The following is a 48374-nucleotide window of genomic DNA, read 5'->3' on the forward strand; positions in this document are numbered from 1 at the left end:
AGTTCATCACCACGTCGCTCGGCTGGGTGGCCATCTTGGGCTGCTCTTCGGTCTTGATCTTCTGGGTGGAGCTCATGTTGACCGTGACGTTGGCGTGCTTGGCGTTGAAGAGGACCTTGTCTTCCTTGGCCCACTGGTCGCCGAGGCCACCGTTGAAGATGACCACCTTGACGGCGCTGCCGTCCTTGACGCCGAACGGGTTGTCCTTGCTCTTGCCGGCGCCGCTGTCGTCGGACTTGCTCGGCTCGCTGCCGGCGCAGGCGCTGAGCAGGCCGGCCGCCGGGGTGACGAGGAGACCCGCGGCGGCGGCCCGCCGCAGCAGGGTCCGGCGGCTCACGTCGCCAAGGTTCTCGGGGATAACGGACATCGTCGTCTCTCCTTGAGGTGTTCGGGTCAGGCGGTGCGCCGGAGACGCCCGGCGTACCGCGACTCGAGGGCGAGGTTGTGCTCGTCCCCACCGGGGACGTTGGCGGAGAGGTAGATAGGGGGTACCTCTCCGGCCTGGTGGAACCGTCGTACGACCTCCGCGGTCAGCAGCTGCGCCAACAGCGCGGCGGTGACCGAGGAGACCGCACAGACCGCGCCGCCGCCCTCGAGCGGCAGCAGTGCGTCGCCGTACGGCGCGCCGTTGTCCAGCACGACGTCGGCGAGATCGGCGAGCCGGCGTCCGGACGGGTGCCGCGGGGCGACCCGTGCGGTGTGCGCGACCGAGGTGACCGCGATCAGCGGGTGACCGCGCTCCTTGACCAGCAGCGCCAGCTCGACCACCGAGCCGTTGATGCCGGACTGGGAGGCGACCAGGAAGGCGTCCCGCGGCTGCGGCCCGGCGAGGGCGTAGAGCTGGTGGGCCACGGCCGGATCACGTTCCAGCTTGGGGTCGGCGAGCACGTCGCGGGGCGCGTCGCCGTGCAGCACGAGGTCGTGCAGGGAGATCCGGTTGGCCGGGACCAGCCCGCCGGCCCGGGCCACCAGCTCGGCGGCGAACGCCTCGGAGTGGCCGGCGCCGAAGGCCTGGAGCACCCCGCCGGCGCGCAGGCTGGCCACGATCGCATCGGCGGCGTGGGCGATGGCGTCGGATTGGGTGTCGACCAGCCGGTCGAGGACCGGCCGAACCGCGTCCGCGTACCCCCGGGCACTGATCATCAGCTGGTCCCCTTCGCGGCCTTGTGCCCGTCGACGGCCTGGGCGGTACGCCGGAAGGCCGCGTGGGCGCGGTCGTGGGTGCGCTGCGCGACCGCGATGTAGAGCAGGTCGAGCACGACGAGCTGCGGGTGCCGGGCGGAGAGCGCGTCCGGCCGGAAGGTGGTGGCCTGGCTGGCGGTGAGCAGCACGATGTCGGCCAGCTCGGCCAGCGGCGAGCGGGGGAAGCCGGTCAGCGCCACGGTGGTGGCGCCGCGGCTGCCCGCCTCGGCGAGCATCTCGATGGTCTCCCGGGTCTGCCCGGTGTGCGAGATGCCGAGCGCGACGTCCCCGGCGCCGAGCAGGGCGGCGCTGGCCAGCCCCTCGTGCACGTCGCTCCAGGCCCAGGCGGCCACCCCGATGCGGTGCAGGCTGAACTGCATCTCCGCGCCGACCAGCGCGCTGCCGCTGGCGCCGAAGATGTTCACCCGGCTGGCGCCGGCGATGGCGGCCGCCGCCCGTGCCACCTCGGCGAGGTCGAGCAGGGCCGCGGTGTCGTGCATGGCCCGGGTGTCGGCGGCCATGATCTGGTCGAGCACCCGTTCCAGGGGGTCGCCGGGCTGGATCTCCCGTCCGATGTCGACGGTCCAGCCGGCCGAGCGGGCCCGGCCGGTCTCCGACGCGATGCCCAGCCGCAGGTCGGCGTAGCCGTCGAAGCCCATCGCCCGGCAGAACCGGGTGATGGTGGCGGGCGAGGTGCCGCTGCGCTCGGCGAGCTCCACGATGGTCGCCCGGGCCGCCGCCTCCGGGTCGCTGAGCACGTGCTCGGCGACCCGGCGCAACGCCCCCGTCAGCTCCCCCGCCCCGGCCCGGACCCTGGCCAGCACCCCGTCGGCGCCCCGCCGGTCGACCATGTCGGCGTCGACCACCGCGGTCCCCGCGGGGGTGTCCACCTCGTGATCAACCATGGGGAACGCCTTTCCGCAAAGAGTGTTAACTGTTAGTGGTAAAATTTCTTACTGAAGGGCCCCTCCTGTCAAGGGCGTGGGCGAAGTTTTCAAACTGTTATCTGGCGCACACCGCCGCACCGGCCGCCGATCTTGCCCGGCGGCACGCGGCCGACCAGCATGAACACCGCCCACAGCGCCGCACCCGGGAGGTCTGGTGAGGATGTCCGACACCGTCGTGGTCGGTCTCGACGTCGGGGGTACGTCCACCCGGGCGGTCGCGGTCACCCTGGCCGGCGAGCGCCTCGGCACCGGCCGGGGCGGCGGCGGCAACCCGACCAGCCACGGCGCCGAGCGGGCGGCCGCCGAACTACTGACCGCCCTGCGCGGCGCGCTGCACGGGGTGGACCCGACGAGGGTCCGCGCCGGCATCATCGGCCTGGCCGGGGCGGGCCGGCTGCTGGCCGATCCGCACGGCCGGGCCGCCTTCGACCGGGCCTGGTCGCAGGCCGGGCTGCGCTGCCCGTACGCGGTGCACGGCGACGCCCTCGTCGGGTACGCCTCGGGCACCGCCGCCCCGGACGGCACCGTGCTGATCGCCGGCACCGGCGCGATCGCGGCCCAGGTACGCGACCTGCGGCTGGACCGGACCGCCGACGGTCACGGCTGGCTGCTGGGCGACACCGGCTCCGGATTCTGGCTGGGCCGCGAGGCGGTCCGCCGGCTGCTGGCCGCCCTGGACGCGGGCGCCGACCCCGGCCCGCTGGGGCGGCGGGTACTCACCGAACTGCTCGGCTCGGCCGAGGTGGCGGCCCGCCCCCGGGACACCGCGGACGCGCTGGTCCAGGCGGTGACCCGGCGCCCCCCGGTGGAGCTGGCCCGGCTGGCGCCGCTGGTGGTGGCCGGCGCGGTCGACGGCGAGCCGGTGGCGACCGGCCTGATCGGCGAGGCCGCCGCGAGCCTGGTGGAGAGCGCCGCCCGGATCCGGCCGGCCGGGGCGACCTCGCCGGTCGTGCTCGGCGGCGGCCTGCTCACCGGGGACACCCCGCTCGCGGCCGCCGTCCGGGCGGAGACGGCCCGCCGGTGGCCCGACGCGGCGGTGCGTTCGGCCGGGGACGGCGCGGCGGGTGCCGCCTGGCTCGCGGCGCGGGACCTGCCCGAGGTGACCGACCCGGTGGCGCTGCACGCCCTGCTGGTCCCGGAGGCGGCCTGAGCCCGCACGATCGCGCTCGATCCTGACGGCCGCCTTTCGACCCGGCCCGGAGTCAGGGGTCGGCGAGCTCCCGCTCCAGCCGGCGCCACACGTGCGAGCGCCAGCCGCCGTCCAGGATCGTGAAGGTCCGCCGCTGCACCGGATCGTCCGGGTCGAAGCCGTCGTGTTCCAGGAAGAGCCGGGTGCCGCGCCCCTCCGGGACGAGCGTCCAGGTCACCATGGTGTCCAGCCCGCCGCCGCGCCAGCTCCACCGCAGCAGCCGGAGCGGCTCGACCGCCAGCACCTCACCGTGCACGACACCGTCGAAGTCCTGCCCGCGGGGCGTGGTCCGGAGGGTGAACCGGCGACCGACCAGCGGGACGAGGTCGTTCGGCATGAGCCAACGGGCGAGCAGATCAGAATCGGTCAACGCCCGCCACACCTTCGCCGGAGAGTGGGCCAGGTACTGGTCGACGGCGATGATGGTGTGATCAGTCATCGGGCATCTCGTCCAGGACGTCCCGCAGGTCGGCCAGGCGGCCACGCCAGAACCGTTCGTACGGGGTGAGCCAGTCGGCCACCTCGCGCAGCGGCTCCGGCCGCAACGAGTACAGCCGTTGCCGGCCGACCGGCTGCTCCACCACCAGGCCGGCGTCCTTGAGCACCTTGAGGTGCTCCGACAGGCGGGGACGGCGCATGTCGAAGTGGTCGGCCAGCCGCTGCACCGGCTGCTCCCCGCGCTCCCGCAGCAGCCGCAGCAACTCCCGCCGGCTCGGGTTGGCGAGCGCCGCGAAGACGTCAGACACGGGTCGACTGCAGCACGATGCCGTTGCCGTCCGGGTCGTCGAAGGTGGCTTGACATCCTCCACCGCCATGAATGGCGGGGATTCCCTCCGCGCTGCGCCGGAACGCGCAACGCCCGGGTGGGTTCCTGCTTCACCGCACGGTGCCGGAATCGCTTCCGGTCTTACCCACACTCCACAGGCGTTTTACGTCTCCGCAAGCCCTGCGGCGACAGTCACGCTGTGTCCGTCGTGACGCTTCGAGGCTTCCGGCATGACCCTTCGCCTCGCACGAACGCGACGTTACCACGGTCGATGGGGCGTCAGGTCAACGGCACGCTCGGGCCTGGCGGCCCTCCCGCGCGGGCCTTCACCCCCGCCCTGAAGGGCGGCGCACTGGCCCGCATCCCGGGAGCGCCCCCAGGGCGCGACCTGGATGCCGCCGTCGGCGAAGACGACACCCCGGACCCGCAGGGCGGCGACGTCGCCGTCGAGGTCGTCGGTCTCCAGCACCAGGCCCTTGAGCGAGCCGGGCGGCATGGTGGGGAACCAGGTGACCAGCGTGAGCCCGGTCGCCGCGCCCTTCGGCGCCACCTGGACCCAGCGCCCGCCCGGGCCCATCGGGTTGTCCCGGACCAGGTCGAAGCCGAGGACGTCGACGTAGAAGTCGCGGGCCCGGTCCTGGTCACTGACGGGCACGGAGAGGAGCTGCACATGGGTGACGGTCATGCCGACCACAACAGGTAGGAGATTACCTACCGGTCAAGTGCCGCGGACGGCCCCGTGCGTTCGTCGCAGCATCCCGTCGGGGAGATCGGCGACCGGTGGGCGCGGCGCGGAGCCGCTCCCCCAGCCGCGCAGGGCGTCGACCTGAGCCGAAACCGCCCGGCCCGTGCCACCCGACACGGAGGTCGCCCTGTCGGGGCCGAAAAGGCGGTGGCTGGCGCCCCTGCGGGACGTCCGGCCACCGCCGTCGCGCGTGCCGTCAGGAGGCCGGGTAGCCCTGCCCGCCGTGCGGCGGCGCCGGGTGACCCGGCTGCCCCTGCGGCGCGGGGTAGCCCTGCCCCTGGTGCGGCGAGGCCGGGTAACCCTGCCCGTGCTGCGGCGGCGCGGGGTACCCAGGCTGCGCGTGCGGCGCCGGGTAGCCCGGCTGCCCCTGCGGGGCGTGGTGGCCGTACGGCCCCTGCGGGTGGGCGGGATGCGCCTGCGAGGCGTGGCCCGGGTGGCCGTACTGACCCTGCGGCGCCGGGTGGCCCTGCGGGGCGGGGTGGCCGTACTGACCGGACTGCGTGGGAGCGCCGTTACCCGCCGGGGCGCCGTAGCCCGCCGGGGCACCGTAGCCCCCCGGAGCGGCGCCCTGCGGGCCGCCGGCGGACAGGTGCTGCTCGGCCCGCTCCCTGGCCTCCTTGCGGGCCTTCACCGCACGGACGATCAGCAGGATCGGCACCACGAACGCGTAGAAGAAGCGCTGGTACGTGCCACCGGGGAAGAGGAACAGCAGGTAGAAGCCGTAGGCGAAGAAGGCGACGCCGATCACGACGCTGAGGATCCGGGAGCCGGTGCCCTGGTCGCGGAACGCGGCGCCAAGCACCACGAGCGCGATTCCGCTGAGCATCAGCAGGACGCTGTAGAGAACGAACATGAGGTCCCCGTCGTTTCGGTGAATGGGCCGGACAACCATAGAGGAGCGTCAGCGGCGTCGCTGCCCCGCCCGCCAGGGCCGGCCGCGGGTCATTTGAGCTGGCCGGCGGTGAGGCCGGACTGCACCTGACGCTGGAAGGCCACGTAGACCGCGAGCACCGGGAGCACCGCGATGCTCAGTCCGGCGAAGAGCCGGGCGTAGTCCCCGGCGTAGCCCTGGCTGACCGAGAGGGCGAAGAGGCCCTGGGCGAGCACCCACTTCGACTCGTCACCCTGCATCAGCACCTGTGGCAGCAGGAACTGGTTCCAGTGGCTGAGGAAGTTGAAGATGGCGACGCTGATCAGCCCCGGACGCGCCATCGGCAGCATCACCCGGAAGAAGAGCCGGAAATGGCCGCAGCCGTCGACCAGCGCCGCCTCCGCAATCGAGGTGGGCAGGGTGCGGAAGAACGCGGTCAGGAAGAAGACCGTGAACGGCAGCGAGTAGGCCGCGTAGACCAGGATCAGCCCGGTCCAGGTGTTCAGAACGCCGGCGTTGCGGACCACGAAGAAGAGCGGCACCAGGGCGAGGAAGACCGGGAACATCAGCCCACCCACGAACAGGTAGTAGACGACCTGCTTGCCGCGGAACTCGTACCGGGCGAAGACGTACGCGGCGGTGGCGCCCATCAGCATGGTCAGGCTGACCGACCCGGCCACCACCACCAGGCTGTTGACGAAGTACCGTCCGATGTGCGCGTCCGTCCAGGCGCGGACCCAGTTGTCGAAGCGCAGCTCGCCGGGGAGCCCCCACGGGTCAGCCAGGATCTCCCCGTTGCTTTTGAACGAGCTGAGGAACATCCAGACCAGCGGCAGCACGGTCAGCGCGCCCCACAGCAGCAGGAATCCGTGCGAGAAGACGTTGGCGACGCCGAGCTCGCGGCGTACCGAGCGGTCGGCGGGGGTGGCGGCCGGGGCGGTCCGCGCAGTCGGGGGGGTGGACTTGTCCAGAGTCGTCACGACAGCTCGATCCGTTCACGGCGGCTGGTCCGCAGTGCCAGCACCGCCACCGAGAGGGTCAGGAAGAACATGACCACACCCATCGCCGAGGCGTACCCGAACTTGGTCTCACTGCCGAACGCGGTGTCGTACATCCGCACGCCAATCACGTCGGTCGAGAAGTTCGGTCCGCCGTTGGTCATCAGCTGTACGAGGATGAAGCCGTCCAGCGCGAAGATCGCCAGGTAGATCCAGGCTACCTGGACGGTGTCCCACAACAGCGGGATGGTCACCTTCCGCAGCGTGGTCAGCCGCGACGCCCCGTCGAGCATGACCGCCTCGTAGATCTCCTTCGGGATGGCCGACATCGCCGCGCCGAAGAGCACCACGTAGAAGCCGACGTTGCTCCAGATCATGACCGTCAGCACGCACCAGAAGGCGGTCTTCGGGTCACCGAGCCAGGTGGGCGACGACAGGCCGACGCCGTGCAGCGCGCTGGTCAGCAGTCCCTTGTTCGGGTGGTAGACCTCCTTCCAGAGCAGCGCGATGACCACGACCGAGAGCACCTGCGGGAAGAAGTAGACCGGACGGTAGAACGCGCTCCCCCGTACGCCGCTGATCCCGGCTCGGCCCTTGCGGCCGCCCATGGCGAGCATGCTGGCGAAGAAGAGGCCGAGCACGATGGTCACCACCGGGACCAGCACGAGCATGACCGCGTTGTTCTGCAACGCGTTCCAGACGTATTCGTCGTTCCACAGCGCGCGGAAGTTCTCCAGCCCGACGAAGTTGGCGTCCGGCGAGTAGCCCAGCCAGTCGGTGCTGGAGATCTGGAACGCCTGCAGGTACGGCGACACGACGAAGACGACGTAGAGCAGCACCGGCGGCGCCAGGAAGGTGACGATCAGCGGGTACTTGCCATGTCTCACGATGAGGACCTATCTCCCGGCGGCGGCCGGTGGGGACGGGTCGACCCGCCCCCACCGGCCGGGTGTCACGCGGCCCGCTTGTATTTCTTGACCGAGCTGTCCTGGGCGATCGAGTCGGCGCCCTTCTGGCACTGGTCGAGGAACTCCGCCGGGGTGCTCCGGCCGCTGAAGAACTCGCCGCACGCGGCGTCGACGAGGTTGCGCTCCAGCTTGCGGTAGTAGTTGTTGTAGACCCAGTTGAAACCGTTGTCGCCCGAGGCCTCCAGCGCCTTGACCACGGTGTTCAGCCCGTGCGGCAGCTCCACGCCCTCGGTGGCGCCGGCGATCACGGTCAGGCTGGCGACCTTTTTCGTGAAGTCCTGGGCGCCCTTCTTCGACAGCATGGTCCGGAAGAACTCCAGACCGCCGGCCACGTTCTTCGCCTTGGCCGGCACCATGAACGGCTCGCCGGCGGTGCCGCGGACCGCCTCGAACGGCAGCTTGTCGCCGCTGCCCAGGCTCGGCGTCGGCGCGAGGGTCATGTTGAACCCGGCCGGGGTGACGTCCTTCTGCTCGCTCTCCAGCCAGGAGCCGCAGGAGACGAAGGCGGCCTTGCCCTGGCACCAGGCGGTCTGCGACTGCTTGTGGTCGAGCCCGGGCGAGCCGTCGAGGATGTACTTGTCCTTGACGATCTGGTGCCACGCGTCGGCGGCGGCCTTCATCGCGTCGGACTTCCAGGCGTTCGGCTCCAGGTTGTCGATCGCGGTGGCCACCGACGGCCCCCCGAATTTGATCGCGGTGGCGATCAGCGGCCAGCTCATGTAGCGGGGGTGCGCGCCGGCGTACGTCCAGGGGGCGATGCCGGCGGCCTTGATCTGCTTGCAGAGCGCGATGTGCTCGTCCCAGGTCTTGGCGTACGCCCAGTTGCGCTCGGTGAAGAGCTTGCTGGAGTGCCAGATGCCGTAGACGGTGTAGGTGTAGTTCATCACCAGGAACTTGCCGTCGTACGAGCCGACCTCGACCGCGCCGGGGAGCAGGGTGTCCTTGACGGTCTTGCCGGGGATGTCGAGGCTCGGCGCGGCGAGCAGCTCGCCGAGGTCGGCGACGGCGTTCTGGGACACCAGTCCGTTGAAGTCGATCTGACCGGCGCCGGAGTTGTTGACCACGTCGGGCGGGGTGCCGTCGACGAAGCGCGGCTGGAGGGTCTTGCTGATCTCCTGGGTGGCGGAGTGCTTGATCTCTGCCTTGGGGTACTTCTCCTTGTACATCGCCTCGTGGGACTTGGCGTACTCCTCGCCGAAGCCGCCGCTGAAGATCACCACCTCGAGCGGCGCGTCCTCCTTGACGCCCAGCGGGTTCTGCGCGCTCTTGGTGCCCTGGTAGGTGCCGCCCTCGGTCTTGTCGTCGCCACCGCCGGTGGCGCAGCCGCCGAGCAGCGCGGCGGCGGGGGTGGCCAGCAGGCCGGCGGCGGCAGAACGCCGCAGGATGTCACGCCTGTTCATCAGCTCTCCTCGGATCGGGTCGGGCGGACCGCCGATGATGGGGGAAGGCGTCCGCCGCTTCGAGGCACGGGGGTGCGTTGATTCTCTTCAGTTCACACAATGTTGCTGAAGAATTTCTACGGCAGGACGGCGTGGACTTCAAGACCCGACGGCCGAACCGTTATCACCACCAGCCACGCCCGGCTGACATAGCCTGACTCCATGCGCCGCCTGCGCCAGCTCGCCGAGCGCACCCCGGCTGGGCGGGAACGGTACGTCGATCTGCTCCGCGCGCTCGCCATCGTCATGGTCGTTCTCGGTCACTGGGGTATCACCGTCATCGGGTACGACCGGGCCGGCCGGCCGACCGGGCACTCCGCCCTGGGCGACCTGCCGTGGGCCTGGCCGCTGACCTGGGTGGCCCAGGTGATGCCGGTCTTCTTCCTGGTCGGCGGGTACGCCAACGCCGCCTCGCTGACCGCCCGCCGGTCCCGGGGCGGCGACGCCACCGGCTGGCTGATCGACCGCAGCGCCCGGCTGGTCCGGCCCACCACCGCACTGCTGGTGGTGCTGGTCGTCGGCGCGGCGGTCGCCCACCTGCGCGGCGCCGACCCGACCGAGATCCGCACGGTGGTCTGGTTCGCCACCATCCCACTCTGGTTCCTCGTCGCCTACCTGGTCGTGGTCCCGCTGACCCCGCCGATGTACGCGCTGCACCGCCGCTTCGGGCTGGTGGTGCCGCTGGTGCTGGTCGGGCTGGTCGCGCTCGGCGACCTGGGGCGGATCCTCGGGCCGGCCGGCCTGGCGACCGGGAACTACCTGTTCGGCTGGCTGGCCGTGCACCAGCTCGGCTTCGCCTGGTACGACGCCCGCTCCCCCACGAACCCGCCGCGTCGCCGGCTGCCGACCTCCCGGCGTACCGGGGCGGTGCTGCTGGCTGTCGGGCTGGTCGTGCTGGTGCTGCTGACCGTGGTCGGGCCGTACCCGGTGGCGATGCTCAACGTGCCCGGCGCGCGGCTGGACAACGCCGCCCCGCCGAGCCTGGCGCTGCTCGCCGTCGCCACCGCGCAGCTCGGGCTGATCCTGCTGCTGCAGGCCCCGGCGCGGCGCTGGCTGCGCCGGTCCGGCCCGTGGCAGGCGGTGATCGCGGTGAACTCCGTGGTGCTGACCGTCTTCCTCTGGCATCTCACCGCCGCCGTGCTGCTGATCGGCCTGCTGGACGCCCTCGGCGTGCTGCCCACCCCGCGGGTCGGCTCGGCGGCCTGGTGGGCCTGGCGGGTGCCCTGGCTGCTCGCCCTGGCCGTGGTGCTGGCCGCCCTGGTCGCCGTCTTCGGCCCGATCGAGGCCCGCACCCGTCGCCACGGCGACACCACCGCCCGCGGCCGGCGGCGCACCGCGCTCGCGGTGGCCGGGTACGCCGGCGTGGTGGCCGGGCTGCTGCTGAACAGCCTGACCCGCAAGGCCGCCCCGGAACCGCTGGGGCTGCCCACCCCGGCGCTGCTGGCGTACCTGGCCGGGGCGGGCGTGCTGCGGCTGCTCAGGTCTGGGTGGGGAAGCCGAGGTTGACCCCGCCGTGGCGCGGGTCGAGCCAGCGGCTGGTGACCACCTTGCCCCGGGTGAAGAAGCGCACCCCGTCCTCGCCGTGCGCGTGCAGGTCGCCGAAGAGGGACGCCTTCCAGCCGCCGAACGAGTAGTACGCCATCGGCACCGGGATCGGCACGTTGATCCCGACCATGCCGACCTCCACCTCGTGCTGGTAGCGCCGGGCGGCGCCGCCGTCGTTGGTGAAGATCGCCGTGCCGTTGCCGTACGGGTTGGCGTTGACCAGCTCCACCGCCTCGTCGTACGAGCCGACCCGGACCACGCTCAGCACCGGGCCGAAGATCTCGTCGGTGTAGATCGACATGTTCGGGGTGACCTGGTCGAAGAGGGTCGGGCCGAGCCAGAAGCCGCCCGCCTCCCCGTCCGGCGTGACGTCCCGCCCGTCGACCACCGGCACCGCGCCGGCCGCGACGCCCGACTCCACGTACGAGCGGACCCGCTCGGCGTGGGCGGCGGTGACCAACGGACCCATGTCGCAGCCGCGCCGGCCGTCGCCGGTGCGCAGCCCGGCCATCCGCTGCGCGATCTTCGCGACCAGGACGTCGGCGACCGGTTCCACGGCGACCAGCGCGGAGATCGCCATGCACCGCTCCCCCGCCGAGCCGAACCCGGCGTTGACCGCGGCGTCGGCGGCCAGGTCCAGGTCGGCGTCCGGGAGCACCACCATGTGGTTCTTCGCCCCGCCGAGCGCCTGCACCCGCTTGCCGGCCATCGCCCCGCGCTGGTGCACGTACCGGGCGACCGGGGTGGAGCCGACGAACGAAACCGCCTTCACCGACGGGTGCTCGAGCAGCGCGTCGACCGCCTCCTTGTCGCCGTTGACCACGTTCAGCACCCCGCCGGGCAGGCCGGCCTCGGCGAACCACTCGGCCAGCAGCAGCGCCGCGCTCGGGTCCTTCTCACTCGGCTTGAGCACCACCGCGTTGCCGCAGGCGACCGCCACCGGCACGAACCAGAGCGGCACCATCACCGGGAAGTTGAACGGGGAGATCACCGCGACCACGCCGAGCGGCTGGCGGAGGCTGTACGAGTCGACCTCGGTGGAGACGTTCTCGCTGAACCCGCCGCGCAGCGCCGAGGGGATGCCGCAGGCGTACTCGATCACCTCCAGGCCACGCTGCACCTCGCCGGCGGCGTCGGCGAGCACCTTGCCGTGCTCGGCGGTGATCACCTCGGCGAGCCGCTCCCGGCGGGCGTGGACCAGCTCGCGGAAGGCGAAGAGCACCGCCGTCCGCTTGGCCAGAGAGGCGTCCCGCCAGGCCCGCGCCGCCCGCTCGGCGGCCTCGACCGCGCCCGCGACGTCCGCGGCGGAGGCCAGCTCCACGCTTCCGGTACGCCGGCCGGTGGCCGGGTCGAAGACGTCCCCGCGCCGCTCGGAAGCGCCGGAGATCCGCTTGCCGTCGACGAAGTGCCCGATGGTGCTCACGCGGCCACCTCCGCCGACGAGCGGATCGCGTCGACCAGGATGGCCAGGCCCTCGCGGGCCTCGTCCTCGGTCAGCGTGAGCGGCGGGCCCATCCGCAGCACGTTGCCGTGCAGGCCGCCCTTGCCGGCGAGCAGGCCGCCGGCCCGGCACGCATCGAAGACCCGGGTGGTCAGCGCCGGGTCGGGTTCCATGCTGCCCGGGCGGACGAACTCGACGCCGAGCATCAGCCCCTTGCCGCGTACCTCGGCGACGCAGTCGAGCCCGGCCACCGCGGCGCGCAGGCCGTCGGCGAGGATCGCGCCGGTCCGGGCCGCGTTGGCCTGCAGGTCGTGGTCGCGCAGGTAGTCGAGGACCGCGTTGCCGGCGGCGGTGGAGACCGGGTTGCCGCCGAAGGTGGAGAAGCTGATCGCCGGCACCGACTCCAGCACGTCGGCCCGGCCGACGACACCGGCTAGGGCGAAGCCGTTGCCGATGCCCTTGGCGAAGGTGAGCAGGTCCGGGGTGACGCCGTGCGCCTGGTAGCCCCAGAAGTGCTCGCCGGTGCGCCCCCAACCGGTCTGCACCTCGTCGGAGACGAGCAGGATGCCGTGCTCGTCGAGGACCTTCTTCCAGGCGGCGAAGAGGCCGTCCGGCGGGGCCACGAAGCCGCCGACGCCCTGGATCGGCTCGGCGATCAGGCAGGCCACGTCGCCGGCGGTCTGGGTGGCGAGCACCTCGCGCAGGTCCTCCACCGCCGCGTCGATCCGGTCGGCCTCGTCGAGGCGGGCCAGCAGGCCGCGAAGCCGCTCACCGGAGTGCAGCCAGGCCACCTGGAGCGGGTTGAGCCCGCTCGCCGACCAGCTCCGGTTGCCGGTGATGCCCATCGCCGCGTACGACCGGCCGTGGTAGCTGTTGCGCACCGCGAGGATCTGGTGCGAGCGGCGGTAGTTGGTGGCGACCAGCAGCGCGGCCTCGTTCGCCTCGGTGCCGGAGTTGGTGAAGAAGACCCGGGCGTCCGGGATGCCGGAGAGTCGGGTGATCTTCTCGGCCAGCTCGACCTGCTGACGGATCAGGTAGAGCGTCGAGCTGTGCACGATCCCGGTAGCCAACTGGCGCTGCACCGCCTCCCGGATCTCCGGGATGTCGTAGCCGATCATGTTGGTCAGCACGCCACCGAAGAAGTCCAGGTAGCTGCGGCCCTGCGCGTCGGTCACCCGGCGACCCGAACCGGAGACCAGCTCGATCGGCTCGGCGTAGTAGAGCGGCATCCAGGAGGGGAGCACGGCCCGGTGTCGGGCCAGCAGGTCGTCGGAGGTCATCGTCGCACCCTCTCAGCGGCATTCGCGGTTACCGCACGCTCTCACCACCCGGCCACAGGGACAACTGTCACCGTGTAGCGCAGCGACCCCCCGGGCCTGACACCACGTCAACCGGGCCGCCCAGGCCAGCGAGACGCTGCGCTACCGGGATGCGGGCCAGTGCTCCGCCCTTCAGGGCGGGGGTGAAGGCCCGCGCGGGAGGGCCGCCAGGCCCGAGCGTGCCGTTGACCTGACGCCCCATCGACCGTGGTAACGTCGCGTTCGTGCGAGGCGAAGGGTCATGCCGGAAGCCTCGAAGCGTCACGACGGACACAGCGTGACTGTCGCCGCAGGGCTTGCGGAGACGTAAAACGCCTGTGGAGTGTGGGTAAGACCGGAAGCGATTCCGGCACCGTGCGGTGAAGCAGGAACCCACCCGGGCGTTGCGCGTTCCGCGCGCGGCGCGGAGGGAATCCCCGCCATTCATGGCGGTGGAGGATGTCAATTCATGGCCTCGACGATCCACCCTGCCAGCAACCCGGCCGGCAACTGTTTGGCCATTTCCACCAGCGGCGTCCAGACCTTTCGCAACCGCTTCAGAGCGGTAAGGCGCCGATCCGCATCGGCAGGTTTGGACGGGTCGGTGTAGTGCTGGCGCAACCAGGCGAGCGCCGCGATCGCGTCGTCGAGCGTGACGTCCGGCGCCTGCTGTTTGGCCTCCCTCTGGAGTGACGCTTGCTGGAGGCTCTTCCGCAGGGCCTCCACCTCGGCCAGGTAATCCTCGGCTGATGCGATCGAGGTTGCGGACACGCGGTTGTACACAGTGGCGTCCGGGCCTACGGCGCTTCCCGTCACCGGGCCGCCGATCGCACCGATGTTGATGTCACCCATGTCCGTTCTCCCGAGGCTAGTTGTTGTGGACTGTCGCACCTTGACCGATCGCGCTGTCAGTGACGGTCACGTTGCCGGAGCCGAAGTTCACTGCTCCGACGTTGAGGATGGTCACCATTCGCTGCCTGTACTCCGCCACGTCGACGTGGCGGTCCTCGAGAAAGTCAAGCACCGCGGCGAGAAGCCTCCGCTCGATCACCTGCGCGTACCTCAGTACGTCTCGCTTCTGGAAGTAGGTGCTCGTGGCGGCCGCCGACGTAGCCTGGTCGTTGTGGTCGTCGATGCCGGCGCCGAGTTCACGGGCACTGATGCGGGACCCGATATCGACCCCCCGACAACGGCTGTCGTAATCGGCCGAGCTATGGCCGGCAAGGCGCAACGCCCGCAGCGCGTGCGTTGCGAGCCGCGGCAGCGCACCGCCCAGGCGCGATGGAAGCGAAACCGCGGCCCTGCCGACGGTCTTGCCGTAGGCGATCAGGCCGACTCCGCCGGGCTGGTCGACAACATGGAATTCCTGTCGGGTGGGTGGCAACGCCCATGTCGAAAACTCCAGGTACAGCATCCTGCCCTGGATGGAAGCGTGCACGTAGACGGTCGTGACGATCTCGCCGTCCCACGACTCAATCTGACAGGCGAGGTAGTGCCGGGCGTGGCCGGTCGGATCCGCCATCACCTGGATCGGATCAGCGGTGGCCATCTCCTCTGGGAGGTCTGCCGTCTTCGTGCCCGCCACGAAGATGTGGTGGTTGACGGTCAACCCCGAAAGGCGGGTTTCGCTGTCCTGGTCCCATGCCAGAGAGGAGATCCGCTGCTCCAGGTGACGGACGATGTCCGCAGTTCGGAACGGCGGCGTGTCCCATTCGCGGTCCTCTTCTCGACCATCGACCCCAGCTTCGACCAGGCGCTGCACGAAGGACCACGTGTGCATCTCGAATCCACTGCCGATGAACGGACGAAACCTCGAGAAAATCGTGATCGGCTCCGCTTGCTGTCGGGCCACCGTCCGGATCCGGCGCCCTTCGATCGCCCCCGGGGCGGCACTGCCGGTGCGCAGCGCTCTGAGCGAGAAATGCTGGACGGTGGCGAGGATGGTGACGGCCCCCACTTGCGCACCGATGATTCCCACCGTCCCGGGAACAAGATCGTTAAAATGGTTGAGGTCGAATCTGTTCGGCAGTGTGAGGCGTCCAGCCGCATGTAGACCGAGACCCACCAGCAGTAGCAGCGGAACAACGGCGAACGCACGCCACACCCACGCGAGCACCTTGAGCCGCTCCTTGAGATGGGTGTACTCGTCGAGCGTCCCACCCTTCAGGTAGTACCGAACGTAGTCGTGGCTTAGCTGAGAGGCTGCGCGGCTCACGCGCCAGAACATGAGAATGAGCAGTACGGCGACGGTTGGCGTTGGTGTGAGGAGCAGTCCGACGACGACGGTGCCGACCAGGAACAGATCACACACCACCTCACCGAGGAGCGCCCGGCGCGCGTGGAACAGGACCGGCTCCAGGGCGAATCCGTACGACGGTGCCACCCGGCGGGTCCGGTCGAGGTAGACCTCATAGATCAGCCGGTTGCGATACTCCGGGTCGAGGTACACACCCGCGCCGAGATGACGTGTCGAGTCGTTGAGCCGCTCACCGCTCACCCCGCCCCCCTACGCGACGTCGGGGCGCCGCTGGCAGCAGCGTAATCAAGGCGATGCGCCGTGTCAGCCCCGTACTCGGCGACCGCCACGGCCAGGGTGTCCCCTTGCCGGCGACCATGTCCACGGCGAGCGCATCGAGCACGGCGAGGACCCGGTGCCGGGCGGCCGCCGCCGGTAGCATCCGACGCGTGCGGATCGGGGACGTGGCGTTGCCGAGCGGCGAGCCGGGGACGACCGTCGAGCAGGTGGCGGCGGGCGTACGGGCCTGGGTGGAGTCGCCCCCGCTGAGGTCCCTGGTCGGGCACTTCGGCAGGGACTGGCCAGCGGGTGACCTCGCGGCGGTGCTCGACGGGCTGGACGTTTTCTCCGCCCGGCACTGGGACTTCCGCGCGGGCCGGGAACGTCCCGAGGCCCAGGAGCCCGCCCTCGACCCCCGCACCGTGGGCCTGGTCCTCGACGCCGCCGCCGCGCTCGGCCTGGTCCACCCGACGCCGCCGACCCGGCCCGGGTACGCCCACCTCGTGGTGCTCGGCGGCCTGGTGCACGCCTGCCTACGCCGGGTCGCGTACGCCGCCCACCTGCTGCGGACCGGCCAGGCGGTGACAGGCGAGGTGGCCGTGCTCGGCAGCTTCCGTCCGCTGTCCGACATAGAGCGCCGTACGCTGGCCGACGCCGGGATGCCGACCTGCGGGACCGAGGTCGACGTGCTGCACGCGGCGGTGCGGAAGGTGCTGGACGTGACCGCCCCGGCTGAGGAGGACGGACACGACGCCGGCCACCCGCACCACTCCTGGTCCTCGCGGACGTACCACCCGCCCGGCCTGCCCCCGGTCCGCGTGCTCGCCGCGCCGTCGAGCGAGCCGGAGCGCCGACGCGCGCACACCGCCGACACCCAGCGGTTCTGGGCTGAACACGTCCGGCTCTCCCCCGGCGATCCGGTGCTGCTGGTGACCGCGCCGATCTACGTGCCCTTCCAGCACTGCGACGCGCTGCGCACGCTCACCCTGCCGTACGGCTGCGGGGTGGAGACCGTCGGCGTCGACCCGGCCCTGCCGGACCTGGTCCGGCTGCCCGAACCCACGCTCACCCCGGGCCGGTACCTCCAGGAGATCCGCTCGGCGCTCCGCTCGATGCGCGCCCTGCACGCCGCCCTGCGTCCGGTCGCGCCGGCCCAGCCCTGACCGCCGGCGTCCGGCGCAGCCGTTGCGGTCGGCTCAGCCGGCGGTGTCCCGGACGGCCTGGGCGAAGACCTCGGAGCGGTGCTCCCAGTTGCGGAACCGCCCGTAGCTCGGCGCGGCCGGCGAGAGCAGCACCACCCCGCCGGCCGGCGTCAGCTCCCGGGCCAGCCGGACCGCGTCGACCAGGTCGTCGACCACCTCCGTACGCACCTTCGGCAGGCCGGCGAGCGCCTCGACGATCCGGGCGCCGCTGTCCGGGATGCCGATCACGGTGATCTCCCGCTCCGCCAGGTGCTCGCGCAGCGGGGTGTAGTCCAGCCCTCGGTCGGTGCCGCCGACGATCACGGTCAGCGGTCGCCCCTCGTACGCGTCGATGGCGTGCATCGCCGCGTACGGGCTGGTGGCGAGGGTGTCGTCGACGAAGGTCAGGCCGGACGGGTCGACGATCTCGGTGAGCCGGTGGGCAAGGCCCTGGAACTCGGCGACCGCCACGGCGAGGGTGTCCTTGCGGGCGACCACGTCGACGCCGAGCACATCCAGCACGGCCAGCGCCACGCAGAGGTTGCCCTCGTTGTGCCGGCCGACCAGCGGCAGCACGCCGCGCGGGAAGAGCGGCTGGTCGGCGAGGTGGAACCAGGGCGTGCCGTCCGGGCCGCTGGCCACGTTCGCGGTGTCGGGCCGGCCGGCGCGGACGGCGGCCCGGTCGCCCAGTTCGAGGGCGAGCCGCGGGTCGGCGCCGTTGACCACCACGGTCCGCGGGCCGTACGCGAGCAGGTTGAGCTTGTCCCGGTAGTACTCCCGCTCGCCGCCGTGCGCGTCCAGGTGCTCGGGGAAGAGCGCGGTGACCACGGCCACCCGGGGCGAGTCGGTCAGGTCGCTGCACTGGTAGCTGGAGAGCTCCAGCACGTACCGCTCGGCCTCGGGCAGGTCGAGGGTGGGCACGCCGATGTTGCCGCCGAAGACGTTGGGCCGGTCCACCGCCGTGAGCAGGTGGCTGATCAGGGCGGACGTGGTGCTCTTGCCCTTGCTGCCGGTGACCCCGACGGTCCGGTCGGCGTGGTCGGCCATCCAGAGCGCGGTGCCCTGGGTGACGGTCACCCCGCGGCGGCGCAGCTCGACCAGCCACGGGTGGGTCTGCGGCACGCCCGGGGAGCGGACCACCACGTCGGCGGCGGCCAGCCGGTCGAAACCCTCCTCGCCGGTGACCAGGGGCGCGGCCTCGGCCAGCGGTCCCTCCCAGGGCAGGGTGAGGAAGTTGGCGCTGTCGTCGACGGCGACCAGGTCGGCCGGGGCGTGCGCGGCGACGGCGGTCACGGCGGCCCGGCCCTCCCGGCCGGCCCCCCAGACGGCGACTCTACGTCCGCGCAGGTCAGACAGGCGCACGGGCTCTCCTCGGGGCTATTCGGCGGCGGTGCACGGGCACGGTCCGGCGCAGCCGGACACGGCCGGACGAACCAGGGCCTAGTATGGCGTGTGCCCAACGAGCAGCTCCGGCGGATGGACGCCTTCACCTTCCCGTCCTACTCGATCGATCTCGCCACCGGTGAGGCGTTGTTCGACTACGCCCTGACCGGTCCCGACGGCGAGCAGCGGTTCACCGAGGTGATCACGCTGCCGTTGCCGGCCGAGCCGGTGTCCGACGAGACGGTGGCCACCCTGGGCCGGGTCCTGGAGCTGCTGCACGTGGTGGCCGGGGTCAGCTACTACAAGACCGCCGCGCCGGGCCGGCTGGTGCTGCCGGCGCCGCTGGGAGCGGCCGCCGCCGAGCTGGTCACCGCCCTCTACACCAAGGGCCTGGCGGAGTACGCCTACCGCAACCAGCTGCCGCACGTGCTGGAGCTGCGCCCGGAGGTGCCGGCCGGTGAGGTGTCGCCGGCCCGGGTGTACGACGACTCCAACCGGCGTCCGCTCTCCGCCGTCGGCGGCGGCAAGGACTCGATCGTCAGCCTGGAGGCGCTGCGCCGGGCCGGCTTCGGCCCGGTGCCCTTCTCGGTGAACCCGAACCACGTGATCGACTCGGTGAACGAGGCGTCCGGGCTCACCCCGTTGGCGGCCCGGCGGCGGATCGATCCGGTGCTGTTCGACCTGAACGCGGCCGGCGCGCTCAACGGCCACATCCCGGTCACCGCGATCAACTCGCTGATCGCGGTCGCCACCGCCGTGCTGCACGGGCTCGGTCCGGTGGTGATGTCCAACGAGCGCTCCGCGTCCGACCCGAACCTGGTCTGGAACGGTCACGAGATCAACCACCAGTGGTCCAAGGGCGTCGAGGCGGAGGGGCTGCTGCGGGCGGCGCTGGCCGAGCACGCCGGGCTCACCGAGCCGTACTTCTCCCTGCTGCGGTCGCTGTCCGAGCTGCACATCGCCCGGCTCTTCGCCGAGATCGACCGGTACGACGACGTGGTGACCAGCTGCAACGCCGCGTTCAAGCTGCGCGACGCCAGCCTGCGCTGGTGCCGCAACTGCCCGAAGTGCCGGTTCGTCTTCCTGGCCATGGCGCCGTTCATGCCGCGCGAGCGGATCGTCCGCATCTTCGGCGGCGACCTGCTGGCCGACGAGACCCAGATCGCCGGCTACCGCGAGCTGCTCGGCGTCGACGGGCACAAGCCGTTCGAGTGCGTCGGCGAGGTGGAGGAGTCGGTGGTGGCGTTGAGCCTGCTCGCCGAGCAGGACCAGTGGCGCGAAGCCCCGGTCGTCCGCGCCCTGGTCGACGCCGTGCCGGAGACCGCCTGGTCGGCCGCGGCCAACTCGGACGTGTTCACCCCCGGCGGCCCGAACTTCGTCCCCACCGCGTACGCCAAGGCCCTCACCGCCCTGGCCTGACCCGGCGGCCCGGCCGCCCGGTCCCCGGCTCCGGGCAGTCGACCGGGCGACGGCGGGTCAGGGGGTGCGGATGGCGTCGAGGGCCAGCAGGGCGACGTGGAGGGAGAGGCAGGCCTCCACCGAGTCCAGGTCGACGTCGAGGATCCGGGCGATGCGGGCCAGCCGCTCGTAGAACGCCGGCCGGGACAGGTGCGCCGCCGCGGCCGCCGCCGACTTGTTGCGGCCCTGTTCGAGGTACGCCCGCAGGGTGCCGAGCAGCTGGTCGCGGGGATGCCGGGCGTCATGGGCGAGCAGCGCGCCCAGTTCCCGCTCGACGAAGGTCTGCACCCGCGGCTCGTCGCGCAGCAGGTGCAGCAGGCCGGCGAGCCCGACGTGCGGCAGCCGGAAGATCGGCAGGTCCCGCCGGTCCCGGCGGGCCGCGTCGGCGATCTGCCGGGCCTCGATCAGCGAGCGTCGGGCCTCACGCAGGTTGCCGACCCCGGAGCCGGCGGCGACGATCACCGCGCCCGGTCCGAGCTCCACCCGGCCGCCGATTGCCCGGGACGGGGCGGCGTCGACGCGGATCCGTCGCAGCGCGGTGGCGAACGCGGTGAGCGCGCGCTCCTCGGCGGCCGGGTCCGGCAGGGCGAGCAGCGCGCCCACCGCCTGGTCGTCCACGGCACTGGTCAGGGCGGTGAGCTTCGCCTCCCGCAGCGCCTGGCCGACCGCCTCGGCCAGGTCCCGCAGCCGGGCCGGGCCGGCCTCCGGGGCGGCCTCAACGGACCGGCCGCCCTCCCCCGCGCCGAACTCCCCGGCCGGGTCGTCGAGGCGGTGCCGGACCACCACGCCGACCAGGTGGCGCCGGTCGAGGGTGACGCCGAGCGCCTTGGCCCGCAGCGCGACCTCGTCGACCGGGCGGGAGTGGTCGAGCAGGGCGGTGAGCAGGGTGCGGTGGATCTGCCGTTCCAGCCCCTCGGCGTCCCGCCGGATCAGCCGGCCCAGGGCCAGGGTCGAGGCGGCCCGCTCCACCAGGATGGTCAGCCGGGTGGGCGGGGTGCCGGCCGGCGGCCGGTCGTCGCGCGCCCCACCGACCGTGCCGGTGACCGCCCGATCGACCGGGACGCCCCGCCCGGTCGCCAGGTCACCGGCACCGGGCCAGCGCAGCAGCAGCCGCCCCCAGTCGTGGCCGCGGGCGCCGACGGTGGTGACCAGCCAGCCGCTGTCCGCGTCGTACGCGGTCCGGCCGGCGGGCCGGATCCGGCGGGAGTGCTGCTCCCAGCCGTCCAGCAGCAGTTCGGCGCTCTCCCCCGCCGGGTCGTACGCGAGCACCTGTCGGGAGAGGTTCTCCAGCACCACCGGGCAGCCGGCCAGCTCGGCGGCCTGCCGGACCACCTCGGCCGGACCGGCACCCTCGACCGACAGTTCGGTGAAGCGCTGGTGGATCTCCTCGGTGGCGCGCAGCTCGGTGAGCTGGGCGTCGACGATCAGCGCGTGCACCGCCTCGGTGATCCGGACGAACGGGGTGGCCCGGCGCAGCTCCACCAGGGGCAGTCCACGCCGCTCGGCGGCGGCCACCATCACCCGGGGCACCCCGCTGAGGTACCGGCGGCCCAGCTCGACCACCAGTCCGGAGACGCCGACGTCGGCCAGGTCGCCGATGAACGCGCGCAGCCCCGCGTCGTCGGCGGGCAGTCCGATGCCGGTGGTGAGCACCAGTTCGCCGCCGCCGAGCAGGGTGGCGATGTCGGGCACCTCGGCGACGTGGACCCAGCGCACCGGCCGGTCCAGGCCGGCGTCCCCGGCGACCAGGCGCGGCGCGCCGTGTCGGACCGGGTCCAGCGCCAGCACCTCACGGACGGTAGGGAACACGGGCGACACGCTACCGTCCGTGACCTCCATACGACGACAACCCGCCCAGGGCCCCTGCGGGTCAGGGACGGCCGGCACGCCACCTTCCGGGCAGGGCCCAGCTCACCAGCTCGCCGTCCAGCGGTACCAGCCACCGCCGAGCGGCCGGAAGGTGGGCGACTCGAACGAACCGTTCCCGAGCGTCGGGCTCGGACCGCCCGGCAGGTAGGCGAAGCCGGCATCGTCGAAGAAGGCCCCGTGCGCCTCGTAGAAGACGACCCCGCCCGGCACCAGGTACGCGGAGATGATCCGGTAACCGCCGATCGTCGCCGGGGCGTCCACCCGGTCGAACCTCGTCGCCGCGGTCGATGCGGGCATCTCCGCCACCACGGTCTCGAACGCGGCCCGGCTCAACGCCCACCGCGCCCGCAGCGGGACCCCCGTGACCAGCAGCGCCAGCACGACGACCGCCATGACCGGTGCGATCGGCAGCCACCACGGCCAGGTCCGGCCACTGCCGTACGACAGTTGCGCACCGACGACCCAGAGCAGGGCCGCCACGCCGAGGACAGCCAGGCCGCCCGCCGCGACGAAGACCGCGTAGCCCGGAAAACTGAACGCCCACAACAGGATCCCGGCCCCGGCGACGCCCACCCCGTGGGCCGCCCACACCACCCACCGAACGGACAGGACCAGTTTCACCCCGGCGACCCTACCCATCCCGGCGAGGACGGTGGGGGCGTGCAGCCGGCCGTCGCGGCCCGGCAATCGGTACGGGTGGCGACCGGGGAGTCCCGTTCCGACGCCTCGGCCGCCCTGCGCCGCCTCGGTGAGCTGGCCCTGGACGGCTTCCCCGCCACCCTGCTGCCGAACCCGCTGGTCCGGGAGCTGTCCGCGCTGTCCGAGGAGACCGGCGAGCGGCTGCCGTCGGTGGAGGAGCTGGCCGCGGACATCTTCGAGGGGACCTTCTCGGCGAAGTTCCCGGCCGCCGCCCGGCTCGCCGGTGAGCTGCTCGACGGCAGCCTCTACGCGCGCTACCGAGATGCGGGCCAGTGCGCCGCCCCTTTAGGCGCTGAGACCGGGCGCACGACGGCCTCCCGGAGGGCCCGGGCTCAGAGCGGGTCGTCGCGGCCCAGCTCCCAGCAGGCCACGGCGGTGGCGGCGGCCACGTTGAGCGAGTCGACGCCGCGGCGCATCGGGATGACCACCCGGGCGTCGCTGGCGTCCATCGCCGCGCGGGTCAGCCCGGCGCCCTCCGCGCCGAGCAGCAGCGCCGCGCGGGCCCGCCGGGCGGCGTCGAGGTGCTGGATCGGCACCGCGTCCGGGGCCGGGGTCATCGCCAGCACGCTGAAACCGGCCGCCCGGACCTCGGCGAGCGCGTCCGGCCAGGGCTCCAGCTTCGCGTACGGCACCGCGAAGACCTCGCCCATGCTGACCCGTACGCTGCGCCGGTAGAGCGGGTCGGCGCAGGTCGGCGAGAGCAGCACCGCGTCCACCCCGAGCCCGGCCACGGCCCGGAAGATGGCGCCGAGGTTGGTGTGGTTGTTGACGTCCTCCAGGATCACCACCCGGCGGGCGGTGGCCAGCACCTCGGCGGCGGTCGGCAGCGGCTTGCGCCGGAACGAGGCGAGCACGCCCCGGTGCACGTGGAAGCCGGTGGCCCGCTGGAGCACGTCCGGGGTGGCCGCGTAGACCGGGGCGTCGCCGGTGTCGAGGTCGGCGAGCTGGTCGACCCGCTTCGCGTCCACCAGGTACGACCGGGCCGGGTAGCCGGCCCGCAGCGCCCGGCGCAGCACCAGCTCCCCCTCGGCGATGAACAGCCCGTGCGGGGGCTCCCAGCGGGTACGCAGCTCGACGTCGGTCAGGGCGCGGTAGTCGGCGATCCGGTCGTCGTCGGGGTCGGTGATCTGGTGGACGGGCACGGCGACGATTCTGCCGGGTGCCCGGCCGGGGCCGGCCGGGGCGGTCCGGGCGAGCGGCGCACGCCACCGGGTTTTCCGCGCCGTACCCGGGGAACCGTGCCCGGAACCGCGCTCGCCACCTACCGTCCCCGCCGGCGGGGACGCTGAGGCGTCACCCGGCCGCCCGGGCGTACCGCAGCAGCACGGACGCGCCGTCGAAGGCGCGCGTCCCGGCCAGCCGCAGGCCGAGACGCTCGATGGCCGGGAAGACCGGCCGGCCGCCGCCGAGCACCACGGGATGCACTACCAGCTGCCACTCGTCGAGCAGGCCGTGCGCCGCGAGCGCCGCCGCGGCTCCCGCACCGCCGGTCAGCAGCAGGTCGCCGCCGGGTTCGGCGCGCAGGGCGGCGACGTCGGCAGTCAGGTCGCGGCCGATCACCCGGGCGCCGTGGTCGGCGGCGTCGAGGGTACGGGAGACGACGACCTTCGGGGTACGCCGCCAGACCGGCGCGAAGGCCAGGTCGTGCGGGTCCTGGGAGATCGGTACCCCTCGATCCCGACTGCATGGCCGACGGGGTTGTTCGTCGTGGTCGCGGCGCCCACCGGAGTGGAGGAGGCGACGCGGCTGCGCGGCATCGTCGCCGGCGTCACCTACTGGGCCTGGGACGGGCTGACCGAGGACCCGCACCCGCTGCGCTGGGACGAGTCCCGGCGGGAGGCCGACGAGGCCTGGGTTCCGGTGCTCACCCCGGCCGGCCCGGGCGTGCTGGTCTGGGCAAACTCGGACTGAGGCCCCCGCCGTCCGAGGGAGTCGACGGCGGGGGCCGGTCCGGGCCGCGACGGGTCAGCCGCGGCGGTTCTGGAGCCAGCGCAGGATGTCCGGGGGCAGCCCCCGGTCGTTCTGCCGCTGCGGCTCGGTGGGGCGGGGGGACGGCCGCGGCGGCTCGGGCCGCCGCATGTCGCCCGCCAGCTCCCGGCTGGGCGCGGTGAAGTCGCGGACCGGCTGGCCGTCGACCGCGGTGCGGATGGTCCGGGCGACCGCCGCGATCACCTGCGACTGCACGGGCCCGCCGACCGCGTCGCTCGGGTCGTCCGGGTTGGCGGCGATCCCGGCGACGGCCACCTGCGGGGTGAACCCGACGAACGTCTCGGTGGCGTTCTGCTCCGAGCTGCCGGTCTTGCCGGCGACCGGGCGGCCGACGATCCGGTCCACACCGCCGGCCGTGCTGCCGTTGCACTGCCCGTACGCCGACTGCTGGCCGACCGGGCAGCGCGCCGCGTCCGTCGCGGCCCGGGCCACGTCCTCGCTCAGCACCCGCTTGCAGGACGACTGGCCCACCGGCACCTTGGTGCCGTCCGGCGCGGTCACCGAGACCACCGGCGTCGGGGTGCAGTACGTCCCCTCGGCGGCCACCGTGGCGTACGCGTTGGCCAGGTCGAGCGGGGTGGTGGCGGCGACGCCGAGGGTGAACGCGCCCCAGTTGGCCGCGTCGTTCTCCGCGAAGTTCGCGTCCGCCTCGGCGCGGAAGGTGATGCCGAGGCGCTGCGCCATCTCCACCACCTTGTCCTCGCCGACCTGCTCGGCCAGCCAGACGAAGTAGGTGTTCACCGAGCGGCCGAAGCCGTCCCACATCATCCGGTAGCCGTCCATCCGCTCCGGGTTGGCGTTGGCCGGGCACCACTTGCCGTCACAGCTGCCCTCGCCCTCCCCGGCGTCGTACCGGGTGGGGAGCTTGCTGGGGGCGTCGAACCCGGTGGAGAGCGTCTTCCCGGACTCCAGCGCGGCGAGCATGGTGAAGAGCTTGAAGGTGGAACCGGCCTGGTAGCCCTCGACGCTGCCGCCGCCGGAGATCAGCGGGTTGACGGTCTCGTTCTCCCCCACGCCGTACTCGCGGTTGACCGCCATGGCGAGGACCCGGCCGGTGCCGGGCTCGACCGCCGCGATCGGCAGCGCGCGCTTGTTGTCGTCGGCGTAGACCTTGCGGGCCTCCTCGACGGCGGTGGCCTGCACGTCCGGGTCGAGCGAGGTGACCACGGTGTAGCCGCCGCGGCGCAGCGCCTGCTCGCGCTCCTCGGCGTTGGCACCGAAGGCCGGCTGCCCCAGCCACCAGCGGCGCAGGTAGTCGCAGAAGAAGCCGGCGTCAGAGGTGCCCTGGCCGGTCGCGGCGCAGCCGTTGGGCTGGGGGGTCGGGCGCAGGGTCAGCTTCTCCGCCCGCGCCTGGTCGGCCTGGGCGGCGGTGATCGCGCCGGTGTCGACCATCGAGTCGAGCACGTAGCCGCGGCGGGCCAGGGCCGCGTCCCTGTCGCCGTCGATGGGGCTGTACTCGTCCGGGGACTGGACCAGGCCGGCGAGCAGGGCGGCCTCGCCGAGGGTCAGGTCGGCCGGCGTCTTGCCGAAGTAGCGCTGGGTGGCGGCCGCGATCCCGTACGCCCCGGAGCCGAAGTACGCGATGTTCAGGTAGCGGTTGAGGATCTCGTCCTTGCTGAGGGTCTTCTCCAGCTCGGTGGCGTACCGGATCTCCTGGACCTTGCGCCCGACGGTCTGCTCGGTGGCCGCCTGCCGCTCCTCGGCGGTCCGGCTGGGGTCGGTCTTCAGCACGTTGCGGACGTACTGCATGGTCAGCGTCGAGCCACCCTGCGAGGTGCCGCCACCGGTGACGTTGGCGACCAGGGCGCGGGCGATGCCTCGCAGGTCGGCGCCGCCGTGCGAGTAGAAGCGCCGGTCCTCGGCCGCCACGATGGCCTGCCGCATCACCGGGGCGATGTCGACCAGTGGCACGTCGGTGCGGTTGACGTCGTAGAACGTGGTGAGCAGCGTCTTGCCGTCGTTGGCGTAGAGGTAGGAGCGCTGCGGGGTGGCCGGGGTGCGCAGCGCCGCCGGCGGGTCGTCGAACGCCCCGAGCGCCGCCTTGGTGGCGACTCCGGCGAGCACATTGCCCGGCAGCGCGGCGACCGCGAGGACGAGGCCGGCCAGCAGGCCGGCGAGCAGCACGGTGAAGAGCCGCGTCAACGGCGTCCGGGGTCGGGGCATGCCACCCAGGATTGCCAGGAGAAGGAGAAGCGGGCCACCCCGGCCGGCGATTGTCAGGTAACTCACCGTGATCTGCCAGCGACTTCCCTGCCCCACGCCCTCCCTGTCCCCGCACCGCCCTCCCATCCCCTCCCGCCCCTTGTGGGTTGATCAAGAAGTTTGGCCACTTTCCGGGCCGGATCAGGTGCCCGAGCTTCTTGATCAACCCAGGAGGACGGGGAGGGGTGGGGCCCGGGTGGGCGGGTCAGGCGGCGGGGCGGGGGCCCTGGGGGCCACCGCCCGCGGGCGCGGCGGGGGTGGCGACGCTGGCGCTCGCGGCGTCCCGGGCGATCGCGGCGGGCAGCAGGCGGCCGGAGCGATAGCCGATGCCGATCCCGGAGATCAGGACGAAGATCGCGCCGAAGGTCTGCAAAGAGCCGATCAGGGCGCCGCCGAGGCCGAGCAGCGGAGCGGCGATCATGAGCATCACCCCGTCGCCGATGGCGAACATCCCGGATCGGGCCACCGACCAGCCGATCAGCAGCCAGCCCGCGCTGTAACAGGTGGCGCCCACCAGCACCGGCATCCGGGCGGTGGTGCCGAAGACCGGGGTCTGCTCGGCCAGCCCGGCGAAGGGCAGCATCAGCACCGTGCCGGCGAGGCTCGCCAGCAGGCCGGCCACCGCGACCCGACGGCTGCGGGCGGCGGCCAGCAGACCGGTCAGCGCGAGCAGGGCGAGCAGGCCCAGCCAGATCGCGGCGACCCAGCCGACCAGGTAGAGCGGCTGGCCGTCGGCCGGGTACGGGTCGTTGCCCACCCCGCCGTCGCTGACCATCGCCACCACGCCGTAGAGGACCGCGTACGCGGGCAGCAGCCAGACCGAGGCCCGGGCGAAGCGCCGCAGCGAGAAGGCCCAGCTGGCGTCGGTGGCGGGCGCCGCCGGCCCGGGATCACCGGCGAAGGGCAGCACCCCGAATCCCCCGCCGGTGCGCCGGGTGCCCAGCGGCCCGGCCGGATCGTGCGCGCCGGGGACCGGGGTCCGGGAGAACAGGCTGTGCGCCGGGTCCTTCATGCGTCACCTCGCTCGACTCCGACGAGCGGCGCGGGACGCACCGGCGCCCCGGCTCCTGGCCACCACCCGTCCTCAGACCGATCGTGGCAGGCACCGGGGCGCCGCATGAGTGTTTCTCGCATTTGCCGTCCCGCTCGGGAACGGCCGCCGGATCAGCCCCGTTCGCGCTCGTCCGCCGGGTCGTTGACCAGGCTGGCCGGGGAGACCGGCTCCGGGGCGGGCAGCCCCTGCGGGGCGTTGCCGCCGGTGGCCTGGGCCTCGGCGACGCGTACCTCGTCGTGAATCTCCTGCGCGGCGGCGGCCGCGGCCTGCGCCGCCTCGGCGGCCTCCCGCTCGACCTGGCTCGCGTGGTCGGCCGCTTCCGGCGACGGGAGGTCACCCACCATCTGGCTCAGACCGCCCAGCGCGCCGCCCATGCCCTCCAGCGCCTTGGTCAGCTCGGCTGGCAAGATCCAGACCTTGTTGGCGGTGCCGTTGGCGATCTGCGGCAGAGCCTGGAGGTACTGGTAGGCGAGCACCTTCTGGCTCGGGTTGGACTGGTGGATCGCGGCGAAGACGGTCCGGATCGCCTTCGCCTGACCCTCGGCCTGGAGGATCCGGGCCTGCCGGTCACCGTCGGCGCGCAGCACCGCGGCCTGCTTCTCACCCTCGGCCGAGAGAATCTGCGACTGCTTGTGCCCCTCGGCGGTGAGGATCGCCGCCCGGCGGTCCCGCTCGGCACGCATCTGCTTCTCCATCGAGTCCCGGATGCTCGCCGGCGGCTCGATCGCCTTGATCTCGACCCGGGTCACCTTGATGCCCCAGCGTCCGGTGGTCTCGTCCAGCACGCCGGACAGGTGCCGGTTGATCTCGTCCCGACTGGTCAGCGCGCGCTCCAGGTCCAGCGAACCGATCACGTTGCGCAGCGTGGTGACGGTGAGCTGCTCGATGGCCTGCAGGAAACTCGAGATCTCGTAGGTCGCCCGGACCGCGTCGACCACCTTGAAGTAGAGGACCGTGTCGATCGAGACCACCAGGTTGTCGGAGGTGATCACCGGCTGCGGCGGGAAACTGACCACCTGCTCGCGCATGTCCACCTTGGTGCGGACCGCGTCGACGAACGGGACCAGCAGGTTGAGGCCCGGGTTCAGGGTGCGCTTGTACTTGCCGAGCCGTTCGACCACGTCCTGGCGCTGTTGTGGCACGATCCGCACCGCCTTCATCAGCGTCACCACGACGATCAACGCCACGGCGGCCAACAGCACCAATGCAATGTTCATACCGCTCACCTTTTCGCTTCGGGCAGCTCACCCGTGGGAGAAATGTCGTCATGCCAGACCAGGGCGGTGGCGCCCCGAACCTTGATCACCTGCACCCGCTCACCGGGGGCGAAGTTCTGCGTCGCGTCGTACGACCGGGCGCTCCACAGCTCACCATCGATCTTGACCAGGCCGTGCTCGGCGTCCACCCGCTCCAGCACCAGGGCGCTGGAACCCTCGATCGCCTCCACCCCGAACGGCTGGTCGCCGGTCTCCAGCGCGGAGCGCGCGTGCCGCCGGATCACCGGCCGGACCACCACCACCGACAGCGCCGACACCGCCGCGAAGACCACCGCCTGCAACGCCACCGGCGCACCGAGCGCGGCGGCACCGGCGGCGGCGAACGCGCCGGCCCCGAACATGATCAGGAACAGCGTCGTCGTGAAGATCTCGGCGACCACCAACACCACACCCAGCACGATCCACACCACGGCGTCCACACCACGATCGTGACACGCCGACGCACGCCACGCCGCCCCGTCATGATCAGTAAGCTCGGCGGCAGCCGTTCTGCGACCGACCGAGGAGAACGACGTGCCCCTGCTACCCGACACCGCCCGCCAGGCCGACGCTCTCGTCGCGCGGGCCCAGTCCACCGGCCGCGCGCCGTCGCTGGTGCTCGGCGTGGTCCGCGACGGGACGCTGGCCCACCTCGCCGCCGCCGGCGAGCACCCCCGCCCGGACGCCGACCTGCAGTACCGGCTGGGCTCGATCACCAAGACCATGACCGCGGTGCTGGTGATGCGGGAGCGCGACGCCGGCCGGCTGGGCCTGGACGACCCGTTGGAGAAGCACCTGCCGGGCACCCCGGTCGGCGCGCTCACCCTGCGCCAGCTGCTCGGCCACGCCAGCGGCCTGCAGCGGGAGCCGGACGGTGGATGGTGGGAGCGGGCCGAGGGCGCCGACCTGGCCACGCTGGTGGCCGGGCTGACGCCGGACAAGATCGCCTACCCGGCGCTGCGCGGCTACCACTACTCGAACCTGGCGTACGGGCTGCTCGGTGGGGTGCTGGAGCGGACCACCGGCACGCCGTGGCTCGCGCTGCTCCGCGAGCGCGTCCTGACGCCGCTGGGCATGGGCCGCACCACCTACCAGGCCACCGAGCCGTTCGCCCGCGGCTACGTGGTGCACCCCTGGCACGAGACCCTGCGCGAGGAGCCGCGAACCGACAGCGGGGCGATGGCACCCGCCGGGCAGCTCTGGTCCACCATGGAGGACCTGGGCCGCTGGGCGGCGTTCCTGGCCGACCCGGCGCCGGAGGTGCTCGCCCCGGAGACGCTGACCGAGATGTGCGCGCCGGTGGTGATCAGCGACCTCGACTCGTGGACCGGCGGGCACGGCCTCGGGCTGGAGCTCTGCCGGGAGGGCGACCGGGTGTACGTCGGCCACGGCGGCTCGATGCCCGGGTACGTCGCCACCCTGGCGGTGCACCGGCCCACCCGGACCGCGGTGGTCGGCTTCGCCAACTCGTACGGGTTGCGCTCCGGCCACATCGGCGGGCTCGCCCGGCAGCTGCTCACCCTGGTGCTGGACGCCGAGCCGACGCCGGTGACGCCGTGGCGCCCGGCCGCCGCCCCGCCCCCGGCCGAGCTGGCCGAGCTCACCGGCCGCTGGTGGTGGATGGGTACGGAGTTCGAGGTCCGCGCCGACGGGTCGGGCGAGCTCTGGACCGGGCCGCCCGGCCAGCCGACGCTCCGCTTCACCCCGGAGGGACCGCACCGCTGGCGGGGCCGCGCCGGCCTGCAGGACGGCGAGATCCTCACCGTCGTCCGGGACGAGGCCGGACGGGCGGTGGCCCTCGACGTCGCCACCTTCGTCCTCACCCGTACCCCCGACCGGGCGCCCTGACCGGCCGCCGGGGACGACCGGCTCAGGCCGGTTCGGTGACGAAGTCGATCAGGCGTTCCATCGCGTTGATCAGCGGCGTCTCCACGTCGGCGAAGCTGTCCACCCGGGAGAGGATGTGCCGCCACATGTCCGCCGGCTCGGCCACCCCGAGCGCCGCGCAGACGCCCTCCTTCCACGGCCGTCCCGGGGGCACCACCGGCCAGGCCGCGATGCCCAGCGCCTTCGGCTTCACCGCCTGCCAGACGTCCACGTACGGGTGCCCGGTGACCAGCACGTGCGGTGAGGTCACCCGCGCCACGATCCGGCTCTCCTTGGAGCCGGGCACCAGGTGGTCGACGAGCACCCCCAGCCGCCGGCCCGGCCCGGGGGCGAAGTCGCGTACCTCGGCGTCGAGGGCGTCGATGCCGTCCAGCGGCTCCACCACCACGCCCTCGACGCGCAGGTCGTCACCCCAGATCCGTTCGACCAGGGCGGCGTCGTGCACGCCCTCGACCCAGATCCGGCTGGCCTTGGCCACCTGCGCGTGCACGTTCTCCACCGCGATCGAGCCCGAGGCGGTACGCCGGCGGGCCTCCGGCACCGGGGCGCGTACCGGCCGGCGCAGGGTCACCGGCCGACCGTCGAGCAGGAACGCCGCCGGCAGCAGCGGGAAGTTGCGTCGCCGGCCGTGCCGGTCCTCCAGCACCACCGCGCCGGACTCGAACCCGACCACCGCGCCGCAGAAACCGGAGTCGGCGTCCTCGACGACCAGGTCCGGCTCGGCGTCCACCTCGGGGGTGACCTTCCGCCGCCGCCAGTTCCCGGCCAGCACGTCCTCGCCGTATCGCCGCCCCATGTCGATCACGCTAGCGCCGACCCCGGCGCGCCGCCCGCCGACGCGCCGCCGACGCCGACCGGCCGAACGGTACGACGCGCCGATCCACCGGGCGGCAAGGGGCGAACGGGGCAGTTCGGGGCAGGGCGCGCGGCCGGAGCGGCAGTCGAGACAGGGCCGGCGGGGACCACGTACCCTTTCCGCATGTCCTCCCCCGCAGCGGGCGCGGCCACCCTGGCCCCGCGCCGGTCGAGCCGGTTGGTTGCCTGGGTGCGCGCGTGGCGCGCCGGCCTGGTGCCCTTCGACGAGGTCGCCGAGGAGATCGCCGGCGACGAGGAGCACCTGGTCGCCGACGCCCCCGGCGCCTGGACCGACGTGCCGCTGCGGGACGCGCTGCCCGCCCTGGCCAAGCTCTCCCCCGACGAGATCCGCCTGGTGCTGCCCGCGCCCGGCGATCCGCGCGGGCTGCCCGGCCCGGGTGCCTTCACCGGCGCCGCACTGCTCGCCGGGGAGGCGGTCGTCGCCGGCACGCTCGGGCTGATCCCCGAGGTCCGCACCCACACCTCCGGTTCCGGGATGACCTGGGAGACCGTGCTGTGGCGGTGCTACCCACTGCCGGTGGCCGCGCCCGCCGCGTCGCTGACCTCGCCCGGTGCGGCCGAGGCGGAGGCCGAGCTGGCGGCGGCCCTCGCCCAGACGACCGCCGCGCTGACCCGCCTCGACGTGGCCCAGTGGCGGCCCGAGCTGGCCGGCGCACTGGCCGCACTGCGCCGCCCGGGCGGCGCCACCGACCTGCCGCCGGGCTTCGACCCCCGGGCCCGCCGGCTCTTCGCCCGGGCCGCCGTGCTGGACCGGGTGCTGGCCCTGGCCGGGCACAGCGCGCCGGGCGGAGCGATCAACAACTACGAGGCCGAGCAGCGGGACGCCGCGCTGCGCCCGCTCACCAGGGCCTGCCGGCAGGCCCTGGTGGCCGCCTGCAACGCCCCGCTGCGCCCCTGAGGGCGGTCAGATCTCGTCGATCAGGTCCAGGACCGAGTTGACGATCCGCGACGGCCGGTACGGGTAGCGCTCCGCCTCGGCGCGGGTGCTGATCCCGGTGAGCACCAGGATCGTCTCCAGCCCGGCCTCCAGGCCGCAGAGGATGTCGGTGTCCATCCGGTCGCCGATCATCGCGGTGGTCTCCGAGTGCGCCTCGATCGTGTTCAACGCCGAGCGCATCATCATCGGGTTGGGTTTGCCGACGAAGTACGGCTCGACCCCGGTCGCCTTGGAGATCATCGCGGCGACCGAGCCGGCGGCGGGCAGGGCGCCCTCCACCGACGGGCCGGTCACGTCCGGGTTGGTGCAGATGAACCGGGCCCCGTCGTTGATCAGCCGGACCGCCTTGGTGATCGCCTCGAAGCTGTAGGTGCGGGTCTCCCCCAGCACCACGTAGTCGGGGGCGAAGTCGGTCAGCACGTACCCCACCGCGTGCAGCGCGGTGGTCAGCCCGGCCTCCCCGATCGCGTACGCCGTGCCGCCCGGCCGCTGGTCGGCGAGGAACTGCGCGGTGGCCAGCGCGGACGACCAGATCGCCTCCTCCGGCACGTCCAGTCCCATCCGGACGAGCCGGGCCTGGAGGTCACGCGGGGTGTAGATGGAGTTGTTGGTGAGCACCAGGAACGGCTTGCCGGAGGCACGCAGCCGCTTGATGAACTCCGGGGCGCCCGGCACCGGCTGGCCCTCGTGCACCAGCACGCCGTCCATGTCGGTGAGCCAGCTCTGCACCGGCTTGCGGTCATGCATCTTCTCGTCCCAAGGGGGTGTCGGGGGGCGTTCGGGCTCAGGGCCGGCGGGCGGCCGGCACGCAGCACAGCGTGGGGCAGGTGTCCCACGTCGGCAGCTCGCCGAGACGGCGGGGCGGCCGCTGACCGTCCGGCGCGGTGCGTTCGGTCACCAGCTCCCGCACCATTCCCACGAACCGCGGGTCGGTGCCGGGGGTGCCAGCCCGGACGAAGTCCAGGCCGAGCTGCTTGGCCGTCTCCGACGCCTCGGTGTCGAGGTCCCAGACCACCTCCAGGTGGTCGGAGACGAAGCCGATCGGGCTGACCACCACGCCGGTGACGCCCTGCTCGGCGAGGGCGGTCAGGTGGTCGTTGATGTCCGGCTCCAGCCACGGCACCTGCGGCGGGCCGGAGCGGCTCTGCCAGACCAGCTCGTACGGCAGGTCGGGTGCGGCGGCGGCGTGCACCAGCCGGGCGGTCTCCGCCAGCTGGGCGGTGTACCGGCCACCGTGCGGGCCGGCGGTGGCCGCCGCCGAGACGGGGATGGAGTGCGCGGTGAAGACCATCCGGGTGCTGTCCCGCTTCGCCGGGTCGAGCTGGGCCAGCGCGGACTTCACCGCGTCGGCGTGCGGCTCGACGAAGCCGGGGTGGTCCCAGAACTGGCGCAGCTTCTCGATCACCGGGGCGTCCGGGCCGACCGCGGCCCGGGCCGCGGCGATGTCCTCCTGGTACTGCCGGCAGGAGGAGTAGCCGCCGTACGCGCTGGTGACGAAGGCCAGCGCCCGCCGCACCCCGTCGTCGCGCATCCGCGCCACGGTGTCGGCGAGCATCGGGTCCCAGTTCCGGTTGCCCCAGTAGACCGGCAGGTCCACGCCGTGCGCCGCGAAGTCCTCGCGGATCGCGGCGAGCAGCTCCCGGCACTGCTGGTTGATCGGGGAGACGCCGCCGAAGCGCAGGTAGTGCTCGGCGACCTCGGCGAGCCGCTCGGGCGGCACGCCCCGTCCCCGGGTCACGTTCTGCAGGAAGGGCAGGACGTCCTCCGGCCGCTCCGGGCCGCCGAAGGAGACCAGCACCAATGCGTCGTACGCCATGGGCCCATTCTCCCCCGACTGCCGTGACAGCCCCGCGACGCCCCCTGGACCAGTAGATTTCGGTCCTGTCTCAGGCGCCGATCGCGTGGTAACCGCCATCGACGTGGACGATCTCGCCGGTGGTGGCCGGGAACCAGTCGGAGAGCAGGGCCAGGCAGGCGCGGGCGGCCGGCTCCTGGTCGGTCAGGCTCCACCCGAGCGGGGCGCGCTCGGTCCAGGCGTCCTCGAACTGGTCGAAGCCGGGAATCGACTTGGCGGCGATGGTGCGCAGCGGCCCGGCGGCGACCAGGTTGCTGCGGATGCCCTGCTTGCCCAGGTGCAGCGCCAGGTAGCGGGAGGCGGACTCCAGCCCGGCCTTGGCCACGCCCATCCAGTCGTAGACCGGCCAGGCCTTGGTGGCGTCGAAGGTGAGGCCGACCACCGCGCCGCCCGCGGACATCAGCGGCAGCGCCGCCATGGCCAGCGACTTGTACGAGTACGTGGAGACCTGCAGCGCGGTGGCGACGTCCTCCCAGGGGGCGTCGAGGAAGCCGCCGCCGAGGCAGCTCTGCGGGGCGAAGCCGATCGAGTGCACCACCCCGTCGAGGCCGTCGACGTGCTCGCGCACCTTGTCGGCGAGGCCGGCGAGGTGCTCCGGGTTCGTGACGTCCAGCTCGATCACCGGCGCCGGCTCGGGCAGCCGCTTGGCGATCCGCTCGACCAGGGAGAGCCGGCCGTAGCCGGTGAGCACGACCTGGGCGCCGTTCTCCTGGGCGAGCTTCGCCACCGAGAAGGCGATCGAGGCGTCGGTGATGACGCCGGTGACCAGCAGCCGCTTACCGGCGAGCAGTCCGGACATGTGCAGGTTCCTCCGTCAGTTTCTCAGTGACCCATGCCCAGGCCGCCGTCGACCGGGATGACGGCGCCGGAGATGTAGCCGGCCCCGTCGGAGGCCAGCCAGGTGACCACGCCCGCGACCTCGTCCGGTTCGGCGAACCGGCCGGCCGGGATGGCCTTGCGGTACTCGGTGCGGCGCTCCTCGGGCAGCGCGGCCGTCATGTCGGTGTCGATGAAGCCCGGCGCCACCACGTTGGCGGTGATGTTGCGGCTGCCCAGCTCGCGGGTGATCGAGCGGGCCACGCCCACCAGGCCGGCCTTGCTGGCCGCGTAGTTGACCTGGCCGGCGCCGCCGTAGAGGCCGACCACCGAGGAGATGAAGATCATCCGGCCCCACTTCGCCCGGAGCATCTTCGACGAGGCCCGCTTGGCGCACCGGAACGCGCCGGTGAGGTTGGTGTCGAGCACCCCGGTGAACTGCTCCTCGGACATCCGCATCAGCAGCGTGTCGTCGGTGATGCCGGCGTTGGCGACGAGCACCTCGACCGGGCCCAGCTCGGCCTCGATCGCCGTGAAGGCGGCGTCGACGGAGGCGGAGTCGGTGACGTCGCACCGCACCCCGAACAGGCCCTCCGGGGCCGCGCCGCTGCGGTGGGTCACCGCCACCCGGTCGCCCTGCTTGGCGAAGGCCTGCGCGATGGCCAGTCCGATCCCCCGGTTGCCGCCGGTCACCAGCACGGTACGGGCCACGGCTCCCCCTCTGCTCAGCTGATCTCTCGGTCGGCTCGGAGCCTAGGCGTTACCGGCAGGTAAGCGCTAACGCCGGTCAGGCCACCTCCCGGTCTCCCGTGCCCGGCGGGCGCTCCGCAGCCGGGGTCGGGAACGGTTCCGGCTGGCCCTGCGGCCCGGGCGGCATGGCCACTCGGCCCAGTGCGCGTCCCGCGCGTCCCCGTTGTACGATGATCCGCGTCTGCGGGCCGGTGTGCGGCCCGCGTTCCGGGCCCCGCCGACCGCAGGAGGTGATCGCTGTGCGAGATAGCGATCCTCCCAGTCGTGGCCGGGCCGACCGTCAGCCCCGCTGAGCTACGACTCAGTCGGTCGAGCTGACCCAGCTCCCGCTCCCCGCACCGTCACACCCCCGGCCCGCCGCCGGGGTGGCCGGTTCCTGCCGTCCCCTGCCGGGACGAGCCGCGGTGGAGCACCCCGGTCACGACTTCGTGTGCGCGCCCTGATCAACCCCTGCGGTCCGCCCCGCATGCGGATCGTCCTGCCGCCACCGGAGCCTTCCATGAGCCGTTACGTCGCCCCGCTGGGCTTCACCCTCGCCGCCGTCTGGGTGGCCGTCCTGTTCGTGCTGGCCGGCGGCGGTCACTGACCACCGCCGGCCGCCCGGCCACCGCCGGCCCGACCCGCCCGCCCGGCCCGCTCGCTCGCTCGCTCGCTCGCTCGCTCGCTCAGAGCATCCGGGACGTCCAGAGCAGGCTCAGCCCGCCGGCGCAGAGCGCGAACAGCAGCGCCACCCCGGCGTACCACTGGGTCACCTCCCGCGGCTCGGTCCGGAACCCGATCGAGCTGCCCATGTCCTGGTAGACCTGCTTGAGCTCGGAGACCGAGGCGGCCTCGTAGAAGTAGCCCTCGGTGGTCTCGGCCAGCTGCGCCAGCGCCAGCCGGTCCACCGGCACCCGCTGGAGCTGGCCGCCGATGTCCACCTGGCCGGAGTCGGTGCCGAAGGCGATGGTGGAGACCGGCACGTTGGCCGCCTGCGCCCCCGCCGCGGCCTCCTCCACCGACCGCCCCGAGGTGCGGTAGCCGTCGGAGAGCAGCACGATCCGGGCCGGCGGGATGCCGGCGGCGCCATCGGCCGGGACCGAACGGATCGCCTCCAGGCAGGTGAAGACGGCCTCGCCGGTGGCGGTCGCCTCGGCCAGCGTCAGCCCGTCGATCGCCGCGGTCACCGCGTCGCGGTCCTTGGTCGGCGCCACCAGCACGTTCGCCGCCTTCGCGAAGGAGACCAGCCCCAGGTTGTAGCTGGCCGGCAGCTCGCCGACGAACTGCTTGGCCGCCTCCTGGGCGGCCTCCAACCGGTTCGGCGCCACGTCGTCGGCCTGCATGGACAGTGACACGTCGATGGCGAGCATGACGGTGGCGCGTTCGAGCGGCTCCTTGGTGTCGACCGCCGGCCGGGCCATTCCGGTGGCGAGCGCCACCAGGGCGAGCAGGAACGCGGTGGCCGCCGCGTGCCGCCGCCAGCCCAGCCCCTTCGGCGCCACGGTGCGCAGCAGGTCGACGTTGGTGAACCGCATCGCGTACGCCCGGCGGTTTCGCTGCCGCCACACGTAGAGGGCGGCGAGGGCGAGCACCGGCAGCAGGGCCAGCAGCCACCACGGTTGCAGAAAACGGATCATCGCGTCGTCCCCCGGGTGCGGGCGTGCCGCTGGGCGGCCACGAATCGCACCATGTCCAGCAGCCAGTCTCGGTCGGTACGCAGGCTCAGGTGCCCCGCGCCGGCGGCGCGCAGCTCGGCGGCGATCGCCCCGCGCTGGGCGGCGGCCGCGTCGGCGTACCGCTGGCGCAGCCGGGGATCGGCGGTCTGCACCTCGTGCAGCTCCCCGGTCTCCGGGTCGACCACCGGCAGCACCCCCACGTCCGGCAGCTCCAGCTCGCGCGGATCGACCACCTCGATCGCCAGCACGTCGTGCCGGACCCGCAGCTTACGCAGCGGCCGACCCCACTGCTCCGGCGGCGCGAGGAAGTCCGAGATCACCACCGCCAGGCCCCGGCGGCGCGGCGGCCGGTTGAGTGCGTCGACCAGCGCGCCGAGGTCGCTGCGGCCGGGCCGGACCGGGGTGCCGGCGAGGGCCCGCAGCAGGCCCTGCGCCTCCCGGCGGCCGGAGCGGGCCGGCACCCGGGTCAGCACCCCCGGTCCGGCCGGCGGCGGGGCGGAGCGCCACCGGCCGGCCGGCGCGGCGACCTCGGGGCCGGTGCCGATCACCGCCCCGATCCGGTTGCCGCCGCGCACCGTGAGGTGGGTGAGCGCGGCCGCGGCGGCGATCACCACCTCCCGCTTGAGCCAGCGCCCGGTGCCGAAGTCCAGGCTGGCGGAGAGGTCGACCGCGAGCCAGGTCTCCAGCTCCCGGTCGGCCACCGTCCGCCGCACGTGCGGCGTGGTCGTCCGGGCGGTCACCGGCCAGTCCATTCGCCGTACGTCGTCGCCGGGGCGGTACTCGCGGGACTCCCCCGCCTCGCTGCCCGGTCCGGGCAGCAGGCCGGCGTAGTCCCCCTGGAGCAGCCCGTCGAGCTTCCGGGTCACCAGCAGCTGCAACCGGGTCAGCACCGCCTCGGCACGTTCCCCGCCGGCGTCGGCCGGACGTCCGGGTGGGGTCACGGCCGCTGCCCGGGCCAGCCCGCGGGCGGGCCGCTGACCGGTGGCGGCGGGCTCGCCTGCTGGCGGGGCGCCACCGACGGCAGCGGGATGGTCGACATGACCCGGTGCACCACGTGGTCGGCGGGCACGTCGTCGGCGAGCGCGTCGTAGCTGAGCACCAGCCGGTGCCGCAGGATGTCCGGGGCGATGTCCTGCACGTCCTGCGGCAGCGCGTAGTCCCGGCCGCGCAGCAGGGCCAGCGCCCGGGTGGCCCGCACCAGGCCGAGCGAGGCGCGCGGGCTGGCGCCGTACTGGATCAGCCGGGCGACGTCGTGCATCCCGTGCTCGGCCGGGGCGCGGGTGGCCAGCACCAGCCGGACCGCGTAGTCGACCAGCGCGTTGTGCACGAAGACCTGGTCGGCCTTGTGCTGCAGGGCGATCAGGTCGTCGGTGGTGAAGACCCGCGCCGGCTCCGGCGCGGTCACGCCCATCCGGTAGACGATCTCGCGCTCCTCGGCGTCGGTGGGGTAGCCGACCACGATCTTCATGAGGAACCGGTCGCGCTGTGCCTCCGGCAGCGGGTAGACGCCCTCCTGCTCGATCGGGTTCTGGGTGGCCATCACCAGGAACGGGTTCGGCACCCGGTGGGTCTCGCCGCCGATCGAGACCTGCCGCTCGCTCATCACCTCCAGCAGCGCCGACTGCACCTTCGCCGGGGCGCGGTTGATCTCGTCGGCGAGCAGGAAGTTGACGAAGACGGGGCCCAGCTCGACGTCGAACTTCTCGCTGGACTGCCGGTAGATCCGGGTGCCCATGATGTCGGCGGGGACCAGGTCCGGGGTGAACTGCACCCGGGCGAAGTCGCCACCGACCACCTTGGCCAGGGTTTCCACCGCGAGCGTCTTGGCCACCCCGGGGACGCCCTCCAGCAGGCAGTGCCCCCGGGCCAGGAGCGCGACGAACATCCGCTCCACCATCCGGTCCTGCCCGACGATGACCCGTTTGATCTCGAACAGCGCCCGCTCCAGCAGGCTGGCGTCCTCGGCCGGGGTGGTCACCGGCGCGGGTGTGTCCAGGGCCGCCCCGTTCGGGGTCGGGGCGTCGGGCGTGGTCGGCTGGGCCACCGGTCCTCCACAGCATGATCGGTCGTCGCGGCGTGATGCGTATCAAGACTCCCATGCCCGGCTGAGCGCCGAGGCGGGGAGAAGGCGAATTCGGCCACGCCGTCCTGTTCGACGAATCGCTGAACGAGGGTGGACACGAAGGGGTCTGCCACGTGTACGATTCACCCCGTCGCCGGGCGGCTCCCCCCGTGGCCGCCCGGCGCTCAACCTTCCGGCACCCCCGGCCTAGACTGGCCCGGGTGACTGCCCCCACCCCCGCCGACGAGGCTCCCATCTGTTCGTCCCGTGGGTGCCGCGCTCCCGCCGTCTGGGCGCTGCGCTGGAACAATCCCCGCCTGCACGAGCCGGACCGGCGCAAGACCTGGCTGGCCTGCCCGGAGCACCGGACGTCCCTCGGCGACTTCCTCGGCGCGCGCGGCTTCCTGCGGGAGGTCGCTCCCCTGCCCGGATCGCATACGCTCGAACAGTGAGCGCGCGCAGCGGAAATTCCCGGTGAACGAGGACACGCACGCGGGGCCCCCACCGGCCCCGGTCAGTGCGCTGGAACCCTGGCCGGACACCGTCCGATGGCAGCCGATCTCGCCCGACCTGATCTGGGTGGAGCTGCTCCGGCTGGCGATGGGGCTGGCCGTCGTGCTGATCGGGCTGGCGCTGGGCTGGGCGTTCAGCGGCCACTGGCTCTTCGGCGCCGCGCTCGGCGTGGTCGTGCTGCTGGGCGGCTGGCGGGCGGTGGCGATCGTCCGGGCCGTCCGGGCCTGGGGGTACGCCGAACGCGAGAACGACCTGCTGGTCCGGCACGGGCTGCTGGTCCGGCGGCTCTCCATCGTGCCGTACTCCCGGATGCAGTTCGTCGACGTCAGCGCCGGGCCGCTGGAGCGGGCCTTCGACCTCGCGACGGTGCAGTTGCACACCGCCGCCGCGGCCAGCGACGCCCGGGTGCCCGGGCTGCGCCCGGCGGAGGCGTCCCGGCTGCGCGACCGGCTCACCGCGCTGGGCGAAGACCGCGCGGAGGGGCTGTGACCGACGGCGTGCGTGGCGCCGACCCGGCCCGCTCCGAGCCGGCTCCCGCGCCGGAGCGGCCGGAACCCGGCGAACCCGCACCGGCCGACCCGAACGCGGCGGGCCACGCCGGGCCGTCCCATCCCTTCGGTACGCCACCACCCGGGCCGGCCGGTGCCGAGCCCCGGCAACGGCTGCACCCGCTCAGCCCGGTGCTGCACGGCGCGAAGTCTCTGGTCGTGGTGATCGCCGGGCTCTCCTGGTCCACCCTGTCCCGGGTCGGCTTCGGCTGGTTCGCCGCCATGGTGGTGGTGCTGGCGCTGGGCGCCACCGTGCTGGCGGTGATCAGCTGGTGGAACACCGGCTATCACATCGTGGGGCGGGAACTGCGGGTGCACGAGGGCCTGCTCTGGCGGCGCACCCGGGCCATCCCGCTGGAACGCCTGCAGGCCGTGGAGCTGGTCCGACCACTGCTCGCCCAGCTCACCGGCTTGGCCGAGCTGCGGTTGGAGGTGGTCGGCGGCGGCAAGACCGAGGCGCCGCTGGCGTACCTGGGGGTGACCGACGCGGCCGCGCTGCGGCAGCGGCTGCTCGCCGTCGCCGGCCGGGCGCCGGGGCGGACCATCGCCCCGGCGGTCGTGCCGACCGGGCCGACGGCGCCGTCCGGGCCGGTGGCGGAGCCCACCGGCCAGCCGCTGCACGCGGTCCGCAACTCCGACCTGCTGGTCAGCCAGCTGCTCACCCCGCAGGCGTTCCTGCTCCCGTTCGGCCTGGCGTTCGTCGTGGTGCACTTCCTCTCCGAGGGGTCCTGGTCGTTCATCGCGTTGGCCAGCACGCTGACCGCGATGGCCGGCGTGCTCCTGCAACCGGTCCGCCGGGTGCTCGACGACTGGAGCTTCCGGCTGGCCCGGGAGGACGACAGCCTGCGGATCCGCAATGGCCTGCTGGAGACCCGAGTGCAGACCGTGCCGTTCGACCGGGTGCAGACGGTCGGGGTGACCTGGCCGCTGCTCTGGCGGATGAAGGGCTGGCTGCGGCTGCGGCTGGAGGTGGCCGGCTACTCCGGCGGCGAGCCGGACGACCGGAACCGGCCGGACCGGCTGCTCCCCGTCGGCGACCTGCGCACCGGCGAGGAGATCGTCGCCGAGGTGCTGCCCGGGGTGCGGCTGACCGGGTTGCCGTTGACACCCCCGCCGGCCCGGGCCCGCTGGCTGGGGCCGCTGAGCGTGCGGGTGCTCGGCGCCGGTCTCGGCGAGCGGGTCTTCGCCGTCCGCTCCGGGCTGCTCACCCGACAGCTGGCGATCGTGCCGTACGCCCGGATCCAGAGCGTACGGGTGGTCCAGGGGCCGGCGCAGCGGCGGCTGCGGCTGGCGACGGTGCACGCCGACACCGCGGGCGGCGCGGGCGCCGCGGCGCAGGACCGCGACCTGGCGGAGGCGTGGGCCCTCGCGGCGGAGCTGACCGCCCGGGCGCACGCCGCGCGCGGCGTGCGCTGACGCCGGGGCGGCGGCCGGCCGCCGCCCCGGGCGCGACTCAGCGACGGACCGTCGCGGCGGGCTCCGCGGCCGGGACGGCCTCGGCCGGCACGTCCTCCGCCGGCCGGCGGTGCGCCCGGTACGCCGCCCAGCCACGCTCGGCGACCCCGACCACCAGGAACGTCAGCCCCACGTACGCCCAGCCGACCAGCACGTCGATCACGTAGTGCTCGCCGCTGTAGACCAACGTGAAGGTCATCGCCAGCGGGTACGCCAGCAGCAGCGGCCACCACCGGCGCCGGGTGGACCGCAGGAAGAACAGCACCACGAAGAGGGCGAAGGCGGTGTGCAGCGAGGGCATCGCGGCGACCGGGTTCGAGGCGATCTGCCCGGCGTTGAGCAGGTTGCCGGCGCCGTGCATGCCGAACGCCTTCCAGCCCCGGGTGGAGATCCGGGCGACCTCGGTGAGCAGGCCGTTCTGCGCCGCCCACCACGGCGGGGCGGCCGGGTAGAGGAAGTAGGTGACCAGTCCGGCGGCGCAGAGGAAACCCCAGCGCCGCATGTACGCCGCCCACCGCCCGCGGTCACGCAGCCAGAGCACCGCGGCGGCGGCCAGCGTCATCACGAAGTGGGAGAAGTAGACCCAGCTGACCAGCACGTCCCACCAGTGCACCTGCGGCTCGTAGAGGTGCTCCTGGAGCCAGACGGTCGGCACCTCGCCACCGGTGGCCCAGCCGAACATCGTCCGGTCGGCGACGATCAGCTCCATGGCGTGCGGGGTCGCGCCGTTGTCGGCGAAGCCCCGGGAGAGGTTGTACGCGGCGAGCAGCAGCACCACCGGGATCCAGTCCCGGGCGAAGCGCAGGTGGCTGCGCCAGGGCCGGGACGAGTTCCAGGCGACGGTGCCGGCCCAGATCCACAGGAACGCGTACGCCGGGTCGGTGGGCAGGCCGATGCCGAGCCAGGCGACGACGAAGGCGACGCCCCAGACGGCCATCGCGATCACGCGCCGGCGCCCGCCGTCCGGCGAGGCGGCGGGTCCGGTCGGGGCGGGGGGCTGGGGGTGAGTCACGAGGGCCATCGCGGTCAAGGTTAACGACGCGAAACATGAGGGACGACGCCGACCACCCGCCCGCTGTCCCGCAGGCGCCGGCCCACCGGGCGTCACCGGCCCGCCGGGACGCTCCCCGGCGGGCGCGCGAGGCGGTGGGATCACCGCCGGCGCCCTCCCGGCCGCCGGCGGAGGATCTAGGCTGGGCCCATGCAGGAGCGGCCGGAGAACCCCTTCCCGCCCGGGCTGACCGCCCGGGTCGAGCTGACCGTCACCGACGCCGACACCGCGCAGGCGATGGGCTCCGGTGACGTGCCGGTGCTCGGCACGCCCCGGGTGCTCGCCCTGGCCGAGGCGGCCACCGTCGCGGCCACGGCCACCCGGATGCCGCCCGGGTCGACCACCGTCGGGACCCGGGTCGAGCTGGAGCACCGGGCGGCGACGGTGGTCGGCCGCACGGTGGTGGCGCAGGCCCGGCTCGCCGCGGTCGAGGGGCGGCGGCTGGCCTTCGAGGTGACGGTCACCGACGGCGGCGAGACGGTGGCCGAGGGCCGGGTGGAGCGGGCGCTGGTGGACCGGCAGCGCTTCGTGGAGCGCGCCGCGCGGGCCTCGTGAACGCCCGGTTCGTGGCGGTCGCCGACCGGGTCCACGTGCTGCGCGAGCCGCTGCTCGACGTCAACGTGACGCTGGTGGTCGGCGACGGCGAGGCGCTGCTGGTGGACACCCTCTCCACCGCCGGGCAGGCCGCCGAGCTGGCGGTGGCGGCCCGGGCGGTCACCCCGTACCCGTGGATCGTGGTCAACACCCACCACCACTTCGACCACTGCTTCGGCAACGCCACCCTCGCCGCCGACCCGCCACGCCCGGTGTACGCGCACGAGGTGGCCGCCGCCGCGCTGCGCGAGCCGGACCGGCTGCGCCGGGCGGCGTACGAGGAGATGCGCGACGAGCGGCCGGAGCTCGCCGCCGAGCTGGCCGAGACGGTGCTGCTGGCCCCGACCCACACCGTGCACACCGAGACCGTGCTGGACGTCGGGGGCCGCCGGGTGGTGCTGCGTCACCCGGGTCACGGGCACACCGACGCCGACCTGGTGGTGCACGTGCCGGACGCCGACGTTCTGGTCGCCGGAGACCTGGTGGAGCAGGGCGGGCCGCCCGCCTTCGAGGACTCGTACCCCCTGCGGTGGCCGGACGCGCTGGCCGAGCTGCTGCGGCTGACCACGCCCGCGACGGTGGTCGTGCCCGGGCACGGCGCCCCGGTGGACGCGGAGTTCGTCCAGGCCCAGCACGCCCAGCTGGTCGAGCTGGCCTGGCTGATCCGCGCCGCGCACACCGCCGCCGCCCCGCCGGAACGCGTGGCCGCCGATTCCCCGTTCGGCGCCCGCCCCGGGCTGGCCGCCGCCCGCCGCGGCTACGCCGAACTCGACGGCACCGCCTGACCCGGCCGCCGGGCGCCGGACTCAGGAGGCGAAGCGCTCGAGCACCTCGGCGCGGGTGGGCATGGAGACCGCGCCGCCCGGCGACTCGCAGACCAGGCCGGCGACCCGCAGCGCGAACGCCACCCGCTCGTGCCAGCCGGTCGGCTCGGCCGGCTCGCCAGCGACCAGCAGATCCGCGATGAGCGCCGCCATCACCGAGTCGCCGGCGCCGGTGGCGTCGACCGCCCGGACCTTCGGCGCGGGCACGCGTACCGGATCGGGGCCGGCGGCGACCACGGCGCCGTCCGCGCCGAGGGTGACCACGACGGCCCCGGCGCCCAGTTCCCGCAGGTACGCCGCGACGCCCTCCACCGGCTCGCCCGGCCAGAGCAGCCCGGCGTCGGCGGCGCTGAGCTTCACCAGGTGCGCCCCGGCGGCGAACTCGACCACCACCTCGCGCAGCCCGGCCAGCGCGGCCGGACCGTCGAGCAGCCGGGGGCGCACGTTGGGGTCGAAGACCCGCAGCCGGGTGGTGAGCGACCAGGCCCGGCGGGCGGCGGCGAGCACCGGCGGGCAGAGCAGCACAATGGACCCGCAGTAGAGCACGTCGGCGCCCTCGACCAGCGCGACGTCCAGGTCGTCGGCGGTGAGCAGGCCGTACGAGGGCGGGTCGCCGTAGAACCGGAAGTCCGGCTCGGGCCCGGCGTGGGTGGTCACCGCGAGGCTGGTGGGCGCCGACACGGTGACCGCTCCGGTCAACCCGACGCCGGCGTCGTCGAGAAAACTCCGGATCCGGCCGGCCAGCACGTCGTCGCCGAGCGAGCCGACGAACTGCGCCGCGCCACCGAGCCGGGACAGCCCGACGGCCACGTTGAGCGGGCCACCGCCGATCTCCTGCCGGAAGACGGGCCGCCCCTCGCACTCGGCGTCGAGCAGGTCGACCAGGGCCTCGCCGAGCACCACCGCGTATCCCACGTCTGCTTCCTTTTTCATTGCTCACGCCTGTGCAGGCGTGAGTGCGGTCGGATGGTTCGCTCTCCGCCGTCGATAGCCCGGCTGGAGTCCTGGATCGGCAGTCTGATCCGGTGGCGATCGGTCCGCGCCTGCAAGATCTCCTTCACCCGTTTGTGGGTGGTGTGGAGGGTGATGTCGGGGTCATCGTGTCTTCGCAGGACGTTGATCGCGGCGGCATGGTCCGCCTGCCACACGACCCCGCACCGGGTGCAGTGAAGCCGATCCCGGTCACGGCGGCCGAGGCCACCGCATCGAGGACAGGCTTGTGACGTGTAGGCGGCGTTGACCAGCACGAGCGCAGAACCTCTGCGCTCCGACACATTCTGCAACGCCTCGGCGGTGACACCTTTCGTCCACGCGGCGAGGCGCCGGCTCATGTTCTTACCGAGCTTCCTGCGCCCGGCGAACGTTGTGGTGAGATCTTCGGCCACGACGACCTTGGCCTTGTCGACCACGGCGTGGACGGCGGTGAAGACTTCCGTCCGGATCTGGGCACGGTGCCGGGCGGCTTGCCGGTCCCGCTTGAGGGTGCCGAGGTTGTTCGCCTTGATCCGGGCGGCTTTGGCGTGGTCGCCGCGCAGGGCGGCGTTGTTCGCGATCGAGCGGAGCTTCGCTCGACGCCGGTTGCGCTCCTTCAGTCGGTCCGACTCGGCGGTCAGCAGCGCGCCGAGGTTGATGCCGTGGCGGTCACCGTCTGAATCGGTCAGCGCTTCGGTATAGCCCTTGTCGACACCGATCTCCCGGTCACCGCACGGCCGCTGCGACGACGGCAGGTCCGCGGCGTCGACCTGGTAGTGGACCTCGACCCGGCCGCCGCGCAGGATCAGCCGCAGCGTTCCCGACGGAGCGACTGTCGTGGACAGCGGCACCAGGACCGGCTTACGCGGTTCAAGGCCGGGAACGGCCAGCCACACATTCCCGCCGTCAGTCAGCCGGTAGGTGCGAACTTTGTCGGCGCGGATGATGATCTGATCACGGGTGTGGTTCTTGCCTCGCCGCCAGTGCCTGCGCATCAGCCGGGACAGGTAGGGGTCCTCGGCCCACCGGTCGGCCTTCACCAAGGAGAACAACCGCTTCCGGGGAACCGGATCGGCAGCGCGTCGGGCGACCGCGCGGCGGACGGCGACCTTCGCGGCCTCCCGGTTCGCGGCGATGTCGGCCATCGCATCGCGGAGGGTTTCCTTCCACGCGTTCGCCGGCACCCCGAAGCGCCGTGCGTCGCCGTCGGCCAGCCACTGATCGCGGACCTGCCGGTCCCGCAGCCCCGCCCCGGCGACGCAGCCGAACCGCTGCCACACCTCGGACCTGACCCGACCAAGGCGCCGCGCCTGCTCTAGCAGAGCCGCGTACTTGCCCGGGTTGAGGCGAGCCGAGTAGGCGATCCGGGTGACCTTCACCGGCCACCGCCCGACAACTCGTCCTTCAGGGCCTTCTCGTAACGGCGCAGACCGTCAACGCGGCACGAGAACGCGTGCACAATCGCCAGTAGGTCCTCAACAAGCTCCTGCCGCGGCGACAGCGACTCCTGGTTCGCCACGACGATCTCGCAGCCGTTGCGGTTCGCGACATGCTCCAGGAAGTCGAACCCGAACCTGGCCAGCCGGTCCCAGTGCGCCACCACCATCGTGCCGATCTCACCGCGGTCCACCGCGTCTATAAGCGCGACAAGCTTCTCGCGACGCAGGTTCATACCGCCACCGATCTCGGACACCCACTCATCGACCGCCAATCCACGAGCAAGGCAGAACTGCTCCATGGCCGCGACCTGCGAGGCGAGATCGTTCCTTTGGCCCGGTGACGACACCCGGCATGTTCAGCAAAGCCAGGTCGCAGGACCATCCAAACGTCGCTGTCGTCGAAGTACCGCTGCCCGGACCGGCTGCGCTTGGCCACCAGGCGCCCCTCGGACTCCCAGCGACGCACGGTACTCGCGGACCGCCCGATGCGCTCCGCGAACTCGCCAATCCGGTACAGCCCGCCCATATCCGCTAGCTATACACAACTCTACGCAAGAAGTCACGCACTAGTCGGCCCCTCCTCGAGGTCTGATCTTGTCGCATCAGGTTGGCACACTGCGCGGCATGTTGAGTGCTGAAGACACCGTATTGGCGTACTGGGCCGCGTGCGAGGCCCGGGACTGGGAGCGGTTCGGGGCACTGCTCACCGAGGAGGTCGTCTACGAGCTGCCGCAGACCCGGGAGCGGATCCACGGCCGCGCCGACTACCTACGGTTCAACCGGGAGTACCCGGGCGACTGGCATCTCGCCGTGGTCCGCGTCGTCGGCTCCGGCGCGGCCGCGGCCAGCTGGACCTCGTTCACCGTCGACGGCGAGCCGACCCCGGCCACCACCTTCTTCCAGCTGGACGAGGCCGGGTCGATCGTGCGCATCACCGAGTTCTGGCCGGAGCCGTACGAACCGCCGGCCGGCCGGGAGCACCTCGTCGAGCGGTACTGACACATCGAGGAACGGCTATTCGCTGACACCAATCCCGGACAGCTCGAGAGGTGGGCGGCCGGGCGGGCCCGAACCACGCGGTACGCCGCCGCCGGGGGGCCGCCCGGCGGTGAGCGGGCCCGGTGGCCGAACCCCGGCGTGGTGTT

47 protein-coding genes and 1 pseudogene (1 of these 48 only partly in view) are annotated in these 48374 nt (G+C 73.1%); 13 read left to right on the top strand and 35 right to left on the bottom strand.

What is annotated here, in order from left to right; genetic code table 11:
* The 3 genes in view from ngcE (ACLQ2U_RS25340) to ACLQ2U_RS25350 are tightly spaced (at most 26 nt apart) and all read right to left on the bottom strand, a layout consistent with a single transcriptional unit that may run on beyond the window.
* Positions 1-367, bottom strand: partial view of an N-acetylglucosamine/diacetylchitobiose ABC transporter substrate-binding protein gene (ngcE, locus tag ACLQ2U_RS25340; protein ID WP_425753274.1) — the start only. The gene continues 1049 nt to the left of window position 1, outside the view; 367 of the gene's 1416 nt are visible here — the first part of the coding sequence; its start codon is at positions 365-367; its stop codon lies beyond the left edge, outside the window.
* Positions 368-393: 26 nt separating this feature from the next.
* Positions 394-1143, bottom strand: a complete 750-nt coding sequence (locus ACLQ2U_RS25345; RefSeq protein ID WP_425753275.1) for a sugar isomerase domain-containing protein — start codon at positions 1141-1143, stop codon at positions 394-396.
* Complete coding sequence (locus tag ACLQ2U_RS25350; protein ID WP_425753276.1) at positions 1143-2087, bottom strand: MurR/RpiR family transcriptional regulator; 945 nt, start codon at positions 2085-2087, stop codon at positions 1143-1145. Before ACLQ2U_RS25350 ends, ACLQ2U_RS25345 begins: the two co-directional genes overlap by 1 nt.
* A 202-nt stretch (positions 2088-2289) precedes the next feature.
* Between ACLQ2U_RS25350 and ACLQ2U_RS25355 the strand changes: the two genes are divergently transcribed.
* Entirely contained in the window at positions 2290-3279 is a 990-nt protein-coding gene (locus tag ACLQ2U_RS25355; RefSeq protein ID WP_425753277.1) for an N-acetylglucosamine kinase, read from the top strand.
* Positions 3280-3331: 52 nt separating this feature from the next.
* Here ACLQ2U_RS25355 and ACLQ2U_RS25360 read toward each other — a convergent pair whose 3' ends face one another.
* The 7 genes from ACLQ2U_RS25360 to ngcE (ACLQ2U_RS25390) form a co-directional block, all read right to left on the bottom strand.
* Complete coding sequence (locus ACLQ2U_RS25360) at positions 3332-3757, bottom strand: SRPBCC family protein (RefSeq protein ID WP_425753279.1); 426 nt, start codon at positions 3755-3757, stop codon at positions 3332-3334.
* On the bottom strand, positions 3750-4064 hold the full coding sequence (locus tag ACLQ2U_RS25365) for an ArsR/SmtB family transcription factor (protein ID WP_425753280.1): 315 nt from the start codon (positions 4062-4064) through the stop codon (positions 3750-3752). Before ACLQ2U_RS25365 ends, ACLQ2U_RS25360 begins: the two co-directional genes overlap by 8 nt.
* A 279-nt stretch (positions 4065-4343) precedes the next feature.
* Positions 4344-4769: a VOC family protein gene (locus tag ACLQ2U_RS25370; protein WP_425753281.1), complete on the bottom strand. Its 426-nt coding sequence runs from the start codon at positions 4767-4769 to the stop codon at positions 4344-4346.
* A gap of 256 nt (positions 4770-5025) precedes the next feature.
* Positions 5026-5682, bottom strand: coding sequence for a hypothetical protein (locus ACLQ2U_RS25375; RefSeq protein WP_425753282.1), 657 nt, complete (start codon positions 5680-5682; stop codon positions 5026-5028).
* Positions 5683-5771: 89 nt separating this feature from the next.
* A complete protein-coding gene (locus ACLQ2U_RS25380; protein WP_425753283.1) occupies positions 5772-6680 on the bottom strand; it encodes a carbohydrate ABC transporter permease in 909 nt (302 codons plus the stop codon).
* Positions 6677-7585 (bottom strand): carbohydrate ABC transporter permease, encoded by a 909-nt coding sequence (locus ACLQ2U_RS25385; RefSeq protein ID WP_425753285.1) that lies wholly within the window; start codon positions 7583-7585, stop codon positions 6677-6679. The genes ACLQ2U_RS25380 and ACLQ2U_RS25385 overlap by 4 nt, the downstream gene beginning before the upstream one ends.
* Before the next feature lie 65 nt (positions 7586-7650).
* Positions 7651-9066 carry an N-acetylglucosamine/diacetylchitobiose ABC transporter substrate-binding protein gene (gene ngcE, locus ACLQ2U_RS25390; RefSeq protein ID WP_425753286.1) on the bottom strand — a complete coding sequence of 472 codons (1416 nt, stop codon included), beginning with the start codon at positions 9064-9066 and terminating at the stop codon, positions 7651-7653.
* A 201-nt stretch (positions 9067-9267) separates the two neighbouring features.
* Between ngcE (ACLQ2U_RS25390) and ACLQ2U_RS25395 the strand changes: the two genes are divergently transcribed.
* Positions 9268-10611, top strand: coding sequence for an acyltransferase family protein (locus ACLQ2U_RS25395; protein ID WP_425753287.1), 1344 nt, complete (start codon positions 9268-9270; stop codon positions 10609-10611).
* Here the strand turns inward: ACLQ2U_RS25395 and ACLQ2U_RS25400 are convergent.
* From ACLQ2U_RS25400 to ACLQ2U_RS25415, 4 genes are all read right to left on the bottom strand, one after another.
* Positions 10583-12073 (bottom strand): CoA-acylating methylmalonate-semialdehyde dehydrogenase, encoded by a 1491-nt coding sequence (locus tag ACLQ2U_RS25400; protein ID WP_425753289.1) that lies wholly within the window; start codon positions 12071-12073, stop codon positions 10583-10585. The genes ACLQ2U_RS25395 and ACLQ2U_RS25400 overlap by 29 nt on opposite strands.
* Positions 12070-13371, bottom strand: coding sequence for an aspartate aminotransferase family protein (locus ACLQ2U_RS25405; protein WP_425753291.1), 1302 nt, complete (start codon positions 13369-13371; stop codon positions 12070-12072). The genes ACLQ2U_RS25400 and ACLQ2U_RS25405 overlap by 4 nt, the downstream gene beginning before the upstream one ends.
* A gap of 480 nt (positions 13372-13851) precedes the next feature.
* The gene (locus ACLQ2U_RS25410) at positions 13852-14241 is read right to left on the bottom strand and encodes a hypothetical protein (protein WP_425753292.1); all 390 of its coding nucleotides are present in this window, start codon (positions 14239-14241) and stop codon (positions 13852-13854) included.
* A gap of 16 nt (positions 14242-14257) precedes the next feature.
* Positions 14258-15886, bottom strand: coding sequence for a hypothetical protein (locus tag ACLQ2U_RS25415; RefSeq protein ID WP_425753293.1), 1629 nt, complete (start codon positions 15884-15886; stop codon positions 14258-14260).
* A 188-nt stretch (positions 15887-16074) separates the two neighbouring features.
* Here ACLQ2U_RS25415 and ACLQ2U_RS25420 point away from each other — a divergent pair, with 188 nt between their 5' ends.
* Positions 16075-17067 (top strand): hypothetical protein, encoded by a 993-nt coding sequence (locus tag ACLQ2U_RS25420; RefSeq protein WP_425753295.1) that lies wholly within the window; start codon positions 16075-16077, stop codon positions 17065-17067.
* A 33-nt stretch (positions 17068-17100) separates the two neighbouring features.
* On the opposite strand, the gene murD is transcribed toward ACLQ2U_RS25420, so the two are convergent.
* The gene (murD, locus tag ACLQ2U_RS25425) at positions 17101-18447 is read right to left on the bottom strand and encodes a UDP-N-acetylmuramoyl-L-alanine--D-glutamate ligase (RefSeq protein ID WP_425753296.1); all 1347 of its coding nucleotides are present in this window, start codon (positions 18445-18447) and stop codon (positions 17101-17103) included.
* A gap of 90 nt (positions 18448-18537) precedes the next feature.
* Between murD and ACLQ2U_RS25430 the strand changes: the two genes are divergently transcribed.
* On the top strand, positions 18538-19887 hold the full coding sequence (locus tag ACLQ2U_RS25430) for a hypothetical protein (RefSeq protein WP_425753297.1): 1350 nt from the start codon (positions 18538-18540) through the stop codon (positions 19885-19887).
* A gap of 57 nt (positions 19888-19944) precedes the next feature.
* Here ACLQ2U_RS25430 and ACLQ2U_RS25435 read toward each other — a convergent pair whose 3' ends face one another.
* The 4 genes from ACLQ2U_RS25435 to ACLQ2U_RS25450 all read right to left on the bottom strand — a co-directional run bounded on the left by ACLQ2U_RS25435 (position 19945) and on the right by ACLQ2U_RS25450 (position 24156).
* A complete protein-coding gene (locus ACLQ2U_RS25435; RefSeq protein WP_425753299.1) occupies positions 19945-21765 on the bottom strand; it encodes a PucR family transcriptional regulator in 1821 nt (606 codons plus the stop codon).
* A gap of 72 nt (positions 21766-21837) precedes the next feature.
* Positions 21838-22416, bottom strand: coding sequence for a hypothetical protein (locus tag ACLQ2U_RS25440; protein WP_425753300.1), 579 nt, complete (start codon positions 22414-22416; stop codon positions 21838-21840).
* A gap of 410 nt (positions 22417-22826) precedes the next feature.
* The gene (locus tag ACLQ2U_RS25445) at positions 22827-23636 is read right to left on the bottom strand and encodes a TrmH family RNA methyltransferase (RefSeq protein WP_425753301.1); all 810 of its coding nucleotides are present in this window, start codon (positions 23634-23636) and stop codon (positions 22827-22829) included.
* Between the two features lie 151 nt (positions 23637-23787).
* The gene (locus ACLQ2U_RS25450) at positions 23788-24156 is read right to left on the bottom strand and encodes a dihydrofolate reductase family protein (protein ID WP_425753358.1); all 369 of its coding nucleotides are present in this window, start codon (positions 24154-24156) and stop codon (positions 23788-23790) included.
* A 45-nt stretch (positions 24157-24201) separates the two neighbouring features.
* Between ACLQ2U_RS25450 and ACLQ2U_RS25455 the strand changes: the two genes are divergently transcribed.
* A complete protein-coding gene (locus ACLQ2U_RS25455; RefSeq protein WP_425753303.1) occupies positions 24202-24405 on the top strand; it encodes a DUF6210 family protein in 204 nt (67 codons plus the stop codon).
* Positions 24406-24459: 54 nt separating this feature from the next.
* Here the strand turns inward: ACLQ2U_RS25455 and ACLQ2U_RS25460 are convergent, their stop codons facing one another.
* From ACLQ2U_RS25460 to ACLQ2U_RS25475, 4 genes are all read right to left on the bottom strand, one after another.
* A complete protein-coding gene (locus ACLQ2U_RS25460; RefSeq protein WP_425753305.1) occupies positions 24460-26646 on the bottom strand; it encodes a transglycosylase domain-containing protein in 2187 nt (728 codons plus the stop codon).
* Between the two features lie 244 nt (positions 26647-26890).
* On the bottom strand, positions 26891-27697 hold the full coding sequence (locus ACLQ2U_RS25465; RefSeq protein WP_425753306.1) for a hypothetical protein: 807 nt from the start codon (positions 27695-27697) through the stop codon (positions 26891-26893).
* Between the two features lie 152 nt (positions 27698-27849).
* Complete coding sequence (locus ACLQ2U_RS25470; protein WP_425753307.1) at positions 27850-28956, bottom strand: SPFH domain-containing protein; 1107 nt, start codon at positions 28954-28956, stop codon at positions 27850-27852.
* Between the two features lie 5 nt (positions 28957-28961).
* On the bottom strand, positions 28962-29435 hold the full coding sequence (locus ACLQ2U_RS25475) for an NfeD family protein (RefSeq protein WP_425753309.1): 474 nt from the start codon (positions 29433-29435) through the stop codon (positions 28962-28964).
* A 94-nt stretch (positions 29436-29529) separates the two neighbouring features.
* On the opposite strand from ACLQ2U_RS25475, the gene ACLQ2U_RS25480 reads away from it, so the two are divergent.
* On the top strand, positions 29530-30843 hold the full coding sequence (locus tag ACLQ2U_RS25480; RefSeq protein ID WP_425753311.1) for a serine hydrolase domain-containing protein: 1314 nt from the start codon (positions 29530-29532) through the stop codon (positions 30841-30843).
* A 22-nt stretch (positions 30844-30865) separates the two neighbouring features.
* Here ACLQ2U_RS25480 and ACLQ2U_RS25485 read toward each other — a convergent pair whose 3' ends face one another.
* On the bottom strand, positions 30866-31678 hold the full coding sequence (locus ACLQ2U_RS25485) for a DUF3097 domain-containing protein (protein ID WP_425753313.1): 813 nt from the start codon (positions 31676-31678) through the stop codon (positions 30866-30868).
* 183 nt (positions 31679-31861) lie between these two features.
* On the opposite strand from ACLQ2U_RS25485, the gene ACLQ2U_RS25490 reads away from it, so the two are divergent.
* Positions 31862-32656, top strand: coding sequence for a hypothetical protein (locus ACLQ2U_RS25490; RefSeq protein ID WP_425753314.1), 795 nt, complete (start codon positions 31862-31864; stop codon positions 32654-32656).
* 6 nt (positions 32657-32662) lie between these two features.
* Here the strand turns inward: ACLQ2U_RS25490 and ACLQ2U_RS25495 are convergent, their stop codons facing one another.
* The 7 genes from ACLQ2U_RS25495 to ACLQ2U_RS25525 all read right to left on the bottom strand — a co-directional run bounded on the left by ACLQ2U_RS25495 (position 32663) and on the right by ACLQ2U_RS25525 (position 39815).
* A complete protein-coding gene (locus tag ACLQ2U_RS25495) occupies positions 32663-33442 on the bottom strand; it encodes an HAD-IIA family hydrolase (protein WP_425753316.1) in 780 nt (259 codons plus the stop codon).
* 37 nt (positions 33443-33479) lie between these two features.
* Complete coding sequence (locus ACLQ2U_RS25500) at positions 33480-34511, bottom strand: ferrochelatase (RefSeq protein ID WP_425753318.1); 1032 nt, start codon at positions 34509-34511, stop codon at positions 33480-33482.
* A gap of 70 nt (positions 34512-34581) precedes the next feature.
* A complete protein-coding gene (fabI, locus tag ACLQ2U_RS25505; RefSeq protein ID WP_088961315.1) occupies positions 34582-35349 on the bottom strand; it encodes an enoyl-ACP reductase FabI in 768 nt (255 codons plus the stop codon).
* 23 nt (positions 35350-35372) lie between these two features.
* On the bottom strand, positions 35373-36077 hold the full coding sequence (gene fabG, locus ACLQ2U_RS25510) for a 3-oxoacyl-ACP reductase FabG (RefSeq protein ID WP_425753320.1): 705 nt from the start codon (positions 36075-36077) through the stop codon (positions 35373-35375).
* A 704-nt stretch (positions 36078-36781) separates the two neighbouring features.
* Complete coding sequence (locus ACLQ2U_RS25515) at positions 36782-37732, bottom strand: VWA domain-containing protein (protein WP_425753322.1); 951 nt, start codon at positions 37730-37732, stop codon at positions 36782-36784.
* Positions 37729-38730, bottom strand: a complete 1002-nt coding sequence (locus ACLQ2U_RS25520; RefSeq protein WP_425753360.1) for a DUF58 domain-containing protein — start codon at positions 38728-38730, stop codon at positions 37729-37731. The genes ACLQ2U_RS25515 and ACLQ2U_RS25520 overlap by 4 nt, the downstream gene beginning before the upstream one ends.
* Positions 38709-39815, bottom strand: a complete 1107-nt coding sequence (locus ACLQ2U_RS25525; RefSeq protein ID WP_425753324.1) for an AAA family ATPase — start codon at positions 39813-39815, stop codon at positions 38709-38711. The genes ACLQ2U_RS25520 and ACLQ2U_RS25525 overlap by 22 nt, the downstream gene beginning before the upstream one ends.
* 239 nt (positions 39816-40054) lie before the next feature.
* Here ACLQ2U_RS25525 and ACLQ2U_RS25530 point away from each other — a divergent pair, with 239 nt between their 5' ends.
* The 3 genes from ACLQ2U_RS25530 to ACLQ2U_RS25540 are packed head-to-tail and all read left to right on the top strand — an operon-like array spanning position 40055 to position 42310.
* Complete coding sequence (locus ACLQ2U_RS25530) at positions 40055-40285, top strand: hypothetical protein (protein ID WP_425753325.1); 231 nt, start codon at positions 40055-40057, stop codon at positions 40283-40285.
* Positions 40286-40307: 22 nt separating this feature from the next.
* On the top strand, positions 40308-40835 hold the full coding sequence (locus ACLQ2U_RS25535; protein ID WP_425753329.1) for a PH domain-containing protein: 528 nt from the start codon (positions 40308-40310) through the stop codon (positions 40833-40835).
* Positions 40832-42310, top strand: coding sequence for a PH domain-containing protein (locus tag ACLQ2U_RS25540; protein ID WP_425753332.1), 1479 nt, complete (start codon positions 40832-40834; stop codon positions 42308-42310). Before ACLQ2U_RS25535 ends, ACLQ2U_RS25540 begins: the two co-directional genes overlap by 4 nt.
* A 37-nt stretch (positions 42311-42347) precedes the next feature.
* Here the strand turns inward: ACLQ2U_RS25540 and ACLQ2U_RS25545 are convergent, their stop codons facing one another.
* Positions 42348-43370 carry a phosphatase PAP2 family protein gene (locus ACLQ2U_RS25545; RefSeq protein WP_425753334.1) on the bottom strand — a complete coding sequence of 341 codons (1023 nt, stop codon included), beginning with the start codon at positions 43368-43370 and terminating at the stop codon, positions 42348-42350.
* A gap of 180 nt (positions 43371-43550) precedes the next feature.
* Here ACLQ2U_RS25545 and ACLQ2U_RS25550 point away from each other — a divergent pair, with 180 nt between their 5' ends.
* Positions 43551-43955 carry a thioesterase family protein gene (locus ACLQ2U_RS25550; protein WP_425753336.1) on the top strand — a complete coding sequence of 135 codons (405 nt, stop codon included), beginning with the start codon at positions 43551-43553 and terminating at the stop codon, positions 43953-43955.
* Entirely contained in the window at positions 43952-44779 is an 828-nt protein-coding gene (locus tag ACLQ2U_RS25555) for an MBL fold metallo-hydrolase (RefSeq protein ID WP_425753338.1), read from the top strand. Before ACLQ2U_RS25550 ends, ACLQ2U_RS25555 begins: the two co-directional genes overlap by 4 nt.
* Before the next feature lie 21 nt (positions 44780-44800).
* Here the strand turns inward: ACLQ2U_RS25555 and ACLQ2U_RS25560 are convergent, their stop codons facing one another.
* The 3 genes and pseudogenes from ACLQ2U_RS25560 to ACLQ2U_RS25570 all read right to left on the bottom strand — a co-directional run bounded on the left by ACLQ2U_RS25560 (position 44801) and on the right by ACLQ2U_RS25570 (position 47755).
* A complete protein-coding gene (locus ACLQ2U_RS25560; RefSeq protein ID WP_425753340.1) occupies positions 44801-45733 on the bottom strand; it encodes a carbohydrate kinase family protein in 933 nt (310 codons plus the stop codon).
* Between the two features lie 14 nt (positions 45734-45747).
* Positions 45748-47169, bottom strand: a complete 1422-nt coding sequence (locus ACLQ2U_RS25565; RefSeq protein WP_425753342.1) for an RNA-guided endonuclease TnpB family protein — start codon at positions 47167-47169, stop codon at positions 45748-45750.
* Positions 47166-47755, bottom strand: a pseudogene (locus tag ACLQ2U_RS25570) (IS607 family transposase). Before ACLQ2U_RS25570 ends, ACLQ2U_RS25565 begins: the two are co-directional and overlap by 4 nt.
* 98 nt (positions 47756-47853) lie before the next feature.
* Here ACLQ2U_RS25570 and ACLQ2U_RS25575 point away from each other — a divergent pair.
* Positions 47854-48228 (top strand): nuclear transport factor 2 family protein, encoded by a 375-nt coding sequence (locus ACLQ2U_RS25575; protein WP_425753344.1) that lies wholly within the window; start codon positions 47854-47856, stop codon positions 48226-48228.
* Positions 48229-48374 lie beyond the last annotated feature (146 nt).

This window comes from Micromonospora sp. DT47, from assembly GCF_049844475.1.
GTDB lineage: Bacteria > Actinomycetota > Actinomycetes > Mycobacteriales > Micromonosporaceae > Micromonospora.

Excerpts from the sequence above, each read along its gene's own strand:
- ACLQ2U_RS25345 (WP_425753275.1), bottom strand. The coding sequence starts at position 1,143 with ATGATCAGTGCCCGGGGGTACGCGGACGCGGTTCGGCCGGTCCTCGAC.
- ACLQ2U_RS25350 (WP_425753276.1), bottom strand. The coding sequence starts at position 2,087 with ATGGTTGATCACGAGGTGGACACCCCCGCGGGGACCGCGGTGGTCGAC.
- ACLQ2U_RS25355 (WP_425753277.1), top strand. The coding sequence starts at position 2,290 with ATGTCCGACACCGTCGTGGTCGGTCTCGACGTCGGGGGTACGTCCACC.
- ACLQ2U_RS25360 (WP_425753279.1), bottom strand. The coding sequence starts at position 3,757 with ATGACTGATCACACCATCATCGCCGTCGACCAGTACCTGGCCCACTCT.
- ACLQ2U_RS25370 (WP_425753281.1), bottom strand. The coding sequence starts at position 4,769 with ATGACCGTCACCCATGTGCAGCTCCTCTCCGTGCCCGTCAGTGACCAG.
- ACLQ2U_RS25375 (WP_425753282.1), bottom strand. The coding sequence starts at position 5,682 with ATGTTCGTTCTCTACAGCGTCCTGCTGATGCTCAGCGGAATCGCGCTC.
- ngcE (WP_425753286.1), bottom strand. The coding sequence starts at position 9,066 with ATGAACAGGCGTGACATCCTGCGGCGTTCTGCCGCCGCCGGCCTGCTG.
- ACLQ2U_RS25395 (WP_425753287.1), top strand. The coding sequence starts at position 9,268 with ATGCGCCGCCTGCGCCAGCTCGCCGAGCGCACCCCGGCTGGGCGGGAA.
- ACLQ2U_RS25405 (WP_425753291.1), bottom strand. The coding sequence starts at position 13,371 with ATGACCTCCGACGACCTGCTGGCCCGACACCGGGCCGTGCTCCCCTCC.
- ACLQ2U_RS25410 (WP_425753292.1), bottom strand. The coding sequence starts at position 14,241 with ATGGGTGACATCAACATCGGTGCGATCGGCGGCCCGGTGACGGGAAGC.
- ACLQ2U_RS25435 (WP_425753299.1), bottom strand. The coding sequence starts at position 21,765 with ATGGAGGTCACGGACGGTAGCGTGTCGCCCGTGTTCCCTACCGTCCGT.
- ACLQ2U_RS25460 (WP_425753305.1), bottom strand. The coding sequence starts at position 26,646 with ATGCCCCGACCCCGGACGCCGTTGACGCGGCTCTTCACCGTGCTGCTC.
- ACLQ2U_RS25465 (WP_425753306.1), bottom strand. The coding sequence starts at position 27,697 with ATGAAGGACCCGGCGCACAGCCTGTTCTCCCGGACCCCGGTCCCCGGC.
- ACLQ2U_RS25470 (WP_425753307.1), bottom strand. The coding sequence starts at position 28,956 with ATGAACATTGCATTGGTGCTGTTGGCCGCCGTGGCGTTGATCGTCGTG.
- ACLQ2U_RS25485 (WP_425753313.1), bottom strand. The coding sequence starts at position 31,678 with ATGGGGCGGCGATACGGCGAGGACGTGCTGGCCGGGAACTGGCGGCGG.
- ACLQ2U_RS25490 (WP_425753314.1), top strand. The coding sequence starts at position 31,862 with ATGTCCTCCCCCGCAGCGGGCGCGGCCACCCTGGCCCCGCGCCGGTCG.
- ACLQ2U_RS25495 (WP_425753316.1), bottom strand. The coding sequence starts at position 33,442 with ATGCATGACCGCAAGCCGGTGCAGAGCTGGCTCACCGACATGGACGGC.
- ACLQ2U_RS25500 (WP_425753318.1), bottom strand. The coding sequence starts at position 34,511 with ATGGCGTACGACGCATTGGTGCTGGTCTCCTTCGGCGGCCCGGAGCGG.
- fabI (WP_088961315.1), bottom strand. The coding sequence starts at position 35,349 with ATGTCCGGACTGCTCGCCGGTAAGCGGCTGCTGGTCACCGGCGTCATC.
- ACLQ2U_RS25515 (WP_425753322.1), bottom strand. The coding sequence starts at position 37,732 with ATGATCCGTTTTCTGCAACCGTGGTGGCTGCTGGCCCTGCTGCCGGTG.
- ACLQ2U_RS25545 (WP_425753334.1), bottom strand. The coding sequence starts at position 43,370 with ATGGCCCTCGTGACTCACCCCCAGCCCCCCGCCCCGACCGGACCCGCC.
- ACLQ2U_RS25550 (WP_425753336.1), top strand. The coding sequence starts at position 43,551 with ATGCAGGAGCGGCCGGAGAACCCCTTCCCGCCCGGGCTGACCGCCCGG.
- ACLQ2U_RS25575 (WP_425753344.1), top strand. The coding sequence starts at position 47,854 with ATGTTGAGTGCTGAAGACACCGTATTGGCGTACTGGGCCGCGTGCGAG.